Origin of the sequence: Streptomyces sp. NPDC048623, from assembly GCF_040650755.1 — a bacterium.
In the GTDB taxonomy this organism is placed as follows: Bacteria; Actinomycetota; Actinomycetes; order Streptomycetales; family Streptomycetaceae; genus Streptomyces.
This window is the reverse complement of record NZ_JBEZHV010000032.1, coordinates 1-57,671: the sequence shown is the minus strand read 5'-3', so window position 1 is coordinate 57,671 and position 57,671 is coordinate 1. Positions and strand designations below refer to the sequence as shown.

The 57,671-nt window shown below is 73.6% G+C and carries 27 protein-coding genes (1 of these 27 running past the window's edge); 26 read left to right on the top strand and 1 reads right to left on the bottom strand.

Annotation, left to right across the window (positions count from 1 at the left end):
- The 11 genes from AB0C73_RS32430 to AB0C73_RS32380 form a co-directional block, all read left to right on the top strand.
- Positions 1–13,092: the 3' portion of an amino acid adenylation domain-containing protein gene (locus tag AB0C73_RS32430; RefSeq protein WP_362536974.1), read on the top strand. It extends 1,173 nt beyond the left edge of the window; 13,092 of the gene's 14,265 nt are visible here — the last part of the coding sequence; its start codon lies off the left edge, out of view; it ends in the stop codon at positions 13,090–13,092.
- Entirely contained in the window at positions 13,089–31,253 is an 18,165-nt protein-coding gene (locus AB0C73_RS32425; protein ID WP_362536973.1) for an amino acid adenylation domain-containing protein, read from the top strand. The genes AB0C73_RS32430 and AB0C73_RS32425 overlap by 4 nt, the downstream gene beginning before the upstream one ends.
- Positions 31,253–32,497 carry a crotonyl-CoA carboxylase/reductase gene (gene ccrA, locus AB0C73_RS32420; protein WP_362536972.1) on the top strand — a complete coding sequence of 415 codons (1,245 nt, stop codon included), beginning with the start codon at positions 31,253–31,255 and terminating at the stop codon, positions 32,495–32,497. Before AB0C73_RS32425 ends, ccrA begins: the two co-directional genes overlap by 1 nt.
- 116 nt (positions 32,498–32,613) lie before the next feature.
- The gene (locus AB0C73_RS32415; RefSeq protein ID WP_362536971.1) at positions 32,614–32,823 is read left to right on the top strand and encodes an MbtH family protein; all 210 of its coding nucleotides are present in this window, start codon (positions 32,614–32,616) and stop codon (positions 32,821–32,823) included.
- A 5-nt stretch (positions 32,824–32,828) separates the two neighbouring features.
- Positions 32,829–33,440 carry a 4'-phosphopantetheinyl transferase superfamily protein gene (locus AB0C73_RS32410; RefSeq protein WP_362536970.1) on the top strand — a complete coding sequence of 204 codons (612 nt, stop codon included), beginning with the start codon at positions 32,829–32,831 and terminating at the stop codon, positions 33,438–33,440.
- 103 nt (positions 33,441–33,543) lie between these two features.
- Positions 33,544–37,353 carry an ABC transporter transmembrane domain-containing protein gene (locus AB0C73_RS32405; RefSeq protein WP_362536969.1) on the top strand — a complete coding sequence of 1,270 codons (3,810 nt, stop codon included), beginning with the start codon at positions 33,544–33,546 and terminating at the stop codon, positions 37,351–37,353.
- A complete protein-coding gene (ispH, locus tag AB0C73_RS32400) occupies positions 37,350–38,384 on the top strand; it encodes a 4-hydroxy-3-methylbut-2-enyl diphosphate reductase (protein WP_362536968.1) in 1,035 nt (344 codons plus the stop codon). The genes AB0C73_RS32405 and ispH overlap by 4 nt, the downstream gene beginning before the upstream one ends.
- 17 nt (positions 38,385–38,401) lie before the next feature.
- Positions 38,402–40,309 (top strand): 1-deoxy-D-xylulose-5-phosphate synthase, encoded by a 1,908-nt coding sequence (locus tag AB0C73_RS32395; protein WP_362536967.1) that lies wholly within the window; start codon positions 38,402–38,404, stop codon positions 40,307–40,309.
- 117 nt (positions 40,310–40,426) lie between these two features.
- Entirely contained in the window at positions 40,427–41,587 is a 1,161-nt protein-coding gene (ispG, locus tag AB0C73_RS32390; protein ID WP_362536966.1) for a flavodoxin-dependent (E)-4-hydroxy-3-methylbut-2-enyl-diphosphate synthase, read from the top strand.
- A 105-nt stretch (positions 41,588–41,692) separates the two neighbouring features.
- On the top strand, positions 41,693–42,046 hold the full coding sequence (locus AB0C73_RS32385; RefSeq protein WP_362536965.1) for a nuclear transport factor 2 family protein: 354 nt from the start codon (positions 41,693–41,695) through the stop codon (positions 42,044–42,046).
- A gap of 3 nt (positions 42,047–42,049) precedes the next feature.
- A complete protein-coding gene (locus tag AB0C73_RS32380) occupies positions 42,050–43,141 on the top strand; it encodes a branched-chain amino acid aminotransferase (protein ID WP_362536990.1) in 1,092 nt (363 codons plus the stop codon).
- A 70-nt stretch (positions 43,142–43,211) separates the two neighbouring features.
- On the opposite strand, the gene AB0C73_RS32375 is transcribed toward AB0C73_RS32380, so the two are convergent.
- Positions 43,212–43,997 (bottom strand): DeoR/GlpR family DNA-binding transcription regulator, encoded by a 786-nt coding sequence (locus tag AB0C73_RS32375; protein WP_362536964.1) that lies wholly within the window; start codon positions 43,995–43,997, stop codon positions 43,212–43,214.
- Positions 43,998–44,185: 188 nt separating this feature from the next.
- Between AB0C73_RS32375 and AB0C73_RS32370 the strand changes: the two genes are divergently transcribed.
- The 15 genes from AB0C73_RS32370 (at position 44,186) to fabG (ending at position 57,609) form a co-directional block, all read left to right on the top strand.
- Positions 44,186–45,058 carry a sugar isomerase gene (locus AB0C73_RS32370; RefSeq protein WP_362536963.1) on the top strand — a complete coding sequence of 291 codons (873 nt, stop codon included), beginning with the start codon at positions 44,186–44,188 and terminating at the stop codon, positions 45,056–45,058.
- Complete coding sequence (locus AB0C73_RS32365; protein WP_362536962.1) at positions 45,055–46,050, top strand: ROK family protein; 996 nt, start codon at positions 45,055–45,057, stop codon at positions 46,048–46,050. Before AB0C73_RS32370 ends, AB0C73_RS32365 begins: the two co-directional genes overlap by 4 nt.
- Before the next feature lie 263 nt (positions 46,051–46,313).
- A complete protein-coding gene (locus AB0C73_RS32360) occupies positions 46,314–47,174 on the top strand; it encodes a class II fructose-bisphosphate aldolase (RefSeq protein WP_362536961.1) in 861 nt (286 codons plus the stop codon).
- A gap of 391 nt (positions 47,175–47,565) precedes the next feature.
- The gene (locus tag AB0C73_RS32355) at positions 47,566–48,105 is read left to right on the top strand and encodes an EF-hand domain-containing protein (RefSeq protein WP_362536960.1); all 540 of its coding nucleotides are present in this window, start codon (positions 47,566–47,568) and stop codon (positions 48,103–48,105) included.
- A 27-nt stretch (positions 48,106–48,132) separates the two neighbouring features.
- Positions 48,133–48,312 (top strand): hypothetical protein, encoded by a 180-nt coding sequence (locus AB0C73_RS32350; RefSeq protein ID WP_362536959.1) that lies wholly within the window; start codon positions 48,133–48,135, stop codon positions 48,310–48,312.
- A gap of 75 nt (positions 48,313–48,387) precedes the next feature.
- Positions 48,388–49,722 (top strand): cytochrome P450, encoded by a 1,335-nt coding sequence (locus AB0C73_RS32345; RefSeq protein ID WP_362536958.1) that lies wholly within the window; start codon positions 48,388–48,390, stop codon positions 49,720–49,722.
- A 47-nt stretch (positions 49,723–49,769) separates the two neighbouring features.
- Positions 49,770–50,825: a hypothetical protein gene (locus AB0C73_RS32340; protein WP_362536957.1), complete on the top strand. Its 1,056-nt coding sequence runs from the start codon at positions 49,770–49,772 to the stop codon at positions 50,823–50,825.
- 181 nt (positions 50,826–51,006) lie between these two features.
- A complete protein-coding gene (locus AB0C73_RS32335; RefSeq protein ID WP_362536956.1) occupies positions 51,007–51,939 on the top strand; it encodes an ion transporter in 933 nt (310 codons plus the stop codon).
- A 688-nt stretch (positions 51,940–52,627) separates the two neighbouring features.
- Positions 52,628–53,164: a flavin reductase family protein gene (locus AB0C73_RS32330; RefSeq protein ID WP_362536955.1), complete on the top strand. Its 537-nt coding sequence runs from the start codon at positions 52,628–52,630 to the stop codon at positions 53,162–53,164.
- Positions 53,165–53,174: 10 nt separating this feature from the next.
- A complete protein-coding gene (locus tag AB0C73_RS32325; protein ID WP_362536954.1) occupies positions 53,175–54,266 on the top strand; it encodes a ketoacyl-ACP synthase III in 1,092 nt (363 codons plus the stop codon).
- 47 nt (positions 54,267–54,313) lie between these two features.
- Positions 54,314–54,697, top strand: a complete 384-nt coding sequence (locus tag AB0C73_RS32320) for an SRPBCC family protein (protein ID WP_362536953.1) — start codon at positions 54,314–54,316, stop codon at positions 54,695–54,697.
- A 58-nt stretch (positions 54,698–54,755) separates the two neighbouring features.
- Complete coding sequence (locus AB0C73_RS32315; protein WP_362536952.1) at positions 54,756–55,865, top strand: 3-dehydroquinate synthase II; 1,110 nt, start codon at positions 54,756–54,758, stop codon at positions 55,863–55,865.
- 91 nt (positions 55,866–55,956) lie between these two features.
- A complete protein-coding gene (locus AB0C73_RS32310) occupies positions 55,957–56,442 on the top strand; it encodes a MaoC family dehydratase N-terminal domain-containing protein (protein WP_362536951.1) in 486 nt (161 codons plus the stop codon).
- Positions 56,439–56,876 (top strand): MaoC/PaaZ C-terminal domain-containing protein, encoded by a 438-nt coding sequence (locus AB0C73_RS32305; RefSeq protein WP_362536950.1) that lies wholly within the window; start codon positions 56,439–56,441, stop codon positions 56,874–56,876. Before AB0C73_RS32310 ends, AB0C73_RS32305 begins: the two co-directional genes overlap by 4 nt.
- Positions 56,877–56,904: 28 nt before the next feature.
- Positions 56,905–57,609, top strand: coding sequence for a 3-oxoacyl-ACP reductase FabG (gene fabG / locus AB0C73_RS32300; protein WP_362536949.1), 705 nt, complete (start codon positions 56,905–56,907; stop codon positions 57,607–57,609).
- Positions 57,610–57,671 lie beyond the last annotated feature (62 nt).

The window sequence follows — 57,671 nt, the reverse complement described above, 5'->3', positions numbered from 1 at the left end:
GGCAACGGCGGCGGCATCCGGGTGGACTTCGACGCCCACCCCGAGCTGTACACCGTCGCCGAACTCGCCGCCCACCAGGACCGCTACCTCGCCTTCGTCGGCCGGGTGGCCGACGCCCTCGCCGAGCCCGCCACCCCCGTCGGCCGGCTCGGCCTGCTCGGCGACGACGAGCTCGCGGACCTCCTCGCCGCCCCCGTACGGCAGGACGGACCGGCCGACGGCGACCCCGCGCCCACCCTGGCCGGGCTGTTCGAGCAGCAGGTCCGCCGCTCGCCCGGTGCCCCCGCCCTGGAGTACGAGGGCACCGTCCTCACCTACGCGGAGCTGAACCGGCGCGCCAACCGGCTCGCCCGGCTGCTCATCGCGCGCGGAGTGGCCCCCGAGGACCGGGTGGCCCTGCTGCTGCCGCGCTCCGCCGAGTTCGTCGTGGCACTGCTCGCCGTGGTCAAGGCGGGTGCCGCGTACGTCCCCGTCGACCCCGCCTACCCCGCGGCGCGCATCGAGCACATCCTCGGCGACGCGGCCCCGGCATACGTCCTGGCCGACGCCGGTACGCGGGAGACGGCCCGCGCCGCGGGGCGGGCCACGCTCCTGCTCGACGACCCGGCCGTCCGCGACGAGCTGTCCGCCGCGGCGGACACCGACCCGGCGGACGAGGACCGCACGGCCGTGCTGACCGCCGGCAACACGGCGTACGTCATCTACACCTCCGGCTCGACCGGTCGCCCCAAGGGCGTCCTGGTCACCCACGCCGGCCTCCCCGGTCTGGCCGGGACGTTCATCCGGCGCCTGGGCGTCGTCCCCGGCAGCAGGGTCCTGCAGTTCGCGTCGACCGGCTTCGACGCGATGGTGCCCGAGCTGTGCATGGGCCTGCTCTCCGGCGCGACCTTCGTGCTGGCCCCCGCCGAGCGGCTGCTGCCCGGCGACCCGCTGGCCGCGTTCACCCGCGAGGCCGGCATCACGCACGCCATCCTGCCGCCGTCCTCGCTCGCCGTGCTCGACCCGGAGGGCGACCTGCCGCCCGGCATGACCATCCTGGTGGCCGGCGAGGCGAGCTCCGCGGAACTGGTGTCCCGCTGGGCGCCCGGCCGGGTCTTCGTCAACGGCTACGGACCGACCGAGACCACCGTGTGCGCCACCATGAGCGAGGCGCTCGACGGCACCCGCACACCCCCCATCGGCGACCCGATCGCCGACACCCGGGTGTACGTCCTCGACAGCGCCCTCCTGCCCGTACCGCCCGGCGTCACCGGCGAGCTGTACGTGGCCGGACCCAGCCTCGCCCGGGGCTACCTGGGCCGCTCCGCGCTGACCGCCGAGCGGTTCGTCGCCAACCCCTTCGGCCGGCCCGGCGAGCGCATGTACCGGACCGGCGACCTCGTCCGCCGGCTCCCGGACCGCACCCTGGAATTCGTCGGCCGCGCCGACGACCAGGTCAAGATCCGCGGCTACCGCGTCGAGCCCGGCGAGGCCGAGGCCGCGCTGCTGCGGCTGCCCGCCGTCGGCCAGGCCGCGGTGACGGTGCGCCGCGACGCCGCCGGGGCCCACGCCCTGGCCGGATACCTCGTCCCCGCCGACGCCGGTACGGAGCCGGACCTCGGCGCCGTACGCGACGCCCTGGCCGAGGTGCTCCCCGGCTACCTCGTGCCCGCGACCCTGACCGTCCTCACCGCGATCCCGGTCACCCCGAACGGCAAGGTCGACCACCGGGCACTGCCCGACCCGGGCACCCCGGCCACCCGCACCCGCAGGGCACCGGCCACCCCGCGCGAGCACGCGCTGTGCGCGCTGTTCGCCGACGCGCTCGGTCTGGAGACCGTCGGCACCGACGACGACTTCTTCGTGCTGGGCGGCCACTCCCTCATGGCCGCGCGCCTCACCCGGCGCATCAGCGCCGAACTCGGCGTCGACTGCGGCATCGAGGCGCTCTTCGCCGCCCCCTCCGTGCGACAGCTCGCCGGCCGGCTCGACGGCCACGCGGCGGCCCGCCGGCCCGCCCTGACCCGCGTGCCCCGGACCGGGGACCCCGAACTGTCCTACGCCCAGCAGCGCCTGTGGTTCCTCGACCAGTTCGAGGGCCCCAGTGCCGCCTACAACATCCCGCTCGTCCTCACCCTCGACGGCACGCTCGACCGGCCGGCCCTCACGGCCGCGCTCGGCGACCTCACCGCCCGCCACGAGATCCTGCGCACCGTCTACCGCCAGACCGACGGCGTGGCCGCGCAGCACATCCTGCCCGCCGACCACACCCCCCGGCCCGACGTGCGGCCGGTGACCGACGACACCCTCGCCGGCGAACTGGCCTCCGCCGTCGGCCACCGCTTCGACCTCGCCGCCGAAACCCCGCTGCGGGCCACCCTGTTCGCCCTCGCCCCCGAGCGGCACGTGCTGCTGCTCCTGCTGCACCACATCGCGGCCGACGCCGGCTCGCTCGGCCCGCTCCTTCGCGACCTCACGGACGCCTACGCGGCCCGCCGCGCCGGGACGGCGCCGCACCAGGAGCCGCTCGCCGTCCAGTACGCCGACTACGCCGCCTGGCAGCGCCTCGCCCTCGGCGACGAGAGCGACCCGGACAGCCCGGCCGCCCGCCAGATCGCCTTCTGGGCCGAGCGCCTCGACGGCCTGCCCGACCACCTGGAACTGCCCGCCGACCGCACCAGGACGGCCGCCTCGGCGCCCGCCGCCGACCTCGTCACCCTGGACCTCGACGCGGAGACCCACCGCCGGCTCACCGCACTCGCCCGCACCACCGGCACCAGCACCTTCATGGTCGTCCAGGCCGTCGTGGCCGCCCTGCTGACCCGGCTCGGCGCCGGTACCGACATCGCCGTCGGCACCCCCGTCACCGGCCGCCCCGACGACGCCCTCGACGACCTCGTCGGCTTCTTCACCAACACCCTCGTCCTGCGCACCGACACCTCGGGCGACCCGACCTTCGCGGACCTGCTCGCCCGCGTCCGGCGCGGCAACCTCGGCGCCTACGAGCACCAGGAACTGCCCTTCGAGCGGCTGGTCGAGGTGCTCAACCCCGCCCGCTCGACGTCCCGGCACCCGCTGTTCCAGGTCATGATCGCCATGGACAGCTCGCAGCGCACCCTGCCCGCGGTCGACGGCCTGACGCTCGGCATGCTCGACGTGCCGACCGGCACGGCCAAGTTCGACCTGTCGTTCAACGTACGGGAGCACCGCACGCCCGACGGTGCCGAGAACGGCATCCTCGTCGCCCTCGAATACCGCACGGACCTGTTCGAACGCACCACCGCGGAAGCCTTCCTGGCCCGCTTCGCCCGGCTCGCCGAGGCCGCCGCGACGGCCCCCGGCACCCGCATCGGCAGCGCCCCGGTCCTGTCCGAGGAGGAGACCCACCGCCTCCTCGTGGAGTGGAACGACACCGCGGCGCCCGAGACCCTGACCGACATCGTGGCCCGCGTCCGCGAGGTCGCCGCCGAGCGCCCCGACGCCGTGGCCGTCACCGACGACGACGGGGACCTCACCTACCGGGCCCTCATGGACCGCGTCGACCGGCTGGCCGCCCGGCTGCGCGCCCGCGGCGCCGGACCGGACACGGTGGTCGCCGTGCTCGCCGACCGCGGCACCGCCGCCGTCACGGGCTTCCTCGGCATCCAGGCCGCCGGCGCCGCCTACCTCCCGCTCGACACCCGCGCCCCCGTGGAGCGGTCCGCGTCCCTGCTCGCCGACGCGCACGCCGCCTGCCTGCTGACCGGCCCCGGCCACCAGGACACGGCGGACCTGATCGTCGCCGCCGGCACGACCGCCGGCCGGCCGCCCGTCGCCGCGCTGCCCGTGGACGGCCCCGCCGACGGCACCCCGCCCGCCCCGTCCCGTACCCCGGCCGCCGACCAGCTCGCCTACGTCATCTTCACCTCCGGCTCCACCGGCCGCCCCAAGGGCGCGATGGTCCACCACCGGGGCATGAACAACCACCTGCTCGCCAAGATCGACGACCTCGCCCTGACCGGCGCCGACACCCTGGTCCAGAACGCGCCCCTGACCTTCGACGTCTCGGTCTGGCAGATGATCGCCCCGCTGCTCACCGGCGGCCGCGTCCTCGCCGTGGGCCAGGTCCTCGCCGCCGACCCGCTGGGCCTGTTCCGCCTGGTCGCCCACGACGAGGTCACCGTCCTGGAAGTCGTACCGTCCCTGCTGCGCGCCGCGCTCGACACCTGGGACGAGGGCGCCGAAGTCCCCGCGCTGCCCGCCCTGCGCCGGCTCGTCGTCACCGGCGAGGAACTGCCGACCGAGCTGTGCCGCCGCTGGTTCGCGCGCTTCCCCGGCATCCCGATGACGAACGCGTACGGACCCACCGAGTGCTCCGACGACGTCACCCACGCCGACATCACCCCGGACACCCTGGACCAGGACCGGATCACCGCGCCGATCGGCCGGGCGGTCCGCAACACGCGCCTCTACGTCCTCGGCGACGCACTCGAACTCGTTCCGGCCGGCACCCCCGGCGACCTGTACGTGGCGGGCGTCGGCGTCGGCCGCGGCTACCTCGGCGATCCCGCCCGCACCGCCGCCACCTTCGTACCCGACCCCTTCGCCGCCGACGGCGCCCTCATGTACCGCACCGGTGACCGGGTCCGCCACCGTCCCGACGGACAGCTGGAGTTCATCGGCCGCCGTGACGCCCAGGTGAAGATCCGCGGCCAGCGCATCGAGCTGGGCGAGGTCGAGGCCCACCTGCGCGCCCAGGACGGTGTCACCGACGCCGTGGCCGCCGTGGTCCCCGGCCCCGGCGGGCACCACCGGCTCGTCGGCTACCTGGTGGGCACCCAGGACGTCCGCGGCGTCCGCGACGCGCTCGCCGCCGCCCTGCCCGAACACCTGGTGCCGGCCGCGCTCGTGCCGCTGCCCGCGATGCCGCTCACCCCCAACGGCAAGACCGACCGCAAGGCCCTGCCCGTCCCCGACTTCTCCACGGCGGCGCGCCGCGAACCCCGCACCCCGGAGGAGGAGATCCTCTGCGGGATCTTCGCGGAGATGCTCGGACTCGACCGAGTCGGCGTCGACGACGACTTCTTCTCCCTGGGCGGCCACTCCCTGCTCGCCACCCGGCTCGTGGCCCGGATCCGCGCCGCCCTCGCCGTGGACGTCGAGGTGGCCGCCCTGTTCGAGACGCCCACCGTCGCCGGCCTGGCCGCCGGGCTCCCGGCCGCCGGCCCGGCCCGCAGCCGCCCGGAGCGCCGCGACCGGCCCGAGGTGCTGCCGCTGTCGTACGCGCAGCGCGGCCTGTGGTTCCTCAACCGGATGGACCCGGCCGACGGCACGTACAACATCCCCCTCGTCCTGCGGCTCTCCGGCGACCTCGACGTCCTCGCCCTGGAACAGGCCCTGGTCCGGGTGGCGGAGCGGCACGAGAGCCTGCGCACCGTCTTCCCCGAGGCCGACGGCGTGCCCCGGCAGGTCGTCCTCGACCCCGCCCACGCCCGCCCGCGCCTGGACGTCGTGGACGCCGCCGGACGGGACACCGACGCGCTGATCGCCGAGGCGGCCGGCCGCGGCTTCGACCTCGCCCACGAGGCACCGCTGCGCGCCCGGCTCCTGGTGCTCGGCCCGCAGACCCACCTGCTCGTCGTCGTCGTGCACCACATCGCGAGCGACGGCTGGTCGACCGCCCCGCTGGCCCGCGACCTGAGCCAGGCGTACGCGGCGGCCCTCGACGGCAAGGCCCCCGCCTGGGCGCCGCTGCCCGTGCAGTACGCCGACCACGCCCTGTGGCAGCGCGAGCAGCTCGGCGAGGAGACCGACCCGGACAGCGTGATCGCCGGTCAGATCGCCTACTGGAAGCGGACCCTGGCCGGACTCCCCGAGGAGCTCGCGCTGCCCACCGACCGGCCGCGGCCCGCGCTGCCCAGCGGCCGGGGCGGACTCGTGCCGTTCGGCCTCGGACCCGAGACCCACCGCTCGCTGCTGCGCCTGGCCCGCGCCCACGGCGCCACCACGTTCATGGTGCTGCACGCCGCGCTCGCGGCCCTCCTCACCCGGCTCGGCGCCGGCACCGACATCCCCATCGGCGGGTCGGTCGTGGGCCGCACGGACGAATCCCTCGACGAGCTCGTCGGATTCTTCGTCAACTCCCTCGTCCTGCGCACCGACACCGGCGGCGACCCGACCTTCGCCGAACTCCTGGCGCGCACCCGCGCCGCGGACATCGCCGCCTTCGCCCACCAGGACCTGCCGTTCGAGCGCCTGGTGGAGGCGGTCAACCCGCGCCGCTCGCTCAACCGCCACCCGCTGTTCCAGACCAAGCTGGTGCTGCAGAACCTGGACCGCCCGCAGGTCGACTTCCCCGGCCTGCACACCGAAGTCGCCCAGCTCGACCCCGACATGGCCAAGTTCGACCTGCTGTTCAGCGTCGCCGAGCGGTACGACGAGCACGGCGAGCCGCAGGGCGTCGAGGCGGCCGCCGGCTACTCGGCCGACCTGTTCGACCGGTCCACCGTCGAGGCCCTCGCCGGCCGGTTCGTCCGGCTGCTCGAATCCGCGCTCGCCGACCCCGACCGGCCCATCGGCCGCCTCGCCGTGATGGACGGCACCGAGCGGCACGACCTGCTGGTCACCCGTAACGCCACCGGACACGACACCCCGGACGCCACCCTCGCGCAGCTCTTCGAGGCGCAGGCCGCCCGCACCCCGGACGCGCCCGCCGTCGTCTGCGGCCCGGTGGAACTCGACTACGCCACGCTCAACACCCGCGCCAACCGGCTCGCCCGCCTGCTCCTGGAGCACGGAGCGGACAACACCGCGCTCGTCGCCCTCGCCCTGCCCCGGTCCGCCACCGCCGTCGAGGCGATGCTCGCCGTCGGCAAGGCCGGTGCCGCCTATCTGCCGCTGGACCCGGAGCACCCGGGCGAGCGCGTCGCCCAGCTCCTCTCCGACGCCCGCCCCGGCCTGCTGCTCACCACCGAGCAGACCCTGCGCGACGCCCCGCACCTGGCCGGGGGACCGGCCCGGCTGCTGGTCCTCGACGCCCCCGGGACGACCGCCGCGCTCGCCGCCTGCCGGGACACCGACCCCCGCGACACCGACCGGACCGCGCCCGCCGGCCCCGGCGACGCCGCGTACGTCGTCTACACCTCGGGCTCCACCGGCACCCCCAAGGGCGTCGTCGTCGACCAGCGGGCCCTGGTGGACTACGTGGTGCGCTGCGCCGCGGAGTACCCGGGCCTGAGCGGGCGCACCCTGCTGCACTCGCCGCTCTCCTTCGACCTCGGCCTCACCACGCTGTACGGCACCCTGCTCGCCGGCGGCTGCCTGTACGTCGCCGATCTCGACGAGCACCTCGACGTGCCCGGCGGCCTGACCTTCCTCAAGGTCACCCCCAGCCACCTGCCCATCCTCGACACCCTGCCCGACGACTGCTCACCCTCCGTCGAGCTGATGACCGGCGGCGAGGCGCTGCACTCCGAGCAGCTCGCCGCCTGGCGCGCCCGCCACCCGAAGGCCACCGTGGTCAACCACTACGGTCCGACCGAGACCACCGTCGGTGTCCTCGACCACCGGGTCCCGGCCGGCGCCCCGCTGTCCGCCGGACCGGTCCCGCTCGGCCGCCCCATGTGGAACACCCGTGCCTACGTCCTGGACGCGGCCCTGCGGCCGGTGCCCGACGGGGTCGTGGGCGAGCTCTACGTCGCCGGCACCGGTCTCGCCCGCGGCTACCTCGGCCGTCCCGCCGGCACCGCCGAGCGGTTCGTGGCCGACCCCTTCGGGGCGCCCGGCGCCCGCATGTACCGCACCGGCGACCGCGTCCGCTGGAACTCCGCCGGGGTCCTGGAGTACGTGGGCCGCGCCGACCACCAGGTCAAGGTGCGCGGCTTCCGGATCGAGCTCGGCGAGGTCGAGGCCGCCCTGCTGACCGCCCCCGGAGTGGGCCGGGCGCTGGCGCTGGTCCGCGAGGACCGGCGCGACGACAAGCGGCTCACGGCCTACGTCGTCGCCGCCCCCGGCGCGAGCCCGGCGCCCGACCGGGTCCGTGCCCATGTCGCGAGCACCCTGCCGGAGTATCTGACGCCCACCGCCGTGGTCGTCCTGGACGAACTCCCGCTCACCGCCAACGGCAAGGTCGACCGGGCCGCCCTGCCCGCCCCCGAGGCCGTCGCCGGCACCGCGCCGGCCCGCGCCGCCCGCACCCCGGAGGAGGAGATCCTCTGCGGCCTCTTCGCCGATGTGCTCGGCGTCGAACGCGTCGGCGTCGACGACGACTTCTTCGCCCTGGGCGGCCACTCGCTGCTCGCCATGCGCCTGCTCAGCCGTATCGCCGGCACCCTCGGCGTCCGGGTCGGGGTCAAGGCGCTGTTCGACGCCCCCACGGTCGCCGGCGTCGCCGCCCGGCTCGCCACCCCCGACGACAGCCGGCCCGCGCTGGTCCCGGCCGCCCGCGGCGAGCGCGTCCCGCTCTCGTACGCCCAGACCCGGCTGTGGTTCCTCAACCGGCTCGAAGGCCCCAACGCCACCTACAACATCCCGCTCGTCCTGCGCCTGACCGGCGACCTCGACCGGGCCGCGCTGCGCGCCGCGCTGCGCGACGTCGCCGACCGCCACGAGAGCCTGCGCACGGTCTTCCCCGAGACCGACGGCGTGGCCGGCCAGCACGTCCTCGGCCCGGTCGAGGGCGCCCCCACCCTGGAGGAGACCGAAGTCGCGCCCGGCGCCCTGGACGCCGCCGTCACCGAGACCGTCATGCGCGGCTTCGACCTGACCGTCCAGCCGCCGCTGCGGGCCCGGCTGCTCACCCCGGCCGGCTGCACCGCGCCGGACGACACCGCCCCGGAGGAGACCGTCCTGGTCCTGGTGATGCACCACATCGCCGCCGACGGCTGGTCGCTCACCCCGCTCCTGAGGGATCTGTCCGAGGCGTACGCGGCCCGCGCCGGCGGCACCGCGCCCGACTGGCGGCCGCTCCCCGTCCAGTACGCCGACTACACCCTGTGGCAGCGCGAGCTCATGGGCGACGAGAAGGACCCGGACAGCCGTCTCGGCGAACAGCTCGCCCACTGGAGGGCGGCCCTCGACGGCCTTCCGGAGGAGCTGGACCTGCCCACCGACCGGCCGCGCCCGGAGGTCGCCGGCTACCGCGGCGACCACGTGCCCGTGGAACTCGGCGCCGAGGCCCACGCCGGCCTCCTCGCCCTCGCCCGGGCCAACGGCGTCAGCGTCTTCATGGTGCTCCAGGCCGGCCTGGCGGCCCTGCTGACCCGGCTCGGCGCCGGCACCGACATCCCGATCGGCACCCCGATCGCGGGCCGCACCGACGAGGCCCTGGACGACCTGGTCGGCTTCTTCGTCAACACCCTGGTGCTGCGCACCGACACCTCGGGCGACCCGACGTTCCGGGAACTCCTCGCCCGGGTACGGGAGACCGACCTGGCCGCCTACACCCACCAGGACCTGCCCTTCGAGCGGCTCGTGGAGGAGCTCAACCCGGTGCGCTCGCTCGCCCGGCACCCGCTCTTCCAGATCATGCTGATCCTGCACAACACCGAACGCCCCGAGATCGACCTGCCCGGACTGCGGGCCACGGCCGAGGGCGCGGACGCCCCGGTCGCCAAGTTCGACCTCTCCGTCAGCCTGTGGGAGCGCCACACCGAGGCCGGAGCGGCGGACGGCGTCCTCGGCCGGATCGAGTACGCGCTCGACCTGTTCGACCGGCCCACCGTCGAGGCCGCCGCGGCCCGCCTGGAGCGCCTCCTGACGGCCGCGGCGACCGAACCGGACGTGCCGATCAGCCGCCTGCGGGTGCTGTCCGACGCCGAACTCCACGAACTCCTCGTGGTCCACAACGACACGGCCGTCACCCGCCCCGAGGCCTCGCTGCCCGAACTGTTCCGGCGGCAGACCGCCCGTACCCCCGACGCCGTCGCCCTGGTGAGCGGCGGGACGGAGATCGGCTACGCCGAACTCGACGCCCGCTCCGACCGGCTGGCCCGGGTGCTGCTCTCCCAGGGCCTGCGCCCCGAGGACCGGGTGGCACTGCTGCTCGGCGACCGCGTCGGCCACGTGGTGGCGACGCTCGCCGTCGCCAAGGCCGGCGGTGTCTACATCCCGCTGGACGCGCGCAGCCCCGAGGCCCGGACCCGGCAGATCCTGGACGGCACCGGCACGGTCCTGGTCCTCGCGGACCGTACGACCGCCGCCCGGGTGCCGGAGGGACCGGCCGCCGTCGTCCTCACCGACGGCGAACTGCCCCCGGCCGACGAGGCCGTGGAGCTGCCGGCGCCGCACCCGGACCAGCTGGCGTACATCATGTACACCTCCGGCTCCACGGGCGAGCCCAAGGGCGTCGCGGTCACCCATCGCAACGTCGCCGGCCTGGCCCGCGACGGCTACTGGGGCCACGCCGCGGACGACCGGGTGCTGATGCACTCGCCGCCCTCCTTCGACGCCTCCACGTACGAGCTGTGGGGGCCGCTCCTGAGCGGTGCGCGGATCGTCGCCTCCGACGGCGACGCCACCGACATCGCCTCCCTGGCCGCCGTCATGACCCGGCACCGGGTCACCGTCGGCCTGTTCAGCGAGGGCGTCTTCCGGCTCCTCGCCGAGAACCACGCGGAGTGCTTCCGCGACCTGCGGGACATCTACGTCGGCGGTGACACGGCGTCGGCGGCCGCGGTCCGCAAGGTCCTGGAGCAGGCCTCGGAGGCCCGGCTGACCAACAGCTACGGCCCGACCGAGACGACGCTGTGCGTGGTCCACCACGCCATCGGCGCCGAGGACCTCGCCCGCAACGCCTTCCCGATCGGCCGCCCGCTCGACAACACCCGCGTCTACGTCCTCGACGAGCGCATGCGGCCCGTCCCGCCCGGGGTCACCGGCGAGCTGTACGTCGCCGGCGAGGGCCTGGCGCGCGGCTACACGGGCCGGCCCGCCCTCACCGCGGAACGCTTCGTGGCCGACCCCTTCGGCCCCGGCGGCTCCCGGATGTACCGCACCGGCGACCGGGTCCGCCGGCGCGCCGACGGCACCCTCGAATTCGCCGGCCGCGCCGACACCCAGGTGAAGGTGCGCGGCTTCCGGATCGAGCTCGGCGAGGTCGAGGCGGCCGTCGCGTCCCATCCGGACACCGCCCAGACCGTCGTCGTCGTCCGCGAGGACCGGCCGGGCGACCGGCGCCTGGTCGCCTACGTGGTCCCCGTGGCCGGCGGCGCCGGCGGCGCCGACGCCGAGACGCTGCGCGCCCACGTCGCCGGACGGCTCCCCGACTACATGGTCCCCGCCGCCTTCGTCACCCTGGAGGAGCTGCCGCTCACCCGGACCGGGAAGCTGGACCGCAAGGCCCTGCCCGCGCCCGACTACGCCGGCGGCGGCGGACGAGCCCCGCGCGACGAGCGGGAACAGCTGCTGTGCGCGCTGTTCGGCGACCTGCTCGGCGCCTCCGACGTGGCGATCGACGACAACTTCTTCGCCATGGGCGGCGACAGCATCGTCTCCATCCAGCTGGTCAGCCGGGCCCGCCAGGCCGGCCTGGCGCTGACCCCGCGCGACGTCTTCCAGCACCAGACCGTCGAGGCCCTCGCCCGGGTGGCGACAGCCGCCGGCGCGGACACCGACACGCCCGACGACGGCACCGGCCGCGTCCCGCTCACCCCGATCATGGAGTGGCTGCGCGGCCTCGGCGGACCGATCGAGGGCTTCAACCAGTCCGTCGTCCTGACCACCCCGGCGGGCGCCGGCGAGCAGTCCCTGCTCGCCGCCGTCCAGACCCTCCTCGACACCCACGACCTGCTGCGGGCGCGCCTCGACCGGACCGACCCGGACTCCTGGCACCTCGACGTCCCGCCGGCCGGCAAGACCGTCGCCACCGACCTCGTGCGCCGGATCGACATCACCGGCGTCCCCGACGACGCGCTCGCCGGACTCCTCACCGCACAGGCCGAGACGGCCCGCCGGGAACTCGACCCCGACCAGGGCGTCATGCTCCGGGTCGTCTGGTGCGACGCGGGCCCCGACCGCCCCGGCCGGCTCCTGCTCCTCGCGCACCACCTCGTCGTCGACGGAGTGTCCTGGCGGATCCTCGTCCCCGACCTGATGGACCGCTGGGCCGACGCCGAAGCGGGCCGCCCGCTCGCCCTCGAACCGGTCCGCACCTCCTTCCGCACCTGGGCGGAGCGGCTGGCCGCCCGCGCGACCGGCGCCGCCGCCGAGGCCGAACTCCCCCTGTGGGAGCGGATGACCGCCGAAGCCGACCCGCGGCTCGGCTCCCGCCCCCTCGACCCGGCCCTGGACACCCGGGCCACCGTCCGGCACCACACGGCGACCCTTCCGGCGGACCGCACCGACGCCCTGCTGACGCGCGTGCCGGCCGCCACAGGAGCCGGGCCCGACGAGATCCTGCTCACCGGGTTCGCGCTCGCCCTCGCCGAGTGGCGCCGCACCCGCAGGCGCGGGGCGGCCGGCGGCGGCCCGGTCCTGCTGAACCTGGAGGGCCACGGCCGCGGCGACGGCGGCGACGCCGAACTCTCCCGCACCGTCGGCTGGTTCACCGCCATGCACCCGCTGCGGCTCGACCCGGGCGTCAAGTGGCACGAGACCAGGGACGGCGCGCCGGGCGCCGGCGCCGCGCTGCGCCGGGTCCAGGAACAGATCCGCGCAGTGCCCCACAAGGGCGCCGGGTACGGACTGCTGCGGCACCTCAACCCGCGGACGGCCCCGATCCTCGCCGCCGGAGCCGAACCGCAGATCGCCTTCAACTACCTGGGCCGCGTCCGCACCGACCACACCGGCCCGGCCGACTGGGGCGCGGCACCCGAGGACGTACGCATCGCCCCGGCCGACCCGGACCTCCCGTTCGCCCACAGCCTGGAGGTCAACGCGGTCACCCACGACCGGCCCGGCGGACCGGAGCTGAGCGTGACCTGGACCTGGCCCGCGGACCTCTTCGGCGAACCGGACCTCCAGGCCCTGACCGGCCTGTGGTTCGAGGCGCTCGACGCCCTCACGCGGTACGCCGCCGCGCACTCCGCCGCCGACGGCGGCGGCACCGACAGCCTGACCACATCCGACCTCTCCCTGGTGGACCTCCACCAGGACGAGATCGACGAGCTCGAAGCCGACCTGGAGGAACTGAAGTGACGCACAACGGGCGACCGGCGCGAAAGCCGTCCGGACTCGAGGGCGTCCTGCCCCTCTCCCCCCTGCAGGAAGGCCTGCTCTTCCACTCCCTCCTGGACGACGGGGAAGGCCCCGACGTCTACGCCGTCCAGCTGGCCGTCGACCTCGAAGGACCGCTCGACGCGGCACGCCTCAAGGACGCCATGGGCACCCTGCTGCGGCGCCACGCCAACCTGCGGGCCGGCTTCCGGTCCGTCCGGTCCGGCAAGCCGGTGCAGTTCATCCCCCGCGAGGCCGTACTGCCCTGGCGCGAGGCCGACCTGACCTCCCTCGCCCCCGACGCCCGCGAGGCCGAACTCGTCCGGCTCGCCGACGCCGAGCGCGCCGAGCGCTTCGACCTGGCGCAGCCGCCGCTGCTCCGCTGCCTGCTGATCCGCCGCGCGGCGGACCTGCACCGGCTGGTCGTCACCAACCACCACATCCTGCTCGACGGCTGGTCCATGCCGGTCGTGCTGCGCGAGCTCTTCACCGTGTACGAGCACGGCGAGGCCGCCCTGCCTCCGGTGACCCCCTACCGGAACTACCTCCAGTGGCTGGCCGGACAGGACCGCGACGCCTCGGAGCAGGCCTGGCGCCGCGCCCTGGCCGGTGTCGAGGAAGCCACCCGGCTCGCCCCGGCCGACGCGCGCCGTGCCGCCCTCATGCCGGAACGCGTCGAGCGGCTGCTCCCGGCCGGGCTCGCGGACGGCCTCACCGAGCTGGCCGCGGCCGGGTCGGTCACCCTCAACACGGTCACCCAGCTCGCCTGGGCCGTCGTCCTCGGCCGGCTGACCGGCCGTGACGACGTCGTCTTCGGGACGACCGTGGCCGGCCGCCCGGCCGAGGTCCCGGGCATCGAGTCCATGGTCGGCCTGTTCATCAACACGGTGCCCGTGCGCATCGCCCTCGACCCGGACGAGCCCTGGTCCAAGGCCCTCGCCCGGGTGCAGAACGAGCAGTCCGACCTGGGCCCCCACCAGCACATCGGCCTCGCCGAGATCCAGACGGCCGCCGGCATCGGCGAACTCTTCGACACGACCGTGCTCGTGGAGAACTACCCGGTGGACCCGGCCGCCGCCGCGGCCCGGTCGCGGTCCGGGCTGCGTCTGGCCGGCGCCAAGGGGCGCGACGCCACCCACTACCCGCTGACCCTGGTCGTCTCCCGGACGGCCGCCGGAGTGCAGGTGCGCCTCGACTACCGCCCCGACCTCTTCGACCGGGCGGCGGCGGACCTGATCCTCGGACGTCTGGAGCGTGTGCTGCATGCGGCGGTCATGGACCCGGAGCAGCTGGTGGGTGCGATCGATGTGCTGGAGGGCACTGAGCGTGCTCGGCTGCTGAGCGGCTGGAACGCGACGGACGCGGTCGTGCCGGCGGGCGTGCTGCCCGACTGGTTCGGGGAGCGGGTCGCCGAGACCCCGGACGCGCCCGCCGTGGTGTGCGGCGAAGTCTCGTTGTCGTACGCGGAGTTGTGGGCGCGTGCGGTGGGTGTGGCGAACGAGCTTGCCGGGCGTGGTGTGGGTCGTGGTTCGGTGGTGGCGTTGGCGGTGCCGCGTTCGGTGGACGCGGTGGTGGCGATGCTGGGTGTGGGTCTCGCGGGCGGGGCGTTCCTGCCGGTGGATCTGGACTTCCCGGCGGACCGGATCGGTTACGTCCTGGCCGACGCCGCTCCGGCGGTCGTGCTGTCGACGCGTGCGGCCGTGGACGGACTTCCGGAGGATGTCGCCGCGCCGGTGGCGCTGCTCGATGCCATCGAGCCTGCCGCTGAGCTGGTGACCCCCTGCCGGGTGTCGGCCGATGACGCGGCGTATGTGCTGTACACGTCGGGTTCGACGGGCCGGCCGAAGGGTGTGGTGGTGCCTCACGGTGCGCTGCGGAACTTCCTGTGGTCGATGGGTTCGCAGGTCGGGCTTGCCGTGGGTGAGCGGTGGCTGGCGGTGACGACGTTCGGGTTCGACATCTCGTTGCTTGAGGTGTTCCTGCCGTTGGTGTCGGGTGCTGTGGTGGTGGTCGCGGATCGTGATGTGGTGCGGGATCCGGCCGAGTTGGGCCGTCTGATCCGTGCCGAGGGTGTGTCGGTGATGCAGGCGACGCCGGGGTTGTGGCGGGCGCTGATGGAGACCGACGCGGCCGCGGTCGAGGGTCTGCGGATCCTGGTCGGTGGTGAGGCGCTGGACGGTGGGCTGGCTTCGGAGCTGGCTGCCGCGGGTGTCTCGGTGTGGAACATGTACGGTCCGACGGAGACGACGATCTGGTCGACCAGTGCCCTCCTGGCGGGTGACGGCCGAGCTCCGATCGGCGGCCCGATCGCCAATACGCAGGTGTATGTGCTGGACGGCCGGCTGCGGCTGGTCCCGCCCGGTGTCCCGGGCGAGCTCTACATCGCGGGTGAGGGCGTGGCCCGTGGCTATCTCGGCCGTCCCGGTCTGACCGCCGAGCGGTTCGTCACCGACCCTTACGGCCCGGCCGGTTCGCGGATGTATCGCACGGGTGACCTGGTCCGCTGGACGGACGCGGGTGTGCTTGAGTTTGTCGGGCGTGCCGACGACCAGGTCAAGGTTCGCGGCTACCGCATCGAACTCGGCGAGGTCGAGTCCGCGCTGGCCGCTGCGCCGGGTGTGGCGCGTGCGGTGGCGATGGTCCGGGAGGACACGCCCGGTGACCGGCGCCTGGTCGGCTACGTCGTCCCGACGGACGGCACGGTGCCGGACCTCCAGGCGGTGCGCCGTCATGTCGCCGACGTGCTCCCGGAGTACATGGTGCCGTCGGCCGTGGTCGCCCTGGAGTCGGTGCCGCTGACGCCGAACGGCAAGACCGACCGCAAGGCCCTGCCCGCCCCGGCCGCCCTCGCCGAAGGCGTGCGCCGCGAGGCGCGGACCGCGCAGGAGGACCTGCTCTGCGGCCTGTTCGCCGAGATCCTGGGAGTCGCCCGGGTCGGTGTGGACGACAGCTTCTTCGACCTGGGCGGTCACTCGCTCCTCGCGACCCGTCTCGTCTCGCGCGTGCGTTCCGTCCTCGGCGTCGAACTCCCCATCCGCGCACTGTTCGAGACCCCGACCGTGGCCGGACTGGCCCGCCGCCTCGGCGACGGCGCCGCCGCCCGCACCCCGCTCGTCCCGCAGGAGCGCCCGGCCGAGATCCCGGTCTCCTTCGCCCAGCGCCGCCTGTGGTTCATCAACCAGCTCGACACCGACAGCCCGCTCTACAACATCACCCTGGGCCTGCGCCTGCACGGTCCGCTCGACGTGGCGGCCCTGGAGGCGGCGCTCGCCGACGTGGTGTCCCGCCACGAGAGCCTGCGCACCCTCTTCCCCGCCACCGACGGCGAACCCCGCCAGGTGATCCTGGGCGCCGAGGCCGCCGCCCGCCGGGTGCTCCGTACCGTCGACGTCACGGCGGACGGCGTCACCGCCGCCGTCGCCGACACCGTGCGCCGGGGCTTCGACCTCGCCGAGGAGATCCCGCTGCGCGCGTCCCTGCTGACCGTGGGGGAGGAGGAGCACGTCCTGGTGCTCGTCCTGCACCACATCGCGGGCGACGCCTGGTCCCTGCGCCCGCTCGCGGCGGACCTCTCGGCCGCGTACGCGGCCCGCCGCGAGGGCACCGAGCCGCAGTGGGCCCCGCTGCCCGTGCAGTACGCCGACTACGCGCTGTGGCAGCGCGAGCTGCTCGGCGACGAGGCCGACCCGGACAGCGAGATCTCCCGCCAGCTCGCCCACTGGACGCAGACGCTCGCGGGCCTGCCCACCGAGCTCGCCCTGCCCACCGACCGGCCGCGCCCCGCCGCCTCCTCCCACCAGGGCGAGCGCGTCCGTTTCGAGATCGACGCCGCGCTCCACCGGCACCTGCTCACCCTCGCGCGGGAGTCCGGCACGAGCCTCTTCATGGTCCTCCAGGCGGCCCTCGCCACCCTGCTCACCCGGCTCGGCGCCGGCACCGACATCCCCATCGGCACACCGGTCGCCGGACGCACCGACGACGCCGTCGAGGAACTCGTCGGCTTCTTCATCAACGAGCTGGTGCTGCGCACCGACACCTCGGGCAACCCGTCCTTCCGCGAGCTCCTGGCCCGCGTCCGGGAGACCGACCTGGCCGCGTACGCCCACCAGGACGTCCCCTTCGAGCGCCTCGTGGAGGCGCTCAACCCGGCCCGCTCGCTCGGGCGCCACCCGCTGTTCCAGATCGTGCTCGCCCTGCAGAACACGGCGCAGCCCACCCTGGAGCTGCCCGGTCTGACCCTCGGCGCCGAGCCCGGCAACGGCGGCGTCGCCCGCTTCGACCTGTCGTTCGGCCTCAACGAGCGCCTCGCCGCCGACGGTTCGCCCGCCGGTCTGGACGCCCTGGCCGAGTTCGCCACGGATCTGTTCGACCGGGCGACGGTGGAGTCGATGGTGGCCCGGTTCACGGCGGTCCTGAAGGCCGTGGTCGCGGACGCCGACCGCCGGGTGGAGGATCTGGAGATCCTCGCGCCGGGCGAGCGTGAGCAACTGCTGTACGGGTGGAACGAGACGGCCCGTGAGCTTCCGGCGCTGCTGGTGCCGCAGCTGATCGAGGCCCAGGCGGCCCGTACCCCGGACGCCCCGGCCGTCTCCGCCGGTGACGCCGAGCTGTCGTACGAGGAGCTCAACGAGCGGGCGAACCGCCTCGCCCGGCTCCTGGCGGAGCGGGGCGCGGGTCCGGGGTCGATCGTGGCGATCGCCGTACCGCGCTCCCCGGAGATGATCGTCGCCGTCCTCGCCGTGCTGAAGTCCGGTGCCGCGTATCTGCCGGTCGACACCGAGTACCCCGCCGACCGCATCGCCTACATGCTGGCCGACGCCGCGCCGGCCCTGGTGATCACGACCCGCGACGTCCGGCCGCACCTGCCGAAGGGCGTCGAGCAGCCCGTCGTCGTCCTCGACGACGCGGCCACGGCCGCCGGCCTCGCCGGGCACGACGCGGCGAACGTCACTGACCGGGACCGCACCGCCGCGCTGCTGCCCGACCACGCCGCGTACGTCATCTACACCTCCGGCTCCACCGGCACCCCCAAGGGAGTCGTCGTACGGCACGCCGGCCTCGCCGACTACGTCACGGGCGCGGTCGCCGACTACCGGGGCGTGCACGGCGACGTGCTGCTGCACTCCTCGGTGTCGTTCGACACCACCGTGACCACGCTGCACGTGCCGCTCACCGCGGGCGGCCACATCCAGCTGACGGACTTCCTCGAGAACGCCGTCGAGAAGCCCTTCGACCTCCTGAAGGTCACGCCCAGCCACCTCGGCATGCTGACGGACTCCGCCGGCGGCGCCGCGGACGACGCCGAACTCCTCGTCGCCGGTGAGGCCCTCACCTCCGGCGCCGTCGAGCCCTGGCGCCGGCTGCGCCCGCAGGGCACGCTGCTCAACGTCTACGGCCCCACCGAGACCACGGTCAGCGCCGTGCAGCACCGCGTCGGCCCCGGGGAGGAACTCCCGCACGGCGCCGTCCCGATCGGCCGGCCGCTGCGCAACACCCAGGTCTACGTGCTCGACCGCCGGATGAGCCCGGTACCCGCCGGGGTCCCCGGCGAGCTCTACATCGCCGGCGAGGGCGTGGCCCGCGGCTACCTCGGGCGCCCCGCGCTCACCGCCGAGCGCTTCGTCGCCGACCCCTTCGGCCCCGCCGGCTCCCGGATGTACCGCACCGGCGACGTGGTGCGGTGGACATCCGACGGCACTCTCGAGTTCGTCGGCCGTGCCGACGACCAGGTGAAGGTGCGCGGTCACCGGATCGAGCTGGGCGAGGTCGAGTCGGCGCTTGCCGGTGCGCCGGGTGTGGCGCGTGCGGTGGCGGTGGTCCGGGAGGACACGCCCGGTGACCGGCGTCTGGTCGGCTATGTGGTGCCGGTCGAGGGCGTGGTCCCGGACGACCAGGCGATCCGGCGTCATGTCGCGGCCGTGCTCCCCGAGTACATGGTCCCGTCGGCCGTGGTCGCCCTGGAGTCGGTGCCGCTGACACCGAACGGCAAGGCCGACCGCAAGGCGCTGCCCGCCCCGCGGCAGGCTTCGGCCGTGCGCGGCCGCGAGCCGCGCACCCCGCAGGAGGCCATCCTCAGCGGCCTGTTCGCCGAGGTGCTCGGCGTCGGCCGGGTCGGGATCGACGAGAACTTCTTCGAGCTCGGCGGCCACTCCCTGCTCGCCACCCGGCTGCTGAGCCGGATCCGCTCGGTGCTGTCCGCCCAGCTCGGCATCCGGGCCCTCTTCGAGGCCCCCACCGTCGCCGGGCTCGCCGAACGCCTCGACGGGGCCGCGGCGGCCCGCCCCGCGCCGGCCCCCGCCGAGCGACCGGACGCCGTGCCGCTGTCCTTCGCGCAGCGCCGCCTCTGGTTCATCAACCGGATGGACCCGACGAGCCCGCTCTACAACATCCCCATGGTGCTGCGGCTGCGCGGCGCCCTGGACCGCGACGCGCTCGCGGCCGCGCTCGCCGACGTGGTGTCCCGCCACGAGAGCCTGCGCACGGTCTTTCCCGCCACGGACGGCGAACCCCGACAGGCCGTGTGCGAGGCCTCGGCGCAGCCGTTCGGCCTGACCGTGCTCGACACGGCGGGCGACGACACGGCGGGTGACGACATGGCGGGCGACGCCATGGATGCCGACGCGCGGATCGCCGGGTTCGTCGGCCGGGGCTTCGACCTGACCGAGGAGATCCCGCTGCGCGCGGCGCTGCTGACGGTGGGGGAGGAGGAGTACGTCCTGGTGCTCGTCCTGCACCACATCGCGGCCGACGCGTGGTCGCTTCAGCCGCTGGCGGCGGACCTGGCGGCGGCGTACGGCGCACGCCTCGGCGGCACCGAGCCGCAGTGGGCTCCGCTGCCGGTGCAGTACGCCGACTACGCGCTGTGGCAGCGCGAGGTGCTCGGCGACGAGAGCGACCCGGACAGCGAGATCTCCCGCCAGCTCGCCCACTGGACGCAGGCGCTCGCCGGTCTGCCCGAAGAGCTCGCCCTGCCCGCCGACCGGCCGCGGCCGCTCACCGGCGCGCAGCGCGGCGCGAAGCTCCGCTTCTCGTTCGACGCACAGCTGCACCGGCAGCTGCTCGCGCTGGCCACCTCCATGGGCACCAGCCTGTTCATGGTGCTCCAGGCCGGCCTCGCCACCGTCCTGACGCGGCTGGGCGCGGGCACGGACATCCCGATCGGCGCCCCCATCGCCGGCCGGACCGACGACGCCCTCGACGACATGGTCGGCTTCTTCCTCAACACCCTGGTGCTGCGGACCGACACCTCGGGCGACCCGTCCTTCCGCGAACTGCTCGCCCGGGTCCGGGAGACCGACCTGGCCGCATACGCCCACCAGGAACTGCCGTTCGAGCGCCTGGTGGAGGCGCTCAACCCGCAGCGTTCGCTGACCCGCCACCCGCTCTTCCAGGTCACGCTCACCGTGCAGAACACGGGCAGCGCGGCCCTCGAACTGCCGGGCCTGGCCGTCGCCGCCGAGGCGGGCGAGTCCCCGTGGGCCAGGTTCGACCTGTCCCTCGGCCTCGGCGAGCGGCACACCGCGAACGGCGTCCCGAACGGACTGGAGGGCGTCGCGGACTACTCCGCCGACCTCTTCGACCGCGACACCGTGGACCTCGTCGTCGCCCGCCTGGAGCGCGTGCTGCGCGCCGCCGTGGCCGACCCCGACCGTGCGATCGGGGACATCGAGGTCCTCGACGCCGCGGAGCGTGACCGACTGCTGAGCGGCTGGAACGCGACGGACGCCGTCGTGCCGGCGGGCGTGCTGCCCGACTGGTTCGGGGAGCGGGTCGCCGAGACCCCGGACGCGCCCGCCGTGGTGTGCGGCGATGTCTCGTTGTCGTATGCGGAGTTGTGGGCGCGTGCGGTGGGTGTGGCGAACGATCTTGCCGGGCGTGGTGTGGGTCGTGGTTCGGTGGTGGCGTTGGCGGTGCCGCGTTCGGTGGACGCGGTGGTGGCGATGCTGGGTGTGGGTCTCGCGGGTGGGGCGTTCCTGCCGGTGGATCTGGACTTCCCGGCGGACCGGATCGGTTACGTCCTGGCCGACGCCGCTCCGGCGGTGCTGGTCTCGACCCGGGGAGCCGTGGAGCGGCTGCCGGAAGGTGTGGACACCCCGGTCGTCCTCCTAGACGAGGTCACCCGGGCGTCCGCGCTCTCGGTCGAGCGGACGATCTCGGCCGATGACGCGGCGTATGTGCTGTACACGTCGGGTTCGACGGGCCGGCCGAAGGGTGTGGTGGTGCCTCATGGTGCGCTGCGGAACTTCCTGTGGTCGATGGGTTCGCAGGTCGGGCTTGCCGTGGGTGAGCGGTGGCTGGCGGTGACGACGTTCGGGTTCGACATCTCGTTGCTTGAGGTGTTCCTGCCGTTGGTGTCGGGTGCCGTGGTGGTGGTCGCGGATCGTGATGTGGTGCGGGATCCGGCCGAGTTGGGCCGTCTGATCCGTGCCGAGGGTGTGTCGGTGATGCAGGCGACGCCGGGGTTGTGGCGGGCGCTGATGGAGACCGACGCGGCCGCGGTCGAGGGTCTGCGGATCCTCGTGGGTGGTGAGGCTCTGGACGGTGGGCTGGCTTCGGAGCTGGCTGCCACGGGTGTCTCGGTGTGGAACATGTACGGGCCGACCGAGACCACGATCTGGTCGACCAGTGCCCTGCTGGCGGGTGACGGCCGGGCTCCGATCGGTGCGCCGATCGCCAATACGCAGGTGTATGTGCTGGACGGCCGGCTGCGGCTGGTCCCGCCCGGTGTCGCTGGCGAGCTCTACATCGCCGGCGAGGGCGTGGCCCGCGGCTATCTCGGCCGTCCCGGTCTGACCGCCGAGCGGTTCGTCACCGACCCGTACGGCCCGGCCGGTTCGCGGATGTATCGCACGGGTGACCTGGTCCGCTGGACGGACGCGGGTGTGCTTGAGTTCGTCGGGCGGGCCGACGACCAGGTCAAGGTTCGCGGCTACCGCATCGAGCTGGGCGAGGTCGAGTCCGCCCTGGCCTCGGTTCCCGGCGTCTCCCGTGCGGTCGCGGCCGTCCGTGAGGACGTCCCCGGCGACCACCGGCTCGTCGGCTACGTCGTCCCGGCCGAGGGCCGCGACGTGGACACGGAGGCCGTACGGCGTGCGGTCCGGGAGCTGCTTCCGGAGTACATGGTGCCGTCCGCCGTCGTGGCCCTGGAGTCGGTGCCGCTGACGCCGAACGGCAAGACCGACCGCAAGGCCCTGCCCGCCCCGGCCGCCCTCGCCGAAGGCGTGCGCCGCGAGGCCCGCACCGCGCAGGAGGACCTGCTCTGCGGCCTGTTCGCCGAGGTGCTCGGGCTGACCCGGGTGGGCGTCGACGACAGCTTCTTCGACCTGGGCGGTCACTCGCTCCTCGCGACCCGTCTCGTCTCGCGCGTGCGCTCCGTCCTCGGCGTCGAACTCCCCATCCAGGCACTCTTCGAGACCCCGACCGTGGCCGGACTGGCCCGCCGCCTCGGCGACGGCGCCGCCGCCCGCACCCCGCTCGTCCCGCAGGAGCGCCCGGCCGAGATACCGGTCTCCTTCGCCCAGCGCCGCCTGTGGGCCCTGAGCCAACTGGGCGCCACGGCCGGCACGTACAACATCCCGCTCGTCACCCGGATCGGCGGCGCGCTGGACGTGGCGGCCCTGGAGGCGGCGCTCGCCGACGTGGTGTCCCGCCACGAGAGCCTGCGCACCCTCATCCCCGCCACCGACGGCATCCCCCACCAGCTGGTCCTCGACCCTGCCGAGGCACGTCCCTACCTGCACGTCGCCGCGGTGACGCCGGACGGCGTCGACGAGGCCGTCGCCGCCGCGCGGCGGGCCGACTTCGCGCTGGACACGGACCTCCCGCTGCGCGCCCAGCTTCTCGTCCTGGGCCCGGAGGAGCACGTGCTCGTCCTCGTCCTGCACCACATCGCGGGCGACGCCTCGTCGATGCGGCCGCTGGTCCGTGACCTGGCGGCGGCCTACGAGGCCCGCTGCCAGGGCACCGAGCCGCAGTGGGCCCCGCTTCCCGTGCAGTACGCCGACTACGCGCTGTGGCAGCGCGAGCTGCTCGGCGACGAGAGCGACCCGGACAGCGAGATCTCCCGCCAGCTCGCCCACTGGACCCGGACCCTCTCCGGTCTGCCCGAAGCCCTTGTTCTGCCCACCGACCGGCCGCGGCCGGAGGAGGCCGGGCACGAGGGCGGTCTGGTGCCGGTCGAGCTGGACACCGCGCTGCACACGGGTCTGCTCGGCCTCGCGCGCTCCAGCCGGACCACCGTCTTCATGGTCCTCCAGGCGGCCCTCGCCACCCTGCTCACCCGGCTCGGCGCCGGCACCGACATCCCCATCGGCACGCCGGTGGCGGGGCGCGGTGACGAGGCGCTCGACGACCTGGTCGGCTTCTTCGTCAACACGCTGGTGCTGCGCACCGACACGTCCGGGGACCCCACGTTCCGCGAGCTGCTCGACCGTGTCAGGGAGACCGACCTGGCCGCGTACGCCCACCAGGACGTCCCCTTCGAGCGCGTGGTGGACGCGGTGAACCCGCGCCGGTCGGCCGCCCACCACCCGCTCTTCCAGATCATGCTGTCGCTCGACAACGTGACCCGGGCGGACGTCCGTCTCGCCGGACTGACCGGCGGGGAGGTGGGCGAGCCCGAGGGCGACGGTTCCGGGCGCGCCAAGTTCGACTTCTCGGTGCGGCTCGCCGAGCGGTACACCCCCGAGGGCGCTCCGGCGGGCCTCGCCGGAACCGCCGCCTTCGCCACGGATCTGTTCGACCGGGCGACGGTGGAGTCGATGGTGGCCCGGTTCACGGCGGTCCTGAAGGCCGTGGTCGCGGACGCGGACCGCCGGGTGGAGGATCTGGAGATCCTCGCGCCGGGCGAGCGTGAGCAGTTGCTGTACGGGTGGAACGAGACGGCCCGTGAGCTCCCGGGGCTGCTGGTGCCCGAGCTGATCGAGGCCCAGGTGGCCCGTACCCCGGACGCCCCGGCCGTCTCCGCCGGTGACGCAGAGTTGTCGTACAAGGAGCTCAACGAGCGGGCGAACCGCCTCGCCCGGCTCCTGGTGGAGCGGGGCGCGGGCCCGGAGTCGATCGTGGCGATCGCCGTACCGCGCTCCCCGGAGATGATCGTCGCCGTCCTCGCCGTGCTGAAGTCCGGTGCCGCGTATCTGCCGGTCGACACCGAGTACCCCGCCGACCGCATCGCCTACATGTGCGAGGACGCCCGTCCGTGCCTCGTCGTGACGACCCGCGCGGCCGAGGAGGCCGTCCCCGCCTCGGTGCCCATGGGCAGGATCGTCCTGGACGCCCCCGCCACGGCGGCCGAGCTGGCCGCCCGCCCGGCCGCCGACCTGACCGACGCGGACCGCACCGGCCCGCTGACGCCCCGCACCCCCGCGTACGTCATCTACACCTCCGGTTCCACCGGCCGCCCCAAGGGCGTGGTGGTCGAGCACGGCGGCATCCCGAACCTGGTGCTCGCCCGGACCGGTCCGTACGCGATGGGCCCGGGCAGCCGTGCGCTCCAGTTCGCCTCGCTCAGCTTCGACGCCGCGCTCTCCGAGATCTGCACCCCGCTGTCCGCCGGTGCGTGCCTGGTCCTCGGCCCGGCCGACATGCTGCTCCAGGTCGCCGAACTGCCCGAGCTGCTGCGGGAGCGCGGGGTGACGCACGCGACGCTGCCGCCCGCCGTGCTCGCCCAGCTGCCCGCGGGCAGCCTGCGCACGATCCGCACCCTGGTGACGGCCGGCGAGGCCGCACCGGCCGGCCTGGTCGCCAAGTGGGCCGGCGGGCGCCGGATGTTCAACGCCTACGGCCCCACCGAGACCACGGTGTCCTGCACCATGGCCGGTCCGCTGGCGCCCGAGGAGGGCGTGCCCCCGATCGGCGGTCCGCTGCCCAACATGCGCGCCTACGTGCTCGACGACCGGCTGCGGCCGGTCCCGGTCGGGGTCCCCGGCGAGCTGTACGTCGCCGGTGTCGGCGTGGCCCGCGGCTACCTCGGCCGGCACGGCCTGACCGCCGAGCGCTTCGTCGCCGACCCCTTCGGCCCGGCGGGCTCCCGGATGTACCGCACCGGCGACGTGGTCAGCCGCCTCAGGGACGGGCGGCTGCGGTTCGTCGGCCGTGCCGACGGCCAGGTGAAGCTGCGCGGGTTCCGTATCGAACTCGGCGAGGTCGAGGCGGCCCTGGCCGCCGCGCCCGGTGTCGGCCAGGCGGTCGCGACCGTCCGCGAGGACCGTCCCGGCGTACGGCAGCTCGTCGGCCACCTGGTGCCCGCGGCCGGTACGGCGCTCGACCTGGTCGCCGTACGGACGCATCTGCGCTCCGCGCTGCCGGCGCACATGCTGCCGTCGGTGCTCGTGGAGCTGGAACGCCTCCCGCTGACCGTCAACGGCAAGGTCGACAAGGCCGCGCTGCCCGCGCCGAAGCAGCAGAGCACCCCCGCTCCCCGCCCGGGGACCGCCACCGGCGCCGCGTCCGCCGACCCGTCCCGGGCCCCCTCCGCCGACGAGGACCCGCAGGCGCTGCTGTGCCGGATCGTCGCCGACGTGCTGGGCCTCGCCGAGGTCGCCGCCGACGACAACTTCTTCGGCCTGGGCGGAGACAGCATCAACGCGATCCAGGTGGCGAGCCGTGCCCGGCAGGCCGGGCTCGTCCTCACCCCCCGGGACATCTTCCGCAACCAGACCGTCGCCGAACTGGTCCCCGCGGTCCGGCCGGTGCCGGCCGCCGGCCAGGCCGGACCCGCCGCCGACGACGGCGTGGGAGCCGTCCCCGGCACCCCCGTCGTCCGGTGGCTCCACCAGCTGGGCGGCCCGTTCGAGGGCCTCAACCAGTCGGTGCTGCTGCGGGTCCCCGGCGGCCTCGGCGAGCCGGCGCTGACCCGCGCCGTCCAGTCCGTCATCGACCACCACGACGTGCTGCGGGCCCGGCTCACCGGCACCGGACTGGGGCTGCCCTGGAACCTGGAGACCACCGCCCGCGGCAGCGTGCCCGCGGCCGGCTGCGTCACCCGGGTGGAGCTGCCGGCCGGCGCCGACGTCACCGCCACGGTGGCGGAGCACGGCGAGGCGGCCAGGCGCAGGCTCGACCCGGCGAACGGCGCGCTGCTCCAGGTCGTCTGGTTCGACGCGGGACCGGACGAGCAGGGCCTGCTCCTCGTGCTGCTCCACCACCTCGTGGTCGACGGGGTGTCCTGGCGGATCCTGCTGCCCGACCTCGCCGCGGCCTGGCAGGCGGTCACCGACGGCCGCGAGCCGGCGCCCGCGCCGGTCGGCACGTCCTTCCGCCGCTGGGCCCAGGCCCTCGTCATGGAGGCCCAGAACCCGGCCCGTGTCGCCGAACTCCCGCTCTGGCGTGCCCAGACCCGGCAGGCCGACCCGCTGATCGGCGCCCGCCGGCTCGACCCCGCCGTCGACACCCGGGAGACCGCACAGCACCTGACGGCGGCGCTCCCGGCGGACCTCACCACGGCCCTGCTCACCGCCGTCCCCGCGCGCCACCGCGTTCAGATCAACGACGTGCTGCTCACCGGTCTCGCGCTCGCCGTCGCCCGCTGGCGCGAGCGCCGGGACCGGGACGGCGCGGCCACGGCGCTGCTCGTGGACCTGGAGGGACACGGCCGCGAGGAGTTCGACGAGACCCTCGACCTGTCCCGGACCGTCGGCTGGTTCACCAGCCGGTTCCCGGTACGGCTCGACCCGGGCCCCGTCGACCTGGACGCCGCGTTCGCCGGCGGCGGCGCGGCCGCGGCGGCCCTCCGGCGGGTCAGGGAGCAGCTGCGGGCCCTGCCCGACAACGGCCTCGGCTACGGCCTGCTGCGCCACCTCAACGCCGACACCGCCCAGGCCCTGGCCGGCGCGGCCACCCCGCAGATCGGCTTCAACTACCTGGGACGGGTCGGCGCCGGTGCCGGCGAACTCGGTGACGGCGGCCCGGACTCGGGCTGGTCGAGCGCGTCCGACCTGCGCGTCCCGCTGCTGCCCGCCGACCCCGGAATGCCCTTCGGGCACGCCCTGGAGATGAACGCGGTCACCCGCGAGCAGGCCGGAGGACCGAGCCTGAACGTGACCTGTTCCTGGCCGTCCGGTCTCTTCGACCGCGCCGACGTCCAGGAGCTCGCCGACCTGTGGTTCGAGGCGCTGCGCGCCCTCGCCGACCCGGGCGACGGCGGCCTCGGCGCCGTACCGACCCCGGACGACCTGCCGTCGTCCGGGCTGACCCAGCCGGAGATCGACGAGCTCGCGGCGGCCCCGGAGGGCCTCCAGGACGCGTTCGCCCTGACCCCGCTCCAGGAAGGGCTGTTCTTCCACTCCCTCCAGGCGGACGACGGGCCCGACGTGTACACCGTCCAGCTGGTCCTCGACCTCGAAGGACCGCTGGACGCCGGGGCCCTGCGCCGGGCCGGCCAGGCCCTGCTCGACCGCCACCCCAACCTGCGGGCGGGCTTCCGCCACCGCGCGGACGGGACGGCCGTCCAGGTCGTGCCCCGCACCGTCACCCTGCCCTGGGACGAGACCGACCTGAGCGGCCTGTCCGAGAGCGCCCGGCAGGAGCGGCTGACCGCGCTGACCGAGGCCGCCCGCGCCCGGCGGTTCGCCCTGGACCGGCCCCCGCTGGTCCGGTTCCTGCTGATCCGCCTCGGCGAGCAGCGGCACCGGCTGGTCATGACCAAGCACCACATCCTGCTCGACGGCTGGTCGATGCCGCTGTTCCTGCGCGAGCTGGTCACCCTGTACGAGAACGGCGGCGACACCTCGGCGCTGCCCGCCCCGGTCCCGTTCCGCTCGTACGTCGAGTGGCTGGCCGCGCAGGACCGCGCGGCGAGCGAGTCGGTCTGGCGGGAGGCGCTCGACGGCGTGACGGAGCCGACGCTGCTGGCCCCCGGCCGGACGCCGTCCGGACCGGCCCTGCCCGAGCAGCTCGTCCACGACCTGTCCCCGGAGCTCACCGCGGAGCTGCGGCGCCACGCCGCACGCGCCGGCGTCACCATGAACACCGTGGTCCAGACGGCCTGGGCGCTGGTCCTCGGCCGCCATCTCGGCCGCGACGACGTGCTGTTCGGCACGACGGTGTCCGGCAGGCCGCCGGAGCTGCCGGGCGCCGAGAACATGATCGGGCTGTTCATCAACACCATGCCCGTCCGGGTCCGGCTCGATCCCTCCGAGGAGTGGACCGGCGCGCTGGCCCGCGTCCAGGCCGAACAGGCCGCGCTCCAGGGGCACCAGTACCTGGGCCTGGCCGACGTGCAGCGGATCGCGGGCCACCGGACGCTCTTCGACACGGCCTTCGTGTACGAGAACTACCCGCTGCCCGAGAGCACCGAGCGGTCCCCCTCGCAGCTGCGGGCGACCGCCGTGCACGGCCGGGACGCGGCGCACTACCCGCTCGTCCTCGTCGCGTCCCTGCGCGACCGCGGCCTGAGGTTCCGGCTCGACCACCGGCCGGACCTGCTCGGCGGACCGCTGGCCGAGGTGCTCCTGGAGCGCCTGACCCGGCTCCTGGAGTCGGTCGCGGCCGACCCGGCCCGGCCCGTGGGGCGCATCGCGCTCCTGGCCCCGGAGCAGCTCCCCGCGGCGGCCCCTGCCGTCACGGTGCCGGACGCCACGGTGCACGGCCGCATGGCGGCCCTCGCCGCGCGCACCCCCGACGCCGTGGCGCTGAGCCTCGGGGACGAGCGGCTGACCTGGCGGGAGCTGGACGAGCGGGCCAACCGGCTCGCCCGGCTGCTCCTCGAACTCGGCGTCGCCCCGGAAGACCGGGTGGGCCTGCTGTTCGACCGCTCGTTCGACCTGGCGGTCGCCTTCCTCGGTGTCCTGAAGGCCGGCGCGGTCTACGTACCCCTGGACCCCGGACACCCGGAGCAGCGGCAGCGGACCGTCCTCGGGCTCGCGGGCGCCACGGTGCTGCTCACCGACGGGGCCCGGGCGGCCGGCGCCCCGGCCGCCGCCCAAGACGCGTGGCGGACCGTGGCGGTGGACACCGACCCGCGCCTGGCGCGGCAGGAGCCGACGGCACCCGACGTGGCCGTGCAGCCGGACCGGCTGGCGTACGTGATGTTCACGTCCGGTTCCACCGGCCTGCCCAAGGGCGTCGCGGTGACCCACCGGGACGTGCTGGAACTGGCCGCCGACCCGTGCTGGGCCGGCGGCAGCCAGGAGCGGGTGCTGTTCCACTCGCCGCACGCCTGGGACGCCTCGACCCTGGAGCTGTGGGTCCCCCTGCTCAACCACGGCACGGTGGTCGTCGCCCCGCCCGGGGAGGTGGACCTCAGGGCCATGGCGCGGCTGCTCGTGGCGGAGCGCATCACGGGACTGTGGCTGTCGGCGGGACTGTTCCGCTGGCTGGCGGAGGAGGAGCCCGGCTGCTTCGCGGGGCTGCGCGAGGTGCGGACCGGCGGTGACGTCGTACCGGCCGAGGCCGTCCGCAAGGTCCTCGCGGCCTGCCCCGACACGCTGGTCACCAACGGCTACGGCCCCACGGAGGCCACCGTCTTCGCCGTGCACCACATGATCCGGGCGGGCGCCCCGGTGCCGGACAACGTGCCGATCGGCGTCCCCCTGGCGGGCACCGCCGCGTACGTGCTCTCCCCGTGGCTGGAGCCCGTCGGCACCGGCGTCGTCGGAGAGCTGTACCTGGCGGGCACCGGCCTGGCCCGGGGCTACGAGAACGCCCCCGGGACGACCGCGGCCTCCTTCGTCGCCGACCCGTTCGGCCCGCCCGGCTCCCGGATGTACCGTACGGGCGACCTGGCCCGGCGACTGCCCGACGGCTCCCTGGAGTTCGCCGGCCGGGTGGACGACCAGGTGAAGCTGCGCGGCTTCCGGATCGAGCTGAGCGAGGTCGACGCCGCGCTCGCCGCCCTCCCGGACGTGGCCCACGCCGTCTCCCTGATCCGGGAGGACCGGCCGGGCGACAAGCGGCTCGTCGGCTACGTGGTGCCGGCGCCGGGCCACGCGGCGCCGGACGGGCGGGAGCTGCGCGGCCGGCTGGCCGGCGCGCTCCCGGACTACCTGGTGCCGTCCGCGCTCGTCGTCCTCGACGCGCTGCCGCTCACCTCGAACGGCAAGGTGGACCGGGCGGCGCTGCCCGCCCCGGTGGCGGCGGCCGGCTCGTCCCGGGGCCCGCGCACACCGCGGGAGGAGCTGCTCCGCGAGCTGTTCGCCGAGGCCCTGGGCGTCGGCGCCGGCGAGGTCGGCATCGACGACGACTTCTTCGCCCTCGGCGGCAATTCGCTGCTCGCCGCCGGTCTGGTCAGCCGGATCCGCAAGGTCCTCGGCGCCGAACTGGGCATCCAGGCCCTGTTCCTGGCCCCGACGGTCGCCGGCGTCGCCGCCGCCCTCGACGAGGGAGACGGCCCGGACGCCCGCAACGGTCTGGACGTCCTGCTGCCGCTGCGGGTGCGCGGTGATCTGCCGCCGGTGTTCTGCGTGCACGCCGCGGGCGGCCTGAGCTGGCGGTACGCGGCCCTGCTGCGGCACCTGCCGGCCGGCCACCCGGTCTACGGACTGCAGGCGCGCGCCTTCGGCTCGCCCGGCCACCGGCCGGCGAGCGTGGAGGAGATGGCCGCCGACTACGTGGAGCGGATCCGCTCCGTGCAGCCGTCCGGCCCCTACCACCTGGTGGGCTGGTCGTTCGGCGGCCTGGTCGCCCAGGCGGCCGCCGTGCTCCTCGAAGAGGCGGGCGAGCGGGTCGCCATGGTCGCGGTCCTCGACTCCTACCCCGCGGCGCCGGGCGAGCGGGCCGTGGTCCCGCCCGCCGCACAGGTGCTGGGCGGCCTGCTCGACGCGGCCGGCGTCGGACCTGACCGGGGCGACGCCGAGCTGACCCCGGAGGCGGGCGCCGCGCTGCTGCGCGCACGCGGCGGACCGCTCGCGGAACTGCTCGCCGACCGGGTGGGGACGGTCGTGGACTGCTACCGCTCCGGCGTCGAACTGCGCGCCCGGTACGTGCCGCGCGAACTCCGCGGCGACCTGCTGCTGTTCACGGCGGGCGACGACGCCGCGGCGGCCGGGGAGAAGGCGGCGCGCTGGCGGCCGTACGCGCGCGGCGGGCTCGCGGTCCACCCGGTCGACTGCCGCCACGAGGACATGCTGCGGCCCGCTCCGCTGACCGTGATCGGCGCGGCGATCACGGCACACCTGAAGGTCCGTGACACGAGGAAGGACGACTGATGGCCCGGGAGTTGTACGAGCTGGGCGAGATACCGCCGCTCGGCGAGGTGCCCCGCTCCATGTACGCCGGAGTGATCCGGCGGGACCGGTACGGCCCGCCCGCGCGGTCCATCCGGCTGGAGACGGTCGAGGTGCCCCGGGTCGGGCGCGGCCAGGTGCTCGTCATGGTGATGGCGGCCGGGATCAACTACAACGGCATCTGGGCGGGGCTCGGCACCCCCGCCGACGTCATCGCGGACCGGCAGCGCGCCGGGGACCCGCACGACTTCCACATCGCCGGCTCCGAGGGCGCCGGCGTGGTGTGGGCCGTGGGGGAGGGCGTCAAGCAGCTGCGGGTGGGCGACCACGTCATCGTCGGCGGCGTCACCTGGGACGAGTCGGCCCCCGACATCCGCATGGGCGTCGACCCGACCGCCTCCCGGTCCCAGAAGGCCTGGGGGTACGAGCTGAACTTCGGCTCGTTCGCGCAGTTCACCGTGGCCGACGAGTACCAGTGCCACCGGAAGCCCCCGCACCTGACCTGGGAGGAGGCCGGCTGCTTCCTGGCCGGCGGCTCCACCTCGTACCGCATGCTGCTCGGCTGGCACCCGCACACCGTGCGGCCGGGCGACCCCGTGCTGATCTGGGGCGGCGCCGGCGGTCTCGGTTCCATGGCGATCCAGATCACCAGGTATTTCGGTGGAATTCCGGTCGCCGTGGTTTCGGACGACGACAAATTCGACTACTGTAAGCGCCTGGGAGCCCGCGGAGTCATCAATCGCAATGACTTCGGACACTGGGGCAGACTGCCCGATCCGGACGACGCCGTCGCCTATCGGGAATGGATGTCGGGCGTCCGGGAGTTCGGCCGCGCATTCTGGGACGCGCTCGGTGAGCGCAGATCCCCGAGCATCGTCCTCGAACACCCCGGCCGGGCCACCCTGCCGACCTCGGTCTATGTCTGCGACCGGGCCGGGATGGTCGTCACCTGCGCCGGCACCAGCGGCTACGACGGGACCCTCGACCTGCGCTTCCTCTGGATGTTCCAGAAGCGCCTGCAGGGCTCCCACGCCGCGAACGTACGCCAGACCGCGGCCGCCATCGACCTCGTCGCGGCCGGGCACATCGACCCCTGCCTGAGTCTGACCCTGCCCTTCACGGACATCGGCCAGGCGCACCAGATCGTCTGGGAGGGGAAGCAGCCGCCGGGCAACGTGGCGGTCCTCGTGAATTCCCCGGAACCGGGGCTCACGGACCTTCCCTGATATTCGTCAGAATGTCTCGGAATTCTTTTCGGAAAAAGGTTGCCGCCGCTTCTGCCGACCGGATAGAAAGAGCGGCAGCGAAAACGCAGGAAAATGCAGAAGGAAAGGGAAATGAAATGACGAACCCGTTCGAGAACGCCGAGGGTCGTTACGTCGTGCTGGTCAACGACGAGGGCCAGCACTCCCTGTGGCCCGACTTCGCCGAGGTGCCGGCCGGCTGGGAGGTCGCCCACCCGGAGAGCGACCGCCAGTCCTGCCTCGACTACATCGAGGCGAACTGGACCGACATGCGGCCCAAGAGCCTCGTCCGCCAGATGGCGGCCTGACCGCCGTGACCGGCCCCGGAGCCGTCACGGTGCTCTGGGGCCCCGTCCCCTCCGGCGAACGGCGCGCGGCCCACGTCACCCTGCTGCGCGCCGCCGCGGAGCTGACCGGCGCCCCGCGGCACCGGATCGGACTCACGTACGAGGCCGGGGGCCGGCCCCGGCTGACGGGGCCGGCCGCGGGACTCCACGTGAGCGTGAGCCACAGCCCCGGAGCCCGCGCGGTCGCCCTCAGCACCCACGCGCCGGTCGGAGTGGACGTCGAGACGGTACGGCCGCTCCCCGCCCTGCGGATGGCCCGCCGCTGGCTGTCCCCGGCCGACGCCGACTGGCTGGGGCGGCTGCCCCGGCCGGACCGGGACCGGGCCTTCTACTGGCTCTGGACCCAGAAGGAAGCGGTCGGCAAGGCCCGCGGCCACGGACTCGCCGCGGGCGGCCTCACCCAGCCCCTGCCGGTCCCCGGGCACCGGTCGCCGCACCCCCGGCCCGCCCTCGTCCCCCTGCCGGACGGGACCGGAGCCGCCTGCGCGGTCCTCCCCACCGGACCCGGCGCGCACGTCCTGGCGGTCGCCTGCCTCGACGGCGCCGGCGTCCGCGTCGACCTGCGGCGCACGAGCTGACCGCCCCCCCACACCGCCCCGCACCCACCCCACCTGCACTGCCCACCCCACCCACCCCACCCACTTCACCCCACCCACCGAACACGACGAGAGGAGGCCCGGGATGAGCACACGGAACGACCGCACGCACCAGGGCTCCTGGGCCCGCCGGCTGACCCGCCGCTGCCTGCGCCACCGCCGCGGCGTGCTGCTGTCGGTCCTCGCCGCCGTGGCCGGGACGGCGGTGAGCGCCCTCGTCCCCGTCGTGACGAAGGTGCTCGTCGACGACGTCGTCGTCCGCCCCACCCGCTCGGCCGCCCTGTGGACGGGGCTGCTCCTGGCGGCGGCCGCCGCCGGATACCTCGCCGCCTTCCTCAGGCGCCTGTACGCCGGCCGGCTCGCCGCCGACGTGCAGCACGACCTGCGCGTCGACCTCCTGCGCTCGCTGACCGGTCTTGACGGCACACGGCAGGACGAGCTGAACACCGGGCAGTTGCTCGGCCGCGCCTCCGGCGACCTCAACATGGTCTTCGGCCTCGTCTCGACCGTTCCCACCGCGATCGGCAGCGCGTGCATGCTGCTGGTCTCGCTGGCCCTGATGACCGTACTGTCCCCGCTCCTCGCGCTCGTCGCGGTGGCCCTCGTACCGGCGCTGTGGTTCATCGGCCGGCGCAGCCGCACCTGGCTCCACCCGGCGACCTGGTACGCCCAGAACGAGGCGGCCGCCGTCGCCGGCGTCGTCGCCAGCTCCACCGCGGGCATCCGCGTCGTCAAGGGCTTCGGCCAGGAACGCCAGGAGATGACGCGTCTCACCACGGCCGCCCGGCGCCTGTTCGCCGGCCGGATGCGGGCCGTCCGGCTCAACGCGCGCTACGCCCCCGCCCTCCAGGCCGTGCCCTCCCTCGGCCAGGTCGGGGTGCTGGCCTTCGGCGGCTGGCTCGCCGTCCGTGGCCAGCTCACCCTCGGGACCCTTCTCGCCTTCTCGGCCTACCTCGCCCAGCTCGTCGGACCGGTGAAGACCCTGGCCGCGCTGCTCACCATGGGCCGGCAGGCCGGGGCGGGCGTCGAGCGGGTCCTCGAAATGATCGACACCCGGCCCGTGCTGACGGAGGGCGACCGGCCCCTGCCCCACCAGGGGCTCCTGGACATCGAGTTCGACCGGGTCACCTTCGCCTACGGCACGGGAGGACCGGTCCTCCACGACGTCTCCCTGCGCATCGCCCCCGGCGAGACGGTCGCCGTCGTCGGCGGCCCCGGATCCGGCAAGTCCACGCTCGCCCGGCTTCTCTCGCGGTTCCACGACGTCTCCGCCGGAGCGGTCCGCGTCGGCGGAACCGACGTACGCGACCTGACGTTCGACTCCCTGCGGGGTGCCGTGGCCACCGTCCCCGAGGACACCGTGCTCTTCGCCGGCACCGTGCGCGACAACATCGCCTACGGCAGGCCCGGCGCCACCGAGGCGGAGATCCACGCCGCGGCCCGCACCGCCCGCGCCCACGGCTTCGTCCAGGCGCTCCCGGACGGTTACGACACGCGGATCGGCGAAGGCGGCGGCGGCCTGTCCGGCGGACAGCGCCAGCGGCTCGCCCTCGCCCGGGCCGTCGTCACCGCACCCCGGATCCTCGTCCTCGACGACGCCACCTCCGCCGTCGACGCCCGGGCCGAGCGGGACATCCACGACGCGCTGCGGGCCCGTGCCGAGCGGTGCACCACGCTCCTCGTCGCCCGCCGCAGGTCGACGCTGGCCCTCGCCGACCGCATCGCGGTCCTGGACCGCGGTCGCGTCGCCGACATCGGCACCCACGACGAACTCCGGGCCCGCTGCCCGCAGTACCGCACCGTCCTCCAGGACCAGGACCAGGACCAGGACCAGGACCGGGAGCAGGACCGGGAGCAGGACCGGGAGCAGGACCGGGACCGGGACCTCGCCGGCGACGGGGCGCGGCCCCGTACCCCCGCCACCGGCCCCACCGGGGCGGGCACCGCGAGGCCCACCGCCGGGCCCACCGCGAAGCCCGCGCCGCAGCCCGCGCCGCAGTCCGCGCCGGAGTCCGCCGCGGCCGCCCGGATGCGGGCCCGGATCGCGGCCCTGCCGCCGGCCACCGACACCCCCGGCATCGACGAGGACGCCGCCGCCCGGGACCTCACCGACCCCGCCGGACGCCCCTTCGGCCTGCGCCACCTGCTGCGCGGCTTCCGGCTGCCGCTCGTCCTCGGCCTCACGCTGGTCGTCGCCGACGCCCTCGCCGGCCTGGCCCTGCCCTACGCCATGCGCAACGGGATCGACGGCGGGACGCGCCGCCTCGCCCTCGACGCCGTGGGGGCGGCCTCGCTCGTGAGCCTCGCCCTGGTCGTGACGCAGTACGCCGTCCAGTGGGGGGCCATCAGGGTCACCGGCCGGACCGGGGAACGGATGCTGTACGCGCTGCGCGTGCGGATCTTCGCGCACCTGCACCGGCTCGGCCTCGACCACTTCGAGAACGAGGCGGCCGGCCGCACCATGACCCGGATGACGACCGACGTCGACTCGCTGTCCTCGTTCCTCCAGACCGGCCTGATCAGCGTCCTCGTCAGCGCGCTGACCCTGGTCGGCGTCCTTGTCGCCCTGTGCCTCGCCGACGCCGGGACCATGCTCGTCGTCCTCGCGCTCGTGCCGGTGCTGATCCTCGCCACCGTGGTGTTCCGGCGCCTGTCGGCCCGGTCCTACACCCGGGCGAGGGAGTGCCTGGCCATCGTCAACAGCGCGCTCCAGGAAGGCGCCGCGGGCCTGCGCACCACCCAGGCGTTCCGCCGCGAGGAGGCCCTCGTGCGCCGCTTCGCCGGGCACAGCGACGCCTACCGGCGCGTCCGCGTCCGCGGACAGTTCCTGATGGCCGTGTACTTCCCGTTCATCCAGTTCCTCGCCACCTGCTCCACCGCCGCGATCCTGTGGACCGGCGCGGCCCGGGTCGGCGCCGGCACGATGACGGTCGGCACCCTCGTCGCGTACCTCCTCTACCTCGACCTGTTCTTCGTCCCCGTCCAGCAGCTCTCCCAGCTCTTCGACGGCTACCAGCAGGCCCGCGTGTCCCTGCTGCGCATCCGGGACCTGCTGCGGGTGCCGAGCTCCACGCCGGTCACCGCCGGGCCGCTGCCCGTACGGTCCCTGCGCGGCGAACTCGTCCTCGACGACGTGCACTTCCACTACCGCGACGGCGGTGCGGCGCTGACCGGGATCCGGCTGCGCATCCCGCAGGGGCAGACCGTCGCGTTCGTCGGCGGGACCGGGGCCGGCAAGTCGACGCTGGTCAAGCTCGTCGCCCGGTTCTACGACCCGACGCACGGCGCCGTCCGCATCGACGGCACCGACCTGCGCGAACTCGACCTCGCGTCCTTCCGGCAGCGGCTCGGCGTCGTCCCGCAGGAGCCGTACCTGTTCGCCGGAACCGTCCGCCAGGCGATCGCCTACGGGCGGCCGGACGCGACCGACGCCGAGATCACCGAGACGGCACGGAAGGTCGGCGCCCACGAGGCGATCACCGCGCTCGAGGGCGGCTACGACCACCGCGTCGCCGAAGGCGGGCGCAACCTCTCCGCGGGCCAGCGGCAGCTGATCTCCCTGGCCCGGGCGGAACTGGTCCGGCCGGACGTCCTCCTGCTCGACGAGGCCACCTCCGCCCTCGACCTGGCCACCGAGGCACTGGTCAACCGGGCCACCGAACGCCTCACCGCCGGACGCACGACCCTCGTCGTCGCCCACCGCCTGTCCGTCGCCTCCCGCGCCGACCGGATCGTCGTCATCGACGGCGGACGGGTCCACGAGGACGGCACCCACGAGGAACTGCTCGCCCTGGACGGGAAGTACGCCGGACTCTGGCGCGCGTCCCAGGGACACCCGCCCGCGGCCCCCGCCTCCCGAACCCTCTCCCTCTCCCACGAACGGAGCGCGCCATGAGCACCACCAGCCTGCCGATCCCCCGGGTAGCCGCGGACGGCGCGCCCGACGAGACGGCCCGGAGCATCGCCCTGGCACAGCCGCGCGGCTTCTGCGCCGGCGTACGCCGCGCCATCGGCATCGTGGAACGCGCCCTCGACCTCCACGGCGCACCGGTGTACGTCCGCAAGGAGATCGTGCACAACCACCACATCGTCGCCGAACTGGAGAAGCGCGGCGCCCGTTTCGTCGACAGCGAGGAGGAGGTGCCCGAGGGCGCGGTCTGCGTCTTCTCCGCCCACGGGGTGTCCCCGGCGGTACGGACCGGGGCCGCGGACCGCCGGCTCGACGTGATCGACGCGACCTGCCCGCTGGTCGCCAAGGTGCACCAGGCGGCCCTGCGCTACGCCCGCGACGAGCGGACCATCCTGCTGGTCGGCCACGCCGACCACGAGGAGGTCGAGGGCGTCCGCGGCGAGGCCCCCGAGCGCACCCTCGTCGTCGAGAGCGAGGAGGACGTCGAGCGGCTCGACCTGCCTGCCGACGCGCCGGTGGCCTACCTCACCCAGACCACCCTGTCGTTCGACGAGACCGCACGGGTCGTCGAGGCGCTGCGCCGCAGGTTCACCGACATCACCGGCCCGGCCGGCAGCGACATCTGCTACGCCAGCCAGAACCGGCAGAACGCGGTCAAGGCGCTGGCCCGCGACAACGACCTCGTGCTCGTCGTCGGCTCGCGCAACTCCAGCAACTCCAACCGCATGGTGGAGGTCGCCCGCGAGCACGGCAGCGCGGCCCACCTGGTGCCCGACGCCGGAGAGCTGGACGAGTCCTGGCTGACCTCGGTCTCGCGCATCGGCATCAGCTCCGGCGCCAGCGCCCCGGAGGTCCTCGTCCGGGGACTCGTCGAGCGCCTCGCCTCCCTCGGCTGGACCGACGTCCAGGTCGACGGGGGCACCGCCGAGGACGTCGTCTTCTCCATGCCCGCCCGGCTCGCCGACCCGGCCACCGGTCGCGTACCGCGCACCCCACTGGCCGATGAAGCCCTGTGACCAGAACTGGATCCGTCATGATGTCGATCGAATCGGTCCACGGACCGGACGACCTGCGTGCCCTCTCCCCGCGGCAGACCGAGGAACTCGCCGCCGACATCCGCCGGCTGCTCGTGGACGAGGTGACCCGCACCGGCGGGCACCTCGGGCCGAGCCTCGGGGTCGTCGAACTCACCCTGGCCCTGCACCGGGTGTTCGAGTCCCCGCGCGACCGCCTCCTGTGGGACACCGGGCACCAGACCTACGTCCACAAGATCCTCACCGGCCGCGCCGGGGCCTTCGGGACGCTCCGGCAGCCGGGCGGCCTCTCCGGCTACCCCTCCCGGACCGAGTCCGAGCACGACGTCATCGAGAACTCCCACGCCTCGACCGTCCTGTCCTACGCCGACGGGCTCGCCAAGGCGTACGAGCTCCAGGGCGTCACCGACCGCGCGGTCGTCGCGGTCATCGGCGACGGCGCGCTGACCGGCGGCATGGCCTGGGAGGGCCTCAACAACCTGGCCGCGGCCCCCCACCGCCCGGTCGTCGTCGTCCTCAACGACAACACCCGCTCCTACGCCCCCACGGTCGGCGGCATCCCCGAGCACCTGGCCGAGCTGCGCACCGGCGCACGCCCCCCGCACAGCGTGTTCGAGACCCTGGGACTGGCCTATGTGGGCCCCGTCGACGGACACGACATCGCTGCCCTGGAAGAGGCCCTGCGGCACGCGGCGGGCCACGGAGGCCCGGTCGTCGTCCACTGCCTGACGGAGAAGGGCCGCGGCCACGCCCCCGCCGAACAGGACGAGGCCGACCGCTTCCACGCCGTACGCCCCCGGCCCGCCGTACGCCCACGGACCGCCGGCGGCCCGGCCGTCCCGCGCACCGACACACCCGAACCGCCCTCCTGGACCGATGTGTTCGGCGAGGAGCTGGCCGAACTCGGCGCCCGGCGCCCCGATCTCGTCGCCCTCACGGCGGCCATGCTCGCGCCCACCGGCCTGAACCGGTTCGCCGACCGCTTCCCCGACCGCACCTTCGACGTCGGCATCGCCGAGCAGCACGCGGTCACCTCGGCGGCGGGCCTCGCCCTCGGGGGCCTGCACCCCGTGGTGGCGCTCTACGCCACCTTCCTCAACCGCGCCTTCGACCAGATGCTGCTCGACGTCGCCCTGCACCGCGCGCCGGTCACCTTCGTGCTCGACCGGGCGGGCGTGACCGGTGACGACGGCGCCTCCCACAACGGCATGTGGGACCTGTCGCTGTTCCAGATGGTGCCCGGCCTGCGCGTGGCGGCCCCGCGCGACGCCGCCACCCTGCGCCGGGCGCTGCGCGAGGCCGTCGCGGTCCAGGACGGCCCCACCGCGCTGCGGTTCCCCAAGGGCGGCACAGGACCCGACATCCCGGCGATCGGCACCCTCGCCGGCATGGACATCCTCAGGCGCGCCGGATCGGGCCGCGCCGGTTCGGGCCGCGCCGGTTCGGGGGAGCGCGACGTGCTCCTCGTGTCCGTCGGCGCGATGGCCGGGGTCTGCCTGGAGGCGGCCGACCGGCTGGCCGAGCACGGCTTCGGCGTCACCGTCGTCGACCCGCGCTGGATCACCCCGGTGCCCGAGGCCCTGGTGGAACTGGGCCTGGCCCACGGCCTGGTCGCCACCGTCGAGGACGGCGGACGCGCCGGCGGAGCCGGATCCGCGATCGCCCAGGCGCTCGCCGACGCCGGCGCGCGGACCCCCGTACGCACCTTCGGCGTGCCGCAGCGCTTCCTCGACCACGGCCGGCGCGACGACATCCTCGCCGCGTGCGGCCTGACGGGACGCGGCATCGCCCGCGCCGTCGTCGAGACGCTCGCCCGGCGCGACGACGCCGTGGGCCTCGGCACCGTGCGTCCCGGCGCCGTACGCCTCGACGCACTGGCCCCGCAGCCCGTCGGGGCCGACCAGTAGCCCGGCGGGACCCGCACCCCGCACGCGTACCCCGCACCCGCACCCGTACCCGCACCGATACACCGCACCCGTGCCCCGCACCCGTACCCGTACCCGTACCAGACCAGGAGAACGCAGATGACGGTCCCGCTCGGAATGCCGCCGATGCCCGCGCCGGTCCTCGCGCCGCGCCGTCCGACCCGCCAGCTCCGGGCCGGCACCGTGGGGGTGGGCAGCGAGTCGCCGATCTCCGTGCAGTCCATGACGACCACACTCACCTCCGACGTCAACGCCACGCTCCGGCAGATCGCCGAACTGACCACGGCCGGCTGCGACCTCGTCCGGGTGGCCTGCCCCTCGCAGGACGACGCGGACGCCCTCCCGCTGATCGCCGCAAAGTCGCAGATCCCCGTGATCGCCGACATCCACTTCCAGCCGCGCTACGTCTTCGCCGCGATCGAGGCGGGCTGCGCCGCGGTCCGCGTCAACCCGGGCAACATCAAGAAGTTCGACGACCGGGTCAAGGACATCGCCCGCGCCGCCAAGGACCACGGCACTCCCATCCGGATCGGCGTCAACGCCGGCTCGCTGGACGCCCGGCTGCTGAAGAAGCACGGGAAGGCCACCCCCGAGGCCCTGGTCGAGTCCGCGCTGTGGGAGGCGGGCCTCTTCGCCGAACACGACTTCCACGACATCAAGATCTCCGTGAAGCACAACGACCCGGTCGTCATGATCCGCGCGTACGAACTGCTCGCCGAATCCTGCGACTACCCCCTCCACCTCGGCGTCACCGAGGCCGGCCCGGCCTTCCAGGGCACGGTCAAGTCCGCGGTCGCGTTCGGCGCGCTGCTGCGCCAGGGCATCGGCGACACGGTCCGCGTCTCGCTGTCCGCGCCCCCGCTGGAGGAGGTCAAGGTCGCCGACCGGATCCTCCAGTCGCTCAACCTGCGCCCCCGCAGGCTCGACGTCGTCTCCTGCCCCTCCTGCGGGCGCGCCCAGGTCGACGTCTACAAGCTGGCGGCGGAGGTCACCGCCGGCCTGGAGGGCATGGAGGTCCCGCTGCGTGTCGCCGTCATGGGCTGCGTGGTCAACGGCCCCGGCGAGGCCCGCGAGGCCGATCTCGGCGTCGCCTCCGGCAACGGCAAGGGCCAGATCTTCGTCAAGGGCGAGGTGATCCGCACCGTCCCGGAATCGAAGATCGTCGAGACGCTGATCGAGGAGGCGCTGCGCCTGGCCGAGGCGTACGACCCGGCCGAGGACGGCCCGGGCACCCCTCGGGTCGCGGTACTCGCCGGCTGAACCGCGCCCGCGCGCCGCGCACCCCGCACCCCGCAGTTCCCCCCCATACCCACACTCCCCACCCCCCTTCCGTCCGATGACGTCATGAGCCCGAGGAGGCCGCCGGTGGACACCGAACAGCGCATCCGCCGCTACTACGAGCTGGTGGACGAGGGCGATGTGCCCGCCCTCGTCGAGCTCTTCGACCAGGAGGCCGTCTACCACCGTCCCGGCTACGACCCGCTGGTCGGCAGGGCCGAGCTGGAGCGCTTCTACCGCGAGGAGCGCGTGATCAGGGAAGGCCGGCACACGCTGTCCACCACGCTGGTGCACGAGGACGGCGCCGCGGTACACGGCACGTTCGAGGGGACCCTGCACGACGGCCGGCGGGTGTCGCTGCGCTTCGCGGACTTCTTCACGTTCTCCGAGGCCGGGACGTTCCGCAGCCGTGACACCTTCTTCTACGCCCCGCTGGTCTGACGGATCCGAAGAACCCGACGAGAGGAGCGCGCTGTGACACCGAGACACGGCTTCGGGGAGCGGTTCACCGACCACATGGTGATGCTGGAGTGGACCGCCGAAGGCGGCTGGGCGGGCCGTCCGCGCCTGCTGCCGTACGGCGACCTGACCTTCAGTCCGGCGATGGCCGGGCTGCACTACGGCCAGGTCGTGTTCGAGGGCCTCAAGGCCCACCGCCGGCAGGACGGGACCCTCGCCACGTTCCGGCCGGACGCCCACGCCCGCCGCTTCCGGCAGTCGGCCCGCCGGCTCGCCATGCCCGAACTGCCCGAGGAACTCTTCCTGGAGGCCGTGGACGCCTTCGTCGGCCGCGACGGCGCCCTGCTGCCCGCCGGTGACCCGACCCTGAGCCTGTACCTGCGGCCGGTGCTGTTCGCCAGCGAGGCGTGTCTGGCACTGCGCCCCGCACGCGCGTACACGTTCCTGCTGATGGGCTTCGTCACCGGCGGCTTCTTCTCCGACCGGCCCGACCCGGTGTCGGTCCTCGTCTCCCGGGACTTCTCCCGTGCCGCGCCCGGCGGCACCGGCCAGGCCAAGTGCGCGGGCAACTACGCGGGAGCGTTCCTGGCCCAGCGCGCGGCCGCCGAGGCGGGCTGCCGGCAGGTGGTGTGGCTCGACCCTGTGGAGCGGCGCTGGATCGAGGAGATGGGCGGCATGAACCTGTTCTTCGTCCGCGGAACGGGCCCCTCCGCCGAGCTCGTGACCCCTCCGCTCACCGGCACCCTGCTCCCCGGCGTCACCCGTGACGCGCTGCTCACGCTGGCCGCGCAGCGCGGGTACACCGTCCGCGAGGAGCGGATCTCCGTCGAACAGTGGCGCGCGCAGAGCGAGTCGGGCGTCCTCACGGAGACCTTCGCCTGCGGTACGGCGGCCCTGGTGACACCGGTCGGCGAAGCGCGCGACGGTGACGAGCGCTGGCTGATCGGGGGCGGGAAACCGGGCGCGGTGACCATGGAACTGCGGGACGCGCTCAGCGATCTGCACCAGGGACGCGCCGCGGACCCGCACGGATGGCTGCGCGCCTGCGCGGTGTCGGGGGAGGAGGCCACGCGCTGATCCGCCGCACAGGCCCTGGGCCTGTGCGGCGGATCATGGCCGGGTCCGCGCCTGATCCGCCGGACAGGCCCTAGACGCGGTGGACGTCGACGCCCTGGGCCGTGAGTTGCTCGACCAGGTCGTCGGGAGCGTCGTGGTCGGTGACCAGGGTGCCGATCTCGGGGATCGTGCAGACCCGGGCGAACGCGTGCCGGCCGAGCTTGGTGGAGTCGGCGACCACGATCACCTTCTCCGCCTGTTCGGCCATGGCGCGGTTGGCGCCGGCCTCGCCCTCGTCGTGGGTGGCGGCGCCGAAGCGGGGATGGACGGCGTCGACGCCGAGGACGGCGAAGTCGAGCGAGAGGCCCTGGAGGACCAAGGTCGCGAGCGGGCCGGTCAGTTCGTAGGACTGGGGGCGGGCGACCCCGCCGGTGACCACGGTCTTCACGTACGGGCGGACCGCCAGTTCGTTGGCGATGTTGACGGCGTTGGTGACGATCGTCAGCGCCGTGGACCCGCCGTGCTCGGCCAGGTCGGCGCGGGTGGCCAGCTCGCGGGCCACCTCGGAGGTCGTGGTGCCGCCGTTGAGCCCGACCACGGCGCCCGGCGGGATGAGCGCGGCGGCGGCGCGGGCGATGCGCTGCTTCTCGTCGGCCTTGCGCGCGGTCTTGTAGCGCAGCGGAAGGTCGTAGGTCACGCCGCTGAGCACCGCGCCGCCGCGGGTGCGGGTGAGCAGCTGCTGCCGGGAGAGCTCCTCCAGGTCACGGCGGACCGTCGCGGGTGAGACCCCGAGCAGCTCGGCGGCCTCGCCCACCTCGATGCTGCCGCGCTCGCCCAGCGCGTCGAGCAGCCGGGTCCACCGCTCGTGCGCGCTCATCACCGTTCTCCTCGTCTCAGGTCATCGCCTCGCGGCGTCCAGGAGGCGAGGGTAACCCGCGCCCGCGCTTCTGTGATCAACCTTGCGCATTGGTTGCTCAAAGATGCGCGGAGCGGCTATAAAACAATCACGTTCAATCATTCGGCCCTGGCGCAGGCCGGGTCGTCGCGCCCTTCTGGGAGGCTCCTGTGAGTCATGTCGACGTGGAAATCGCCGAGCAGCCCTCGTGCTGGCGCCGGGCGTTGGAGGCCCGTCCGGCAGGGTTGCCGGAGGCGGGTGAGCGGGTCGCGGTCGTCGGCTGCGGCACCTCGCTCTACATGGCGCAGGCGTACGCGGCGCGGCGCGAGGGCGCCGGGCTCGGTGAGACGGACGCGTTCGCCGCCTCCGACTTCCCGGCCGCGCGCCGCTACGACCGGGTGGTGGCCATCACCCGGTCCGGCACCACGACGGAGGTGCTCGACGCCCTCGACCGGGCCGGATCCACCCCGACCGTGGCGCTCACCGGTGACGTCGGCACCCCGGTCAAGGACGCCGCCGACATCGTCGTGGACCTGTCCTTCGCCGACGAACGGTCCGTCGTCCAGACCCGCTTCGCGACGACCGCCCTCGTCCTGCTGCGCGCGAGCCTCGGCCCCGTACCGCAGGACCTCCCGCGGCAGGCCGAGGACGCCCTGGCGGCCTCGCTCCCCGACGAGCTGCTGAACGCCCGTCAGTTCACCTTCCTCGGCACCGGCTGGAGCACCGGCGTGGCCCATGAGGCGGCGCTGAAGCTGCGTGAGGCTTCCGGGGCGTGGACGGAGTCGTACCCGGCGATGGAATACCGGCACGGCCCCATCAGCGTCAGCGGCCCCGGCACCGTCGTCTGGTCCTTCGGCGAACCGCCCGCCGGGCTCGCCGACCAGGTCCGCGCGACCGGCGCGTACCTCACGGTCTCGCCCGGTGACCCCCTCGCCGACCTGATCCGCGCCCAGCGCCTGGCCGTCGCCCTCGCCAAGAGCCGGGGCCTGGACCCGGACCGGCCGCGCAACCTCACCCGCTCCATCGTCCTCACCGGCTCATGACCACCGCCACGCGCACCACGAGGACCACCGGCACCAGGAGCACCAGGAGCACCGCGCGGACGGCCGCACGGACGGTCATCGCCCTGGATGTCGGCGGCACCTACATCAAGGGCGGCACCCTCACCGACGGCGCCCCTGCCCTGGAGCACGCCGACCGCTGGTACACGCGCGCCGACCGCGGCCCCGAGGCGGTTCTGGAGACCGTCCTCGCCTGCGCCGAAGAACTCGCCGGGCGCTGTCCGGACGCGGACGCGGCGGGGATCGTCGTCCCCGGCATCGTCGACGAGGAGTCCGGACTCGCCGTCCTCGCCGCGAACCTCGGCTGGTGCGACGTGCCCGTCCAGGACTGGCTCGCCGAACACCTCGACCTGCCCGTCGCGTTCGGCCACGACGTTCGCGCCGGGGGACTGGCGGAGGCTCGCCTCGGCGCCGCCCGCGGCTGCGCCGACTTCCTCTTCGTCCCGGTCGGCACGGGCATCGCCGCCGCCGCCTTCAGCCGGGGCCGCGCGCTCACCGGCGGGCACGGCCGGGCCGGGGAACTCGGCCATGTGGTCGTCCGGCCCGGCGGCGACCACTGCCGGTGCGGAGGACGCGGCTGCCTGGAGACCGTGGCATCGGCGGCGGCCGTCGCCCGCCGCTACGCCCACGCCACCGGCTGGCACGGCATCACCGCCCGTGACGTCCAGCGCCGCGCCGACACGGGCGACGCGGTGGCCGCCGGGATCTGGACCGAGGCGATCGAGGCACTCGCCGACGCTCTGGCCGTCGCGGTCACGTTGTACGACCCCGAACGCATCGTCCTCGGCGGCGGACTGGCCCGCGCGGGCCAGGCGTACCTGGCGCCCGTACGCGACGCCCTCGCCCGGCGGCTGACCTTCCAGGCCGCCCCGGACGTCACCGAGGCCCGGCTCGGGGACCGGGCGGGATGCATGGGAGCGGCGCTCCTCGCGCACGACCTCCTGGAGCGGGAGCGGGAGCGGGAGCGCTCGTGATCGTCACCCTCGACGCGGCCCTGGACATCCACTCGTACGCGCCGTCCGGACGGTTGCGTGGCAAACCGGACCGGCGCCGGAGACGCGGCGGTCGCCGCCCCGGTCCGGGGCCCGGCGACCGGCGTCACCTGGCCGTAGCGGCTCGCCGAGATGGTGGCGCTGTCGCCCCGCCAGCGGCCGGCACGTTCCGCCCCACCGTCCACCGGTGCCTGCGCGGCGCGGTGGAGGCCCGCCCCCTCCTTCCCCTCTCCTAAGGAACCGTCATGCCTCTCGTACCTACGGGGGACATCGTCGCCCCCGCCGCGCACGCCCGTCACGGCGTGGGAGCCTTCAACGTCATCCAGCTCGAACACGCCCAGGCGATCGTGGCCGGCGCGGAGGACGCCGACGCACCGGCGATCCTCCAGATCAGCGAGAACACGGCCCACTACCACGGAGGTCTCCAGGCCATCGGCCTGGCGACCCTGGCCGTGGCCCGCGCCGCCCGGGTCCCGGTCGCGGTCCACCTCGACCACGCGACCTCCGACGACCTGGTGCACGAGGCCGTCGAGCTCGGCTTCAGCTCGGTCATGTACGACGCCTCGGTCCTCCCGTACGAGGAGAACCTCCGCGCCACCGAGGCGATCACCGCCCACTGCCACGCGGCCGGGGTCTGGGTGGAGGCCGAGCTCGGCGAGGTCGGCGGCAAGGACGGCGTCCACGCCCCCGGCGCCCGCACCGACCCGGCCGAGGCCGTGGCGTTCGTCGCCGCCACGGGAGCGGACGCGCTCGCGGTGGCCGTGGGTACCTCCCACGCCATGCTCACCCGGGACGCGGCACTGGACTTCGCCCTGATCCGCGCGCTGCGTGAAGCCGTCCCCGTACCGCTGGTGCTGCACGGCTCCTCCGGCGTCGCGGACGGCGCGCTGACCACCGCGGTCGATCACGGCATGACCAAGGTCAATATCGCCACGCATCTGAACCGGGTCTTCACCACGGCCGCGCGCGAGGTGCTCGACGGTGCCCCGGCGCTCGTCGACACCCGCCGGTATCTCGGCGCGGGACGGACGGCGATGGCCCGTGAGGTGACGCGGCTGCTCGGCGTGCTCGGAGCTGCGGCCGTGTCCGCGTCGCCGGCACGGTGACGAGCCGGGGCAGGCGCCCCTTTTGCGCGCGCCGGGGGCCTGGATTCAATCGGTGGTGCCGTGCCCTGGGCGGGGTGCTGCATGCCGTGTGGGTTTGCTTCCCCTGCCCATGGCCATCTCGTCGAGGCGCCCGCCGGTCGAACGCCTCTCGCCGACGAAAGGGATCTGTGCTTTGCCCCGCGGCCACCCTCCCCTGCCCGCAGCGGTGCGCTGGTGGAGCCGTGCCGTGTCCCCCGTGCTGGGGAGGTGCAATCGAAAGGATGATCACTTCGTCACTCGGGTTGATGTAACGGTTCTTCTTCTGCGTCCGTCTGCCGCGGGTTGCTCATAGCGTCTCCGGTGATCACGGCGCGCTGATCAAGTGCGTCGGCCGCGTACAGAGGAGACACAGATGACGAGCACCACCCTGAAGAAGCAGAAGTTCAGCGTCCTGTTCGACTGGTTCAACCAGGGCAAGGACGGGCACCTCAAGCAGGACGACCTTCAGGAGATGGCCGGTCGGTTCGCGGGGCTGGCCAAGGACGACCACGCGAGCGCGACGGCGGTGCGGAACTCGTTCGAGGCGTGGTGGCAGCTGCTTCTCGAGCACGGTGACGGTGACGGCGACGGGCGCATCTCCCGTGACGAGTTCATCGCCGTCATGGGAACGGACGTCGTCGAGGGTGCGATCTTCACGATGGCCGACGCGCTGATGCAGGCCCTGGACACCGACGGCGACGGGACGCTGAGCCGCACCGAGTACGTGAGCATGTACGACGGGCTGGGGATCGCACGGGAGCACTCGGAGGCGGCGTTCGAGCGCCTCGACCGGGACGGCAACGGGGTGATCAGCAGCGACGAGTGGCGGCTGGCGCTCCGCGAGTTCTACCTCAGCACCGACCCGGAGGCCCCGGGCAACTGGCTGCTCGGCCCTGTCGCCCCCGCCGTCTGACGCGGGTGCGCCGGTAGAGCAGACCGTGTGACGGTGCTGCCGCTGGAGCCCCGGGTGGTCGCCCGGGGCTCCAGCGGGACCGCGACGACCGGCATGGTCTTCCGGCTCGTCACCAACGTCCGTGCGGAAGCCGTCCGCTACGCGAAGGGCGGCTTCGACATCGTCGCCATCGATCACGCCGGCCACGCGGTCCGGGGCCTCCGCTGAGGCCCCGGACCGCATCGTCACCGTCGAGCGCCCGGGCCGGCCTGTCAGCTGGTTCCGTCAACAAGGGGAATGAAAATGGTCCACAGCACAGTAGGCAAGAAGGTACCGCGAGCGCGCGGAGCGCTCCCCGTCGTCGGGCACTTGCCGACCCTGCTCCGCTCTCCTCTCGATTTCCTGAAGTCTCTTCCCGCACAGGGGGATGTCGTCAGGATCCAGACAGGATCGAAGCCTGCCTACGTCGTGTGCACCCCCGAACTCACCAGGCAGGTACTCGCCGACGACATCACCTACGACAAGGGTGGGCCGATCTTCGAGAAGATGCGCCGCGTCGCGGGTGACGGGATCGGCTTCTGCCCGTATGCGAAGCATCGGCCTCAGCGGAAGATGATGCAGCCCTCGTTCTCCAAGACGCGGATCCGCACCTATGCGGAGGCGATGTCCGAGGAGGTCCGGGATCACGTCACCTCGTGGCAGGCGGGTGAGCGTGTTTCCGTCCCTGGGGAGATGAGGTCCCTCATGTCGAAGATCACCACTCGTGTCATCTTCGGGAGGACCGACCTCGACAGGGAATTCGTCGACTCGTTCGACGAGCGGATCACGCAGGTGTTCCAGGAGTCGTTTCAGCGTGCCCTCATGCCGGCCGACTGGCTGAACACGATTCCCATCCGCCGCAACGTGCGCTACGAGCAGGAGGTCGACGAACTCATCGCCGGCCTGATCGCCCTCATCGAGCAACGGCGAGGCAGCCGGAGCGACGACGACCAGGACCTTCTCTCCTCCGTCATCGACTTTCACGAAGGAGATGACAAGGGGCTGGGTGATCAGCTTGTCACCCTGTTCATCGGCGGTACGGGGAATTCGGCGATGACTCTCGCATGGAGCCTCTACCTCGTCGCCAAGAACCCCCACATCGAGGCGCAGTTGCACGAGGAGGTCGACTCCGTCCTCGACGGCCGGACGGCCCGCTTCGAGGACCTCGAGAATCTCCCGGTGGTGGATCGTGTCCTCAAGGAGACGATGCGGCTCTACCCGTCCGGCTGGAACCTCAGCAGGATCGTCACGCGGGACACCACGCTCGGAGGGTACGAGCTGCCGGAAGGATCGACGGTCTACTACAGCCCGTTCGTCCTCCACCACGACCCCGAGCTGTTCCCCGACCCGGAACGGTTCGACCCGGACCGGTGGCTGCTCGACGACTCCACACGGGTCCGCGGCTCCTACATCCCCTTCGGCTTTGGCGCCCGGAAATGCATCGGTGACCATTTCGCGGAGGTCCAGATGGCCCTCGCCCTGGCGTCCATCGTCCGCATGTGGAATCTCACCTCGCTGTCACCCACCTATGTGGCACCGGTGCCCCGGGTGACGATCAACCCGTCCGACTTCCACGTCCGGCTCACCCCCCGCCCCTAGGACAACCCCCCGAAGCCATCGACCGAGCCTCAACGGGAAGAAGACAGATGCCCCACCAGAACCTCCAGTTCGACATGCCGTTCGCACTTCGCCGAAACCCCGCGCTGCAAGAGGTCTTACCCGCACACCTGGCCTGGCTCCACACGTTCGGCTTACTGCCCGACGAAGGAGCCGAACAGGAGTATCTGCGATGGGACGCCCCGGCGCTGTCCGCCTACTGGTGGCCCACCGCGGACAGTGAGGGCCTCCTTCTCGGGCTCGACCTCTACGGATGGATCTTCGCCTTCGAGGGACAGTTCGACGGCCCCGTGGGCAACGACGTCGACGCGACCCGAGCCGCCGTCCAGAGCATCCTCGACGAGTTGGACGAGACCCCCGCACACACGCCCGCCAACCCGGCCGCGGCAGCCTTCCGCGACCTGTGGGCCCGGCTCGGCGACGGGATGTCCCCCCACTGGAGCCGGCGAGCCGCCACCAACTGGAACAACTACCTCTCGGCCGTCCTGTCGGAGACACGCAACCGCGCTCAGGGGATCATCCCCGACGAGACGAGCTACCGGGAAATCCGCGAAGTGTCCGGCCTGATGTACCTGCTGCTTGACGCCACCGAGCGCATCGGGCGGTGCGAGATCTCGCCCGCCGTGTACGGTACCCGCCCATTCCAGACCATGCACCAGGCGACAGTCCGGGCGTGCAACTTCTGCGAGGACCTGTTCTCGTGGCAGAAGGAGAGACTCCAGGGCGACCCCCACAACCTCGTCTTCATCCTCGAACGCGAACGCGGATACTCACAGAGCGAGGCAGTGGACGCCGTCGTGTCCATCGTCCGCGAATACGCGAAGGAGTTCCTGCGCTCCGAAGCGGAACTCCCCGGGGTTCTCGAGCGCCTGAACGAGCCTCTCGAGGGCCGGGCGCGTGCCTATGCGATGACCGACTACATGCGGGCCAACTTCTCCGGCACCTACGAATGGTGCCGCGTGTCCCCCCGCTATACGTCCACGGCGCCGACGCGCGAGGAACAGCCGGGTTACCTCGGAGACATCCTCAACCAGCCTCGCACCCCCCGGCCGGCCGGCAGGGCGCTGGCCGCCCGACCGGCCTGAAGACGTTCACCCCGCAACGGGACCAACCGTGAAATGGCGCTCGCGAAAAGCCGACTGCGGACATCACGGTACGGACCCCGGCAATGCGCGTGTGCCGGCGTGCCAGGGCAAGTCGCTCTGGCCGCCGGTCATCGAGACGCCCCTCACCAGGGCGGCGCTCGGCGTGCCCTACGGAGATTTCATGACTACCGCCCCAACTCCCGCCCGGGCCCGGATCGCGGCCGCCTGCCGTGCCGTGACCGAGGCCCCCGCCTTCTCCCTGGTCGTCCTGGCCGTGATCCTGCTCAACGCCGCACTCATGGGCGCGGAGACGTACCACGGCTTCGCGGCCGACCACGCCGTCGAGCTGGACTGGGCCGAAAGCGGATGCCTCGTCTTCTTCACACTCGAGATGCTGCTGCGCCTGGCCGCCCACGCCGACCGGCCAAAAGAGTTCTGGCGCGACGGATGGAACGTCTTCGACCTGATCGTCGTGGCCAGCGCCTACACGCCCGTCGTACGGGAGAACGCCACCCTCCTGAGACTGCTCCGCATCGGGCGGGTTCTGCGCACCGCCCGGTTCCTGCCCCAGCTGCGCATCCTGTTCATCGCGGTCTCACGCAGCGTGCCCGGCGCCGTCAGCTTCCTCTTCGTCGGGGCCGTCATCCTCTACGTCTACGCCATGATCGGATGGGTCTGCTTCAGCTCCCACGACCCCGCCCACTTCGGCTCCCTGGGCCGCGCCCTGCTCACCCTGTTCCTGCTGATGACTCTCGACGGCCTGCACGAAGCCATCTACAACGGGCTGGCCATCTCCCACCTGAGCCTGCTCTACTACGGCTCCTACGTCCTGCTCGCCTCCTTCGTCCTGGTCAACGTCCTCATCGGCGTCGTACTCAACAGCCTGGACGAAGCCCGCGAACTCGACAACACCGCCGTCGCCGCCGACCGCACAGCCCGCGAAGGAACAACCGGGGCCAAGGCCGCAGCCGTGTCCGTCCCCACGCAGGCGAACCCTGGGGAACTCGCCGAACGCATCGCCGACCTGCGACAGGCCCTCGACACCCTGGAACAGTCCCTGGCCGCACGACCGCCCGGCCCCCACGACCAGGACCACATGACGCCCATCCCCTGACCGCCGCTCCCGCTCCCCGGAAACCCGCCGCGCGGTTCTGGGACGGCATCAGCAGCAGGTCCGGGCGTATTCCGGACTACACGTTGGTGAAGTAGATCGCCGATCTGGCAAACGGTGCCTAAGGGTGCGGGAAGTGAAACGCTGAGCCGTTGACAGGGTGCCCGTCGCCGCATGGCCGGCGCAGTAATCGCCGTGCTCCGCACATGCGGAGCGTGGCTCCTGAGCAGGGGCAGTTCTTCGACCGCTTCGGCCGAGGGACGGCCGGTCCAGTCGGCATGCCCCTGCTCGATCCAGCGCACGAGGAGCGCCGCGGGATCTGCCAGTTCGCTGGCCAGCGCGTCCGTCTGCCGTCTGCATAGCGCGTCGGTGCGGGCCTGGTCCCATGGCCATCTCTTGATGCTGGTCCTGCTGGTCCTGCCGGTCTTGCGGTCCACTCGGCGGCGCTTGAGCTGGACGGCTTGGCGGGCCCCGGGGAAGAGCAGGTTGTCCACCGTGCACACCTTGATCCGGCGGATCTCGCCCCGTCCGTGTCCGGCCTCGCGGGTGCGTGGTCGTCAACTCGGCACGTGGGGCGTGCTCTTTGGGTGACCCCGATCGTGCTCTCCCCTTGAGCGTTCCGGTTCCGGCGCCTGGACGGGAGTCTTCATGCCAGGCCGCGGCCAGCGGACGCGGATGGAGGAGGGATCCCATGCTCGACAAGGGGGAAATGGTGCTGCCTGCCGTGGACAGCAGGGATTTCAGGCAGGCCATGGGCCGCTTTCCCACCGGCGTTGCGGTGGTGGCGGCGGGGGCCGGAGTCGGTACCGAGGCGCTGACCGTGAACTCGGTGGCCTCCGTCTCGCTCGACCCGCTGCTGGTGTCGGTCTGCCTGCGGCCCGACAGTCGCGTCTCGCGGCGGATCGCCCAGCGCGGCGAGTTCACGCTCAGCTTCCTCGCCGCCGACCAGTGCCCCGTGTCCACGCTGTTCGCCTCGCGCGAGCGCCCGGTTGGCCTCCAGGCACAACGCCGGCTCGGTGATGTCGTGGGGCCGCGCGGCTCGGTACTGGTCGAGGGCGCACTGGCCGCGCTGGAGTGCGCGGTCGAGGCGTTCGGCGACGGCGGGGACCACGTGATCGTCCTCGGCCGGGTGGAGGGACTGCACCTCGGCGACGCCGACCGGGAGCCGCTGGTCTTCCACCGCGGCGGCTACACCAGGCTCGCCGCCTACGCCGACGCGCAGAGCTGAGTGGACCGACGTGACCGAGCAACGACGCCAGGCCGCCGACGCGGCCGGAAAGGTGCAGCACATGGCGTACGCCGCAGCCGGGCCCCGGGCCGGAGTCACCGCGGGCATCAGGGAGATCGGTACGTGCGTCCCCGAACGGGTGGTGACCAACGAGGAGCTGACACAGCGCCTCGACACCTCCGACGAGTGGATACGCTCCAACATTGGTGTGGAGACGCGGCGTTACGCCGATTCCACGGACTGGACCTCCGACCTCGGAGCCCGTGCGCTGCTGGACGCCTGCGCGCGGGCCGGTGTCGAACCGGCCTCCGTGGACCTGGTGATCTGTGGGACCTACACCCCGGACCGCATGCTGCCCAGCACCGCTGTCACGATCATGGGCAAGGCCGGCATCAGTGGCACGCCAGGCTTCGACGTCAACAGCGGCGGCTGCCCCGGATCGGTGTACGCGCTGGAGATCGGCGCCAATTTCATCGCCTCCGGTGCCTACCGCCGGGTGGCCGTCGTCCTCGCCGACGTCAACACCAAGATCTTCGACCCTCAGGACCGCACGGTCGCCGTCATCTTCGGCGACGCAGCAGCCTGCTATCTGCTGGAGCCGGTCACCTCCGGAGCCGCCGGGCTCGGCGCGGCCCGCCTCGGCAGCGAGCCCGCCGGGCAGTCCGTCGGCCACGTCACGCGCGAACCGCGCTACGACGAAAACGGCGAGCGGCGACAGTCGGGCTTCGGCGACAACTTCACCGTCATGGTGGGCCGCGGCATCCGCGACTTCGTGCTCGGCACCGTCCCCGGCCTCATCGAGAAGACGGTCGGCGACGCGGGCCTCGGCCTTGACGACATCGACTTCTACGCCCTGCACCAGGCCAACCGCCACATGGTGCACACCATCCTCGACACCCTCGGCCAGTCGCGCGACAAGACGCTGACCAACATCCAGCACATCGGCAACACCTCCGGCGCCTCGGTCCCGCTCGTACTGCGGGACGCGCTCGACGCGGGCCGGATCAGCCCCGGTGACCGGGTCCTGCTGGCCGCCTTCGGCGCCGGCCTCAACTACGGCGCGCTGGTGACGCGCTGGTGCGGCCCCGAGGACTTCGGGTGAGCCGTTCCCCCCGCACCACCGACCGCACAACGCAGCGAGGAGTCTTCATGGGAAGCGTGACAGGAAGCATCAGCATCGCGGCGCCGTTCGCCGAGGTGTACGCCGTCGTCTCCGATCCGGGGCGACTGCCCGACTGGTGCACCGACTTTGCGCGCGCCTCGCGCAGGGACGGCGACCACTGGACCGTGGAGACGCCGTTCGGCCCGGTCGAGGTGCGTTCCTCAGCCGACCGCGCCACCGGAGTCGCCGACTTCCGGGTGGTCTCCGAGCACGGCGACCACCGCGCGTTCACCCGCCTCGTCGCCGTCTCCGACAGCGAGACCGAGTTCGTCTTCACCCGTCTGTTCGGCGAGGGCGAGGGCGAGGCAGAGGCGCCGCGACTGCTCTCCGTCATCGAGGGCCGCCTGAAGACCCTCTCCTCGCTGTTCTGAGCCCTCCCGCGCCGAGCCGATTCGAACCACCCGCTGTTCCAACCCGAAGGGAAAGTCTGTGAAGTTCGCCTGGATCGACCTGCGTTCGGTAAGTGCCGAGCACCGAGAGGCCGTCGTCGACGCCGCCGTCCACGCCCGCCTGGAGGGTGTGCTCGACGACAACCTGGAGGTCCTCGCCTCCCTGCCGCCGACCGTCCTGAAGGTCCTGCTGCCGACCCCCGGCGCGCCACTGCCGCCCGAGGCCGCGAACGTCGCCGACATCGTTCTGACGCAGATCACCAACACCGACGAGCTGGACAAGCTCAAGCTCGACGGTGGCGACTCCGTCGGCGCGTTCGTCGACGTCGTGGACGACCCGACACTGCGCCTGGCCTGCGCCGCGGCGATCGCCCTGCCGAACACGCTGGTCAAGTTCCGCGACCCCACCAAGATCCCGCTGGAGATCGTCATCGCCGCGGCCGACAAGGCGCCCGGCCGGCTGATCTGCGAGGCCGGCGACCTGGAAGAGGCCGGGATCATCGTCGACGTACTGGAGAAGGGCTCCGACGGTCTGCTGTACGGCCCGAAGGACGCCAACGAGGTGTTCGGCCTGGTCGGCCTGCTCGGCGGGAAGACCCCGGACCTCGACCTGACCACCCTCACCGTGGAGTCCATCGAGCACAACGGCCTCGGTGACCGCGTGTGCGTGGACACCTGCACCCACTTCGGCAAGGACGAGGGCATCCTCATCGGCAGCTACGCCACGGGCTTCATCCTGGGCGTCAGCGAGACCCACCCGCTGCCGTACATGCCGACGCGGCCCTTCCGGGTCAACGCCGGTGCGCTGCACTCGTACGTGCTCGGCGAGGACAACCGCACCAACTACCTCAGCGAGCTGAAGGCCGGCTCCACCATCCTCGGTGTCACCGCGGACGGCCGGACCCGTCGCATCGTCGTCGGCCGGGTGAAGCTGGAGTCCCGCCCGCTGCTCACCATCCGCGCCGTCTCGCCCGACGGCGTCGAGGTCAGCCTGACCGTCCAGGACGACTGGCACGTGCGGGTGCTCGGCCCGGGCGCCAAGGTCCTCAACGTCACCGAGCTCAAGGCCGGCGACCAGCTGCTCGGCTACATCGCCACCGACAAGCGGCACGTGGGCTGGCCCGTCGCCGAGTTCTGCATCGAGAAGTAGTCGCTCACGACACCGCAGTCCGGTGCGCCCCGGAGCACCCCTTCCCCCCGGGTGCCCGGGGCGCACCACGCACCGAGCAAGGAGTTGCCGGATGGCCGATACCGCACCACCGACGAAGGACTCCGGCCCGGCGCCGGCACCCGGAACGGCCCTCACCCCGTTCACGGTCACCGTCGAGCGGGGCAGGCTCCGCTTCTTCGGCCGGGTCGTCGGGCTGGAGGACAGCGAGTTCACCTGCCTGGACCGGGCCCGCCGGGCCGGCCACCCCGATCTGCCCGTACCGCCCACCTTCCTCTTCGGCCTGGAGCTGGAGCACCAGAGCAGGGCGACGGAACAGGACGGGCCGCCGGTGGACCCGAGCCGGGTCCTGCACACCGAGCAGTCCTTCACCTACCACCAGACCGCGCACGCCGGTGACGAACTGGTCTTCTCGCCCGTGATCACCGACGTGTACCGGCGGCGCGGCGGAACCATGGAGTTCGTCGTGCGCGACACCGCGGTCACCCGCACCGACGGCACCCCCGTCGCCGACCTGCACCAGGTGATCCTCGTGCGTCACCCGGAGGCCGCCCGATGAGCACCCCGACGCCCGCCCCCGCCCCGGTCACCGCGGACCTGCCCGACCTGCACCCGGGCGAGGTCACCCGGGCCCTCCTGGCCCTGTTCGCCGGTGCGTCCGGCGACCACAACCCGATCCACATCGACAGCGACGCGGCCCGCGCCGCCGGCTTCGACGACGTCCTCGCCCACGGCATGCTCTCGATGGCCTTCCTCGGCCGGCTGGTCACCTCCTGGGTTCCCCTCGACGCCGTCCGCTCCCTGAAGGCGCGGTTCTCCGCGGTGACCCCGGTGCACGCACGCCCGCACTGCACCGGACGCGTCACCGCCGTGGAGGAGGACGAGCTCGGGGAGCGCCTGGCCCGGATCATGCTGACCGTCCGGCTCCAGGACGGCACGGTGACGGTGCGCGGCGAGGCTGTGGTGGCGGCGGACCTGCTGCCGGTGCCCTGACAGACTCTCATCCGAAAGGACAGCAACCATGGCACGTTCCGTGCTGGTCACCGGCGGAAATCGGGGCATCGGACTGGCCGTCGCCCGCGCCTTCCTCGACAACGGCGACAAGGTGGCGGTGACCCACCGCGGCACTCCGCCGCCCGAAGGCATCTTCGGCGTGCGCTGCGACGTCACCGATGCCGCGCAGGTGGAGGCCGCCTTCAAGGAGGTCGAGGATGCGCACGGGCCCGTCGAGGTCCTGGTCTCCAACGCCGGCATCACCGACGACACCCTCCTGCTGCGGATGAACGAGCAGCGGTTCACCTCCGTCCTGGACACCAACCTCACCGGCGCCTACCGGGTCTCGCGACGGGCGGCGCGCAGCATGCTGCGAGGTCGCTGGGGCCGGGTGGTGCTGATGTCGTCCGTCGCCGGTCTGAGCGGCACGGTCGGCCAGGTCAACTACGCGGCCAGCAAGTCCGGGATGATCGGCATGGCACGCTCCATGGCCCGTGAGCTCGGATCGTGGGGTGTCACCGTGAACGTGGTGGCGCCGGGCCTGGTGCTCACCGACATGGCCGAGCAACTGCCCGAGGAGCGCCGCGAGGAGATCCGTGGGCAGATCCCGCTCGGCCGCCACGGCACCGTCGAGGAGGTGGCTTCCGCGGTGCGCTGGCTCGCCTCCGACGCCTCCGGTTACGTCACCGGGGCGGTGATCCCGGTCGACGGGGGCCTGGGCATGGGCCACTGAGCCGGCCCCGCCGCGCGGAAACGGGCCGGTGATGAGCAGGAACAGGCTCCGTCGGGTGCTCA

What these genes read in the sequence shown, in the direction of transcription:
- ccrA (WP_362536972.1), top strand. Translation starts at nt 31,253, where the DNA reads ATGGCCCGGGAGTTGTACGAGCTGGGCGAGATACCGCCGCTCGGCGAG.
- AB0C73_RS32415 (WP_362536971.1), top strand. Translation starts at nt 32,614, where the DNA reads ATGACGAACCCGTTCGAGAACGCCGAGGGTCGTTACGTCGTGCTGGTC.
- AB0C73_RS32405 (WP_362536969.1), top strand. Translation starts at nt 33,544, where the DNA reads ATGAGCACACGGAACGACCGCACGCACCAGGGCTCCTGGGCCCGCCGG.
- ispH (WP_362536968.1), top strand. Translation starts at nt 37,350, where the DNA reads ATGAGCACCACCAGCCTGCCGATCCCCCGGGTAGCCGCGGACGGCGCG.
- AB0C73_RS32395 (WP_362536967.1), top strand. Translation starts at nt 38,402, where the DNA reads ATGATGTCGATCGAATCGGTCCACGGACCGGACGACCTGCGTGCCCTC.
- ispG (WP_362536966.1), top strand. Translation starts at nt 40,427, where the DNA reads ATGACGGTCCCGCTCGGAATGCCGCCGATGCCCGCGCCGGTCCTCGCG.
- AB0C73_RS32375 (WP_362536964.1), bottom strand. Translation starts at nt 43,997, where the DNA reads ATGAGCGCGCACGAGCGGTGGACCCGGCTGCTCGACGCGCTGGGCGAG.
- AB0C73_RS32365 (WP_362536962.1), top strand. Translation starts at nt 45,055, where the DNA reads ATGACCACCGCCACGCGCACCACGAGGACCACCGGCACCAGGAGCACC.
- AB0C73_RS32360 (WP_362536961.1), top strand. Translation starts at nt 46,314, where the DNA reads ATGCCTCTCGTACCTACGGGGGACATCGTCGCCCCCGCCGCGCACGCC.
- AB0C73_RS32355 (WP_362536960.1), top strand. Translation starts at nt 47,566, where the DNA reads ATGACGAGCACCACCCTGAAGAAGCAGAAGTTCAGCGTCCTGTTCGAC.
- AB0C73_RS32345 (WP_362536958.1), top strand. Translation starts at nt 48,388, where the DNA reads ATGGTCCACAGCACAGTAGGCAAGAAGGTACCGCGAGCGCGCGGAGCG.
- AB0C73_RS32340 (WP_362536957.1), top strand. Translation starts at nt 49,770, where the DNA reads ATGCCCCACCAGAACCTCCAGTTCGACATGCCGTTCGCACTTCGCCGA.
- AB0C73_RS32335 (WP_362536956.1), top strand. Translation starts at nt 51,007, where the DNA reads ATGACTACCGCCCCAACTCCCGCCCGGGCCCGGATCGCGGCCGCCTGC.
- AB0C73_RS32330 (WP_362536955.1), top strand. Translation starts at nt 52,628, where the DNA reads ATGCTCGACAAGGGGGAAATGGTGCTGCCTGCCGTGGACAGCAGGGAT.
- AB0C73_RS32320 (WP_362536953.1), top strand. Translation starts at nt 54,314, where the DNA reads ATGGGAAGCGTGACAGGAAGCATCAGCATCGCGGCGCCGTTCGCCGAG.
- AB0C73_RS32310 (WP_362536951.1), top strand. Translation starts at nt 55,957, where the DNA reads ATGGCCGATACCGCACCACCGACGAAGGACTCCGGCCCGGCGCCGGCA.
- AB0C73_RS32305 (WP_362536950.1), top strand. Translation starts at nt 56,439, where the DNA reads ATGAGCACCCCGACGCCCGCCCCCGCCCCGGTCACCGCGGACCTGCCC.
- fabG (WP_362536949.1), top strand. Translation starts at nt 56,905, where the DNA reads ATGGCACGTTCCGTGCTGGTCACCGGCGGAAATCGGGGCATCGGACTG.